This is a genomic window from Paenibacillus sp. MT124 (genome assembly GCF_058792755.1).
Map to the genome: position 1 here is coordinate 6,215,997 of NZ_CM179500.1, position 57,671 is coordinate 6,273,667.

Annotated in this window: 55 protein-coding genes (2 of these 55 cut by a window edge); 21 read left to right on the forward strand and 34 right to left on the reverse strand. The window is 49.1% G+C overall.

The window, feature by feature from the left end:
- Positions 1-906, forward strand: partial view of a glycoside hydrolase family 130 protein gene (locus tag AC3RCI_RS28090; protein WP_154894564.1) — the 3' portion only. 279 nt of this gene lie to the left of the window's left edge; 906 of the gene's 1,185 nt are visible here — the last part of the coding sequence; its start codon lies beyond the left edge, outside the window; its stop codon occupies positions 904-906.
- 238 nt (positions 907-1,144) lie between these two features.
- A complete protein-coding gene (locus AC3RCI_RS28095; protein WP_492527132.1) occupies positions 1,145-2,122 on the forward strand; it encodes a substrate-binding domain-containing protein in 978 nt (325 codons plus the stop codon).
- 137 nt (positions 2,123-2,259) lie between these two features.
- Here AC3RCI_RS28095 and AC3RCI_RS28100 read toward each other — a convergent pair whose 3' ends face one another.
- Both AC3RCI_RS28100 and AC3RCI_RS28105 read right to left on the reverse strand, forming a co-directional pair.
- Positions 2,260-3,687, reverse strand: a complete 1,428-nt coding sequence (locus AC3RCI_RS28100) for a pectate lyase family protein (RefSeq protein WP_492527133.1) — start codon at positions 3,685-3,687, stop codon at positions 2,260-2,262.
- Between the two features lie 294 nt (positions 3,688-3,981).
- Positions 3,982-4,497, reverse strand: coding sequence for a DUF2179 domain-containing protein (locus AC3RCI_RS28105; RefSeq protein WP_492527134.1), 516 nt, complete (start codon positions 4,495-4,497; stop codon positions 3,982-3,984).
- Between the two features lie 333 nt (positions 4,498-4,830).
- On the opposite strand from AC3RCI_RS28105, the gene AC3RCI_RS28110 reads away from it, so the two are divergent.
- Positions 4,831-5,913: a Leu/Phe/Val dehydrogenase gene (locus tag AC3RCI_RS28110; protein ID WP_492530039.1), complete on the forward strand. Its 1,083-nt coding sequence runs from the start codon at positions 4,831-4,833 to the stop codon at positions 5,911-5,913.
- Positions 5,914-6,004: 91 nt separating this feature from the next.
- Here AC3RCI_RS28110 and AC3RCI_RS28115 read toward each other — a convergent pair whose 3' ends face one another.
- From AC3RCI_RS28115 to AC3RCI_RS28155, 9 genes are all read right to left on the reverse strand, one after another.
- On the reverse strand, positions 6,005-7,702 hold the full coding sequence (locus AC3RCI_RS28115) for a hypothetical protein (RefSeq protein WP_492527135.1): 1,698 nt from the start codon (positions 7,700-7,702) through the stop codon (positions 6,005-6,007).
- Position 7,703: 1 nt separating this feature from the next.
- Complete coding sequence (locus AC3RCI_RS28120; RefSeq protein WP_492527136.1) at positions 7,704-8,489, reverse strand: ABC transporter ATP-binding protein; 786 nt, start codon at positions 8,487-8,489, stop codon at positions 7,704-7,706.
- A gap of 251 nt (positions 8,490-8,740) precedes the next feature.
- Positions 8,741-9,379 (reverse strand): PepSY domain-containing protein, encoded by a 639-nt coding sequence (locus AC3RCI_RS28125; protein ID WP_492527137.1) that lies wholly within the window; start codon positions 9,377-9,379, stop codon positions 8,741-8,743.
- A 150-nt stretch (positions 9,380-9,529) separates the two neighbouring features.
- Complete coding sequence (locus tag AC3RCI_RS28130; RefSeq protein WP_492527138.1) at positions 9,530-10,321, reverse strand: PepSY domain-containing protein; 792 nt, start codon at positions 10,319-10,321, stop codon at positions 9,530-9,532.
- Positions 10,322-10,397: 76 nt separating this feature from the next.
- Complete coding sequence (locus AC3RCI_RS28135) at positions 10,398-11,786, reverse strand: sensor histidine kinase (RefSeq protein WP_492527139.1); 1,389 nt, start codon at positions 11,784-11,786, stop codon at positions 10,398-10,400.
- Positions 11,783-12,526 (reverse strand): response regulator transcription factor, encoded by a 744-nt coding sequence (locus tag AC3RCI_RS28140; protein WP_492527140.1) that lies wholly within the window; start codon positions 12,524-12,526, stop codon positions 11,783-11,785. The genes AC3RCI_RS28135 and AC3RCI_RS28140 overlap by 4 nt, the downstream gene beginning before the upstream one ends.
- Before the next feature lie 46 nt (positions 12,527-12,572).
- Entirely contained in the window at positions 12,573-13,217 is a 645-nt protein-coding gene (locus AC3RCI_RS28145) for an SDR family oxidoreductase (protein ID WP_492527141.1), read from the reverse strand.
- 314 nt (positions 13,218-13,531) lie between these two features.
- A complete protein-coding gene (locus AC3RCI_RS28150; RefSeq protein ID WP_127537452.1) occupies positions 13,532-14,713 on the reverse strand; it encodes an NAD(P)/FAD-dependent oxidoreductase in 1,182 nt (393 codons plus the stop codon).
- Positions 14,714-14,736: 23 nt separating this feature from the next.
- Positions 14,737-15,183: a DUF1641 domain-containing protein gene (locus AC3RCI_RS28155; protein ID WP_095290826.1), complete on the reverse strand. Its 447-nt coding sequence runs from the start codon at positions 15,181-15,183 to the stop codon at positions 14,737-14,739.
- A gap of 681 nt (positions 15,184-15,864) precedes the next feature.
- Between AC3RCI_RS28155 and AC3RCI_RS28160 the strand changes: the two genes are divergently transcribed.
- Positions 15,865-16,038, forward strand: a complete 174-nt coding sequence (locus AC3RCI_RS28160) for a CsbD family protein (protein ID WP_082704104.1) — start codon at positions 15,865-15,867, stop codon at positions 16,036-16,038.
- Between the two features lie 169 nt (positions 16,039-16,207).
- On the opposite strand, the gene AC3RCI_RS28165 is transcribed toward AC3RCI_RS28160, so the two are convergent.
- On the reverse strand, positions 16,208-17,209 hold the full coding sequence (locus AC3RCI_RS28165) for an NAD-dependent epimerase/dehydratase family protein (RefSeq protein WP_492527142.1): 1,002 nt from the start codon (positions 17,207-17,209) through the stop codon (positions 16,208-16,210).
- A 164-nt stretch (positions 17,210-17,373) separates the two neighbouring features.
- Between AC3RCI_RS28165 and AC3RCI_RS28170 the strand changes: the two genes are divergently transcribed.
- A complete protein-coding gene (locus AC3RCI_RS28170) occupies positions 17,374-17,889 on the forward strand; it encodes a cupin domain-containing protein (RefSeq protein WP_336782414.1) in 516 nt (171 codons plus the stop codon).
- 130 nt (positions 17,890-18,019) lie between these two features.
- On the opposite strand, the gene AC3RCI_RS28175 is transcribed toward AC3RCI_RS28170, so the two are convergent.
- The 5 genes from AC3RCI_RS28175 to AC3RCI_RS28195 form a co-directional block, all read right to left on the reverse strand.
- On the reverse strand, positions 18,020-18,676 hold the full coding sequence (locus AC3RCI_RS28175; protein WP_492527143.1) for a TVP38/TMEM64 family protein: 657 nt from the start codon (positions 18,674-18,676) through the stop codon (positions 18,020-18,022).
- Positions 18,677-18,926: 250 nt separating this feature from the next.
- Positions 18,927-20,417 (reverse strand): HNH endonuclease, encoded by a 1,491-nt coding sequence (locus AC3RCI_RS28180; RefSeq protein ID WP_492527144.1) that lies wholly within the window; start codon positions 20,415-20,417, stop codon positions 18,927-18,929.
- A gap of 44 nt (positions 20,418-20,461) precedes the next feature.
- Positions 20,462-20,617, reverse strand: coding sequence for a hypothetical protein (locus AC3RCI_RS28185; protein WP_336782418.1), 156 nt, complete (start codon positions 20,615-20,617; stop codon positions 20,462-20,464).
- 194 nt (positions 20,618-20,811) lie between these two features.
- A complete protein-coding gene (locus AC3RCI_RS28190) occupies positions 20,812-21,987 on the reverse strand; it encodes an acyltransferase (RefSeq protein ID WP_492527145.1) in 1,176 nt (391 codons plus the stop codon).
- A gap of 213 nt (positions 21,988-22,200) precedes the next feature.
- Positions 22,201-22,686: a GyrI-like domain-containing protein gene (locus AC3RCI_RS28195; RefSeq protein ID WP_492527146.1), complete on the reverse strand. Its 486-nt coding sequence runs from the start codon at positions 22,684-22,686 to the stop codon at positions 22,201-22,203.
- 135 nt (positions 22,687-22,821) lie between these two features.
- Between AC3RCI_RS28195 and AC3RCI_RS28200 the strand changes: the two genes are divergently transcribed.
- Positions 22,822-23,097, forward strand: coding sequence for a helix-turn-helix transcriptional regulator (locus AC3RCI_RS28200; RefSeq protein WP_492527147.1), 276 nt, complete (start codon positions 22,822-22,824; stop codon positions 23,095-23,097).
- A 43-nt stretch (positions 23,098-23,140) separates the two neighbouring features.
- Positions 23,141-23,467 carry a GyrI-like domain-containing protein gene (locus tag AC3RCI_RS28205; protein ID WP_492527148.1) on the forward strand — a complete coding sequence of 109 codons (327 nt, stop codon included), beginning with the start codon at positions 23,141-23,143 and terminating at the stop codon, positions 23,465-23,467.
- Here AC3RCI_RS28205 and AC3RCI_RS28210 read toward each other — a convergent pair.
- From AC3RCI_RS28210 to AC3RCI_RS28230, 5 genes are all read right to left on the reverse strand, one after another.
- The gene (locus AC3RCI_RS28210; RefSeq protein WP_492527149.1) at positions 23,421-24,764 is read right to left on the reverse strand and encodes a cryptochrome/photolyase family protein; all 1,344 of its coding nucleotides are present in this window, start codon (positions 24,762-24,764) and stop codon (positions 23,421-23,423) included. The genes AC3RCI_RS28205 and AC3RCI_RS28210 overlap by 47 nt on opposite strands.
- Before the next feature lie 25 nt (positions 24,765-24,789).
- Positions 24,790-25,953: a response regulator gene (locus tag AC3RCI_RS28215; RefSeq protein ID WP_492527150.1), complete on the reverse strand. Its 1,164-nt coding sequence runs from the start codon at positions 25,951-25,953 to the stop codon at positions 24,790-24,792.
- Positions 25,954-26,079: 126 nt separating this feature from the next.
- A complete protein-coding gene (locus AC3RCI_RS28220) occupies positions 26,080-29,163 on the reverse strand; it encodes a hybrid sensor histidine kinase/response regulator (protein ID WP_492527151.1) in 3,084 nt (1,027 codons plus the stop codon).
- A gap of 232 nt (positions 29,164-29,395) precedes the next feature.
- Positions 29,396-29,821, reverse strand: a complete 426-nt coding sequence (locus tag AC3RCI_RS28225; protein WP_492527152.1) for an SRPBCC family protein — start codon at positions 29,819-29,821, stop codon at positions 29,396-29,398.
- 272 nt (positions 29,822-30,093) lie between these two features.
- On the reverse strand, positions 30,094-31,128 hold the full coding sequence (locus AC3RCI_RS28230; protein ID WP_492527153.1) for an NADH:flavin oxidoreductase/NADH oxidase: 1,035 nt from the start codon (positions 31,126-31,128) through the stop codon (positions 30,094-30,096).
- A 309-nt stretch (positions 31,129-31,437) separates the two neighbouring features.
- On the opposite strand from AC3RCI_RS28230, the gene pepT reads away from it, so the two are divergent.
- A complete protein-coding gene (pepT, locus tag AC3RCI_RS28235) occupies positions 31,438-32,676 on the forward strand; it encodes a peptidase T (RefSeq protein ID WP_492530041.1) in 1,239 nt (412 codons plus the stop codon).
- 113 nt (positions 32,677-32,789) lie between these two features.
- On the opposite strand, the gene AC3RCI_RS28240 is transcribed toward pepT, so the two are convergent.
- A complete protein-coding gene (locus AC3RCI_RS28240; RefSeq protein ID WP_492527154.1) occupies positions 32,790-33,482 on the reverse strand; it encodes a Crp/Fnr family transcriptional regulator in 693 nt (230 codons plus the stop codon).
- Positions 33,483-33,769: 287 nt separating this feature from the next.
- Here AC3RCI_RS28240 and AC3RCI_RS28245 point away from each other — a divergent pair, with 287 nt between their 5' ends.
- Positions 33,770-34,612 (forward strand): methyl-accepting chemotaxis protein, encoded by an 843-nt coding sequence (locus AC3RCI_RS28245; protein WP_336782431.1) that lies wholly within the window; start codon positions 33,770-33,772, stop codon positions 34,610-34,612.
- A 141-nt stretch (positions 34,613-34,753) separates the two neighbouring features.
- On the opposite strand, the gene AC3RCI_RS28250 is transcribed toward AC3RCI_RS28245, so the two are convergent.
- Positions 34,754-36,190: an alanine/glycine:cation symporter family protein gene (locus AC3RCI_RS28250; protein ID WP_492527155.1), complete on the reverse strand. Its 1,437-nt coding sequence runs from the start codon at positions 36,188-36,190 to the stop codon at positions 34,754-34,756.
- Positions 36,191-36,625: 435 nt separating this feature from the next.
- Here AC3RCI_RS28250 and AC3RCI_RS28255 point away from each other — a divergent pair, with 435 nt between their 5' ends.
- Positions 36,626-37,555, forward strand: a complete 930-nt coding sequence (locus tag AC3RCI_RS28255; RefSeq protein WP_492527156.1) for a response regulator — start codon at positions 36,626-36,628, stop codon at positions 37,553-37,555.
- A gap of 137 nt (positions 37,556-37,692) precedes the next feature.
- On the opposite strand, the gene AC3RCI_RS28260 is transcribed toward AC3RCI_RS28255, so the two are convergent.
- Positions 37,693-37,869 (reverse strand): aspartyl-phosphate phosphatase Spo0E family protein, encoded by a 177-nt coding sequence (locus AC3RCI_RS28260; protein WP_127537468.1) that lies wholly within the window; start codon positions 37,867-37,869, stop codon positions 37,693-37,695.
- A gap of 503 nt (positions 37,870-38,372) precedes the next feature.
- Here AC3RCI_RS28260 and AC3RCI_RS28265 point away from each other — a divergent pair.
- Positions 38,373-38,996: an acetate uptake transporter gene (locus tag AC3RCI_RS28265; RefSeq protein WP_127537469.1), complete on the forward strand. Its 624-nt coding sequence runs from the start codon at positions 38,373-38,375 to the stop codon at positions 38,994-38,996.
- A gap of 176 nt (positions 38,997-39,172) precedes the next feature.
- On the forward strand, positions 39,173-39,721 hold the full coding sequence (locus AC3RCI_RS28270) for an acyl-CoA thioesterase (protein ID WP_127537470.1): 549 nt from the start codon (positions 39,173-39,175) through the stop codon (positions 39,719-39,721).
- A gap of 8 nt (positions 39,722-39,729) precedes the next feature.
- Here the strand turns inward: AC3RCI_RS28270 and AC3RCI_RS28275 are convergent, their stop codons facing one another.
- Together AC3RCI_RS28275 and AC3RCI_RS28280 are read right to left on the reverse strand one after the other, a co-directional pair.
- Complete coding sequence (locus tag AC3RCI_RS28275) at positions 39,730-40,806, reverse strand: anthranilate phosphoribosyltransferase (protein ID WP_154894539.1); 1,077 nt, start codon at positions 40,804-40,806, stop codon at positions 39,730-39,732.
- Positions 40,807-40,824: 18 nt separating this feature from the next.
- A complete protein-coding gene (locus AC3RCI_RS28280) occupies positions 40,825-41,418 on the reverse strand; it encodes an ANTAR domain-containing response regulator (RefSeq protein WP_336782438.1) in 594 nt (197 codons plus the stop codon).
- 595 nt (positions 41,419-42,013) lie between these two features.
- Here AC3RCI_RS28280 and nirB point away from each other — a divergent pair.
- The 4 genes from nirB to cobA are packed head-to-tail and all read left to right on the forward strand — an operon-like array spanning position 42,014 to position 46,488.
- The gene (gene nirB, locus AC3RCI_RS28285) at positions 42,014-44,455 is read left to right on the forward strand and encodes a nitrite reductase large subunit NirB (protein ID WP_492527157.1); all 2,442 of its coding nucleotides are present in this window, start codon (positions 42,014-42,016) and stop codon (positions 44,453-44,455) included.
- A gap of 16 nt (positions 44,456-44,471) precedes the next feature.
- Complete coding sequence (gene nirD, locus AC3RCI_RS28290) at positions 44,472-44,789, forward strand: nitrite reductase small subunit NirD (RefSeq protein ID WP_095360200.1); 318 nt, start codon at positions 44,472-44,474, stop codon at positions 44,787-44,789.
- A gap of 50 nt (positions 44,790-44,839) precedes the next feature.
- Positions 44,840-45,721 carry a formate/nitrite transporter family protein gene (locus AC3RCI_RS28295; protein ID WP_336782441.1) on the forward strand — a complete coding sequence of 294 codons (882 nt, stop codon included), beginning with the start codon at positions 44,840-44,842 and terminating at the stop codon, positions 45,719-45,721.
- Entirely contained in the window at positions 45,718-46,488 is a 771-nt protein-coding gene (gene cobA, locus AC3RCI_RS28300) for a uroporphyrinogen-III C-methyltransferase (RefSeq protein ID WP_492527158.1), read from the forward strand. Before AC3RCI_RS28295 ends, cobA begins: the two co-directional genes overlap by 4 nt.
- A gap of 17 nt (positions 46,489-46,505) precedes the next feature.
- Here cobA and AC3RCI_RS28305 read toward each other — a convergent pair whose 3' ends face one another.
- Positions 46,506-47,144, reverse strand: a complete 639-nt coding sequence (locus AC3RCI_RS28305) for a TetR/AcrR family transcriptional regulator (RefSeq protein WP_154894535.1) — start codon at positions 47,142-47,144, stop codon at positions 46,506-46,508.
- A gap of 196 nt (positions 47,145-47,340) precedes the next feature.
- Between AC3RCI_RS28305 and AC3RCI_RS28310 the strand changes: the two genes are divergently transcribed.
- Positions 47,341-48,105: an SDR family NAD(P)-dependent oxidoreductase gene (locus tag AC3RCI_RS28310; protein ID WP_095360204.1), complete on the forward strand. Its 765-nt coding sequence runs from the start codon at positions 47,341-47,343 to the stop codon at positions 48,103-48,105.
- A gap of 160 nt (positions 48,106-48,265) precedes the next feature.
- On the opposite strand, the gene AC3RCI_RS28315 is transcribed toward AC3RCI_RS28310, so the two are convergent.
- The 3 genes from AC3RCI_RS28315 to AC3RCI_RS28325 all read right to left on the reverse strand — a co-directional run bounded on the left by AC3RCI_RS28315 (position 48,266) and on the right by AC3RCI_RS28325 (position 50,601).
- Positions 48,266-48,550, reverse strand: coding sequence for a hypothetical protein (locus AC3RCI_RS28315; protein WP_371859949.1), 285 nt, complete (start codon positions 48,548-48,550; stop codon positions 48,266-48,268).
- An 81-nt stretch (positions 48,551-48,631) separates the two neighbouring features.
- The gene (locus tag AC3RCI_RS28320) at positions 48,632-49,924 is read right to left on the reverse strand and encodes a sensor histidine kinase (protein WP_492527159.1); all 1,293 of its coding nucleotides are present in this window, start codon (positions 49,922-49,924) and stop codon (positions 48,632-48,634) included.
- Positions 49,924-50,601 carry a response regulator transcription factor gene (locus tag AC3RCI_RS28325; protein ID WP_492527160.1) on the reverse strand — a complete coding sequence of 226 codons (678 nt, stop codon included), beginning with the start codon at positions 50,599-50,601 and terminating at the stop codon, positions 49,924-49,926. The genes AC3RCI_RS28320 and AC3RCI_RS28325 overlap by 1 nt, the downstream gene beginning before the upstream one ends.
- 253 nt (positions 50,602-50,854) lie before the next feature.
- Here AC3RCI_RS28325 and AC3RCI_RS28330 point away from each other — a divergent pair, with 253 nt between their 5' ends.
- Genes AC3RCI_RS28330 through AC3RCI_RS28340 form a run of 3 tightly spaced genes read left to right on the forward strand, consistent with a single transcriptional unit; the run spans position 50,855 to position 54,738 of the window.
- On the forward strand, positions 50,855-51,673 hold the full coding sequence (locus AC3RCI_RS28330; protein WP_095290755.1) for a polyphosphate polymerase domain-containing protein: 819 nt from the start codon (positions 50,855-50,857) through the stop codon (positions 51,671-51,673).
- On the forward strand, positions 51,666-52,358 hold the full coding sequence (locus AC3RCI_RS28335) for a DUF4956 domain-containing protein (RefSeq protein WP_492527161.1): 693 nt from the start codon (positions 51,666-51,668) through the stop codon (positions 52,356-52,358). The genes AC3RCI_RS28330 and AC3RCI_RS28335 overlap by 8 nt, the downstream gene beginning before the upstream one ends.
- 34 nt (positions 52,359-52,392) lie before the next feature.
- A complete protein-coding gene (locus tag AC3RCI_RS28340; RefSeq protein ID WP_492527162.1) occupies positions 52,393-54,738 on the forward strand; it encodes a carbohydrate-binding domain-containing protein in 2,346 nt (781 codons plus the stop codon).
- Between the two features lie 161 nt (positions 54,739-54,899).
- On the opposite strand, the gene AC3RCI_RS28345 is transcribed toward AC3RCI_RS28340, so the two are convergent.
- Together AC3RCI_RS28345 and AC3RCI_RS28350 are read right to left on the reverse strand one after the other, a co-directional pair.
- Complete coding sequence (locus tag AC3RCI_RS28345) at positions 54,900-55,478, reverse strand: class I SAM-dependent methyltransferase (RefSeq protein WP_492527163.1); 579 nt, start codon at positions 55,476-55,478, stop codon at positions 54,900-54,902.
- A gap of 29 nt (positions 55,479-55,507) precedes the next feature.
- Positions 55,508-56,197, reverse strand: coding sequence for an FHA domain-containing protein (locus AC3RCI_RS28350; protein WP_336782451.1), 690 nt, complete (start codon positions 56,195-56,197; stop codon positions 55,508-55,510).
- Positions 56,198-56,408: 211 nt separating this feature from the next.
- Here AC3RCI_RS28350 and AC3RCI_RS28355 point away from each other — a divergent pair, with 211 nt between their 5' ends.
- On the forward strand, positions 56,409-56,564 hold the full coding sequence (locus tag AC3RCI_RS28355) for a hypothetical protein (protein WP_336782453.1): 156 nt from the start codon (positions 56,409-56,411) through the stop codon (positions 56,562-56,564).
- Between the two features lie 375 nt (positions 56,565-56,939).
- Here AC3RCI_RS28355 and AC3RCI_RS28360 read toward each other — a convergent pair whose 3' ends face one another.
- Positions 56,940-57,671 carry the 3' portion of an LCP family glycopolymer transferase gene (locus AC3RCI_RS28360; RefSeq protein WP_318284052.1) on the reverse strand. Its footprint extends 315 nt past the window's final position, so only the last 732 of its 1,047 coding nucleotides appear in the window; its start codon lies off the right edge, out of view — the gene reads right to left on this strand; the stop codon is at positions 56,940-56,942.

Below are 57,671 nucleotides of genomic sequence, written 5' to 3' on the forward strand. Positions count from 1 at the left end.
AAATCGATCTTTGCTTTGGCTGAGAGCGACAACGGCATCGACGGGTTCCGCTTCACGGGCAAGCCATTAGTGTGGGAAGACATCGATGCTGATGAGACCAACCAGTATGATATGAGACTTGTTAAGCATGAAGATGGCTGGATTTACGGTATCTACTGCTCCGAACGCAAAGACCCGGAAGCTCCGGCATTTGATACGTCCAGCGCAGTGGCGCAGGCAGGTCTTGTGCGCACACGCGATCTGGTTAGCTGGGAGCGCCTGCCCAACATTACGACAAGCTCACCACAACAGCGGAATGTGGTTCTGCACCCGGAGTTTGTAGATGGCAAATATGCGTTTTACACCCGCCCACAGGACGGATTCATCTCCACCGGCAGCGGTGGCGGGATCGCCTTCGGTCTATGCGATGATATTCTGAATCCGGTCATTGCCAAAGAAACCATTATCGATGAGCGCAAATATCATACGGTATACGAAGTGAAAAACGGCCAGGGACCTGCCCCGCTTAAGACAGATCGCGGTTGGATTCACATTGCGCACGGGGTACGCAACACGGCGGCAGGTCTGCGTTATGTACTGTACACATTCGCCACGGATCTGAATGATCCGGCACGAATCATCGCCAAGCCGAGCGGGCATTTCATTGCACCTTATGACGACGAGCGCGTAGGCGATGTATCCAATGTTATTTTCTGCAACGGTGCAGTGGTCAATGAACAAGGCAAGGTCTTCATCTATTACGCATCCAGCGATACCCGCTGTCATGTGGCCACTACAACGCTTGATCAACTGGTCGATTACACCTTCAATACACCGGCCGATCCGTATCGTTCCCTGGATTGTGCCAGTCAGCGTGGTGACCTGATCCAGCGGAATGAAGAGCTCCTACAAAAACAACTGGTTTAATGTGAAGAGCAGCCTTCGACCGCAAAGTGCAGCATGCTGAAAAATTAGCGCTAGCCTGGCCAGAATGCCTTTATTCCATGTGGGTAACGATGTATACTAATATGGATGGTTATTATGGTTAAGTAAGCGCTAATCATAATGGCTGCACATTGTACTTAAACCGGCTTGAAGGAGGCGACCAAAGCTGAAGAACAATATCACCATGCGGGATATCGCCGACAAGCTCGGAGTTAGCAGTGTGACGGTCTCGAAAGCATTAAATGACAAAGATGGCGTCAGTGGCGAATTGAAGGAAAAAATCAAAGTACTTGCCGTCCAGATGGGCTACCGGTATAATGCCGCAGCCCGCTCGATGAAGGAAGGCTTGACTCATAATATAGGCGTTATTATCCCGGAGCGTTTTACCGGTCCTACCCAATCGTTCTACGTACGTGTATTCCAGCGCATCACCAAGCATTTGGAGGACCAAGGATATTATGGTATTCTGCACATTCTGAATGGTCAGGACGAAGAAGATTTAACACTGCCCAAACTATACAGCGATAGCAAAGTGGATGGTTTCATTGTGCTTGGGCAGATCAGCAAAGAGTATATTGAACTGGTGCAATCGATGGACGTTCCCAAAATGTTTCTCGATTTCTACGATGAGCACTCGGATATCGATTCGGTCGTTACCGATAACTTTTACGCTGCGTACGAGCTGACCAACGTTCTGATCCAGCAGGGACACCGCCGGATTGCATATGTCGGGAATCTGTACTCTACAAGCAGCATTCAGGATCGATTCCTTGGATATTATAAATCCTTGCTTGAGCATCGGTTGCCGATGAATCAGGAGCTTGTGCTTAACGACCGTGATGAGCGAGGTACGTTCATTGAGATCGATCTGCCAGAGCAGCTGCCAACGGCTTTTGTATGCAACTGCGATCAGGTCGCTCATTTACTCGTTCAGAAACTGACCTCCCTGGGGATACAGGTGCCCGCACAATGCTCCGTGGTTGGGTTCGATAATGATATCTATGCGACCCTCTCCGATCCCCAATTAACTACGGTTGAAGTTGACGTGGAACAGATGGCACGCACGGCAGTTCAATCCATGCTCAAAAAGATTGATAACCCAAGTCGCAGCTTCGGCCGCGTACACGTGAAGGGCAACATCATTTATCGTGATTCCGTGAGTGCTGCACCTGCCTCTCAGGATGATGGATTGGTTTAACTAAGGAATCCTGTGACTTAAAAAGAGTGCTCCCGGCCATGGTGGCTGCAGGAGCACTCTTTGTTTATAAGCGGTGGAGCGGTTGACATCCCCCCACCGCTCAGTCCCACATCTCATTACCTGCTGCATTGGGTTATCTAGTAGCTCGTCTTCAGCCAGTTGTCTTTGGACCAGATTAATTTGCCTGCACCCGCTCCACTTGATCCCGTTAGTCGGGCATTCAGCGTCGCCGGATCATCCGTAGTGTAGCTGTAAGGAAGGGACGAAAATCCGTTCCAGGAGGAGCTCTTCACTGCAGCCGGTACCGGGCTGAGCGGACTGCCTGAAGTATCACTACTGCCGCGGAATGAGCTTCCATCCAGCGAATACATCGTATCCGTCACCCGAATCTTTCCTGTATACGCGGCATCGGCCGGATCCGTCTGGTTATTGCGGACAGGGAACTGTACGTCCTGGATCACCGATTTCTCCACCAGCACCGCTCCGCTCTCTGTGGAGATGGCCCCGTTGCTGATGATATCAAAATGATAGCCTTTGGACGAGATCGCTGAAGCCATCGCCGACGTGATTTTGGATTTGGCCGCACGCGCTCCTGTCGCATCCATCACGATATTGTAGGCATGTGCGTTCCCTCCACGCAGGCGTGGCATGCGATCCTGAATGTCCTTGTACAGGTTATGGTGCAGGGTTATGGACAGGTTGGCATTCGCTGATTCGAAGCTCGTTGAGCCGACCAAATGCCCTTTTTTCTGAGGGGACGAAATGGCAATGATATCGGCTTTGCTGAGTCCAACCGCACTGCTCCGCAGGTAGTTGTACATTGGATAGGAAGCCTTGTTCGCCTCCAATTCGTTGATTTGCTGGGTAACCCAGCTGTTCGCGCTGCCGTCATCCCCTTTGAAGAGAGACCAGGAAATAGTCACACCACTGGTTCCCTTTTTCGAATCAACAAGCCCGTCGTAGGCTTTATTGAATGTGCAGTGGTCAATCCACACGTTACTGTTCTCTTCAAGGGTGATATAATCCCAGTCGTTTTTGTCATAATCGCCCTTGGTTGCTTCATCCCATTCCCATAACTCGTCAAATTCAAGGTTACGAATGATAACATTGGAGCTGCGTTTGACGCTGATGGCTGCATGTTTGATCTTAGCCCCGTTAGCGGAGAAAATGGTCAGGCCATTGAAGCTGTCGATCGTCAGTTTGCTGATGCCCGTCTGTTTCAGTACCGGGTGAATCAGTGCATCATTATGCTTCGCAAAAGGGGAAGTCTGGGCGGCGCTCGGAATTTCGTTCCACCCCAGATTCAGGTCGTTCATGATCTCGACGACTTTGACACCGGAGTTCTTTTTTAGCGCCGCAGCCAGATCCGCCGCATTATAGACCTTTTTATACTTGGACGTATCCGATTCGCTGATGAATCCCCCGCCCGTGTTCCCTTGGGAGAAACCTGTAAGATTGTAATCTGTGTTTCCTGCTGCCTGTACACTTGCTGGGCCAGACAGTAGGGTCAGCCCTAACGTAAGAGCCAGTGCGGCACTGCACCATGTTCGAATCTTGCTTTTCATCAAACCATTCCTCCCTGAATTATAATGATATGTTCCTCCACTGCTGCCAGCACATGTCATGAAGAACATGTCCACAATGTACATCCTGGAAGCGATTACAACAATAATCCCTATTTTAGTTTCGTGATAACCGTTGTCGGAGCTGCATGGATGCTGCATGAAGTGCACTCTAGGCAACCACCAATCGTACGCAATTAACTTCTAAGGAATTTTTTTCAGGGGTAAGGAAAAAGCTAAGAAACCAAAACTGCTCACAAAAAAAACAGGCCTGCAGCACGGCATGCCTGTCTTATCCTATTTTTTGATCGAGCGTGTCCAAAATCCGCCATGGAACTGCTTCGGTTCTACGGTAATAACAAATGCCTTCGGATCCAGTTCCAGAATGGTCTGGTAGAGCAATTTCTGATTTTTCCTTTTTGCCAGAATTTCCATGACCAAACGATCTCCGTCACGTCCACTGCCCACCCATGCGGTAACACCATAACCTTTATCCCTCAGAGCATTGGCTACGTTCCCGCCCATCTGATTACAGATCACTTTAACCGTAACGTAACCGAGCGCAATTTTCTCCTCGATCCAGGCACCCAGCAATACACCCAGGCCGTAGCCCACGGCATAAACGATCAGTGCGGATGGTTGCTTCAAGTACTGGAGAACCAGATTCAGCCCCAGCACATAAATGACGATCTCGCCCATGCTGATGAGCGCAGCGATATATTTCTGTCCTTTGAGCGTCAGAATCATCCGCAGTGTATAGGCCGACACATAGACGATTTGGATCAAGAAGATAAACAACAATATTTTAAGCAATGGCAATCCCTCTTTCCTGGCACGCACACCGGTTGGACCCGCGCTACGAGCTTCGGTCTGTTTCCTGTACGTTTCTCCATATCTCCATCATTGGACGTTATGCGAGCTTTTTAAACCGTTAAATGCAAATCTCGGTTCTTTCCTGTCGAATGATACACTGGAATTGCCATTATAGAACCGTTTGTCCCGATTATCAACCCGGCCGAAGACCCAGGGGCGAAACCAGGTTTTTGTGAATAGAATGAAGGGTCAATAAATGGAGAGCAAATGCTCAGACGACAAGATGGGTACAAGGTGACATAAGGGGGAAGGGCCATGCAGCTATGGCAGGAGATGGAGCGTGAAGGCCTGGAAGAACTCATATTTTGTCATGATCCGCAAAGTGGGCTAAAGGCTGTCATTGCCATCCACAGCACCGTGCTCGGGCCGGCGCTGGGAGGATGCCGCTACTGGGCGTATGCTTCGGAGGAAGAGGCCATACGCGATGCGATCAAGCTGTCCAAAGGCATGACCTACAAGAATGCCGTTTCCAATCTGCCGTATGGCGGCGGAAAAGCCGTGGTCTGGGAGCTGCCGGCGGCAGAGCAAGTATCGGGATTGGAGCCATCAGGCAATAACAGCTTGAACCTGAGTGTCACACAACGTGCGCATATCTTCCGCTCGCTGGGACGTTTCCTGGAACGGCTGAATGGACGCTATGTTACAGGCCTTGATCTGGGGACTACGGCAGCGGACATGGACCAGATCCGATTGGAGACCACCTATGTGACCGATACGACCGGGTCACTGGGGGCACAAAATGACTTCACCGCCGAGATGACTGCCTACGGGGTGTATACAGGCATTGTGACCTCGCTGCAGCATCAGGGGGTCACTTCTCTTCAGGGCATTCCCGTTGCCGTCCAGGGACTGGGCAAGGTTGGGCATGCCCTGTGCCGCCACCTGCATGCAGCCGGGGCACGGCTCATTGTGGCAGACGTTGTACCGGAACGTGTACAACGTGCCCTTGTACAGTTCAGCGGCACTACCCCGGCCGATCCGGCCCATATTCACGCCGCTGACTGCAAGGTGTTCGCCCCCTGTGCACTGGGGGGCGTGTTGACCCCGGCAACGGCGGAGGAGCTGCGCTGCTCCATCGTTGCCGGGGCGGCGAACAACCAGCTCAGCGAGCGGGAGCCGGTTGTTCGCCGCATGCAGGCGCGGGGCATTCTGTACGCGCCTGACTATGTGCTTAACGCAGGCGGCATCATCAGCACCGCCTACGAGCTGGAGGGTGAAGGGCCGGACCAGATCCGCCAGCGGGTGGCGGAAATCGCGGATACACTCACCCAGGTCTACCAACTAGCTGCAGCATCAAGCATCTCCACTGCTGATGCCGCAGACCGGATGGCTGAGGCCCGACTTGCTCAGCCATGAATTCCCCTTGTTCTTTCTTTACCGAATGATCTTCAAAGGCAAAAGGCCAACTGGTTCAGATGAACGGGTTGGCCTTCATTCTTATGGTGTACTATCGTGGATTGTTCTGTTCCTTGCCTGCTCCCCACTCACTTGAAACCTGAACATTCACCCGCTTGACCCGGTATAACATGCTCCAGAGCAGCACATTAGCCACGATCAGAACTCCACCGAAGATCCAGATGCCTCCTGGCAGCGTACGAAAGAAAACATGGGTCCCCCATAGCAAGGCAATCACCGGAAAAGCCGCGAATACAAACCAGCCATCACTCTGCTGGGCAATACTAAAGGATAGAGAGAACGGCGGCTTGCGCAATAACAGCTTGCTTGTTAACGGAATCAGCGCCGTACCCACCAGCAGGATCACAGCCAGATCAGGCAGAATCCGCAGCCCGAATGTCCAGGCAAATACAATGGCATTCAGCAGAAAAACAGGCAAGAACATATTGCACATAAATGCCTTCAGTGCACCCTTATAGAGCACATTTTCATTCGCAATCGGTGCAGCCCGGAAGGTCCAGAATGCCTTGTATTGGCCCGAATACTTCAGCATGATGATTACCGAAACCACGAGAATCAGCATGATGTACAGGGTATAAAAGAACGAGCTCTCTCTAAGTTCCGCCCACGTGGATGACTGCAGCTGGGTGAACCAGAAGACGTAAGGCAAAACAAAGGATAATCCAATGGATGGATATACCTTCAGCTTGAATTCCCGTTCACTTCGCATCATGCTTGCTGACAACCGGAAGCAGGCCTGCTCCTCCCCGGAACGGCAGAATACCCTGGCAAGTGTACGATCCCACAACCCTTTTCTTCGCCCCGAGGTCGATCCGGAATGGGCCATTTTCTCCAAATACAGTTCAAAGGATGGCATCAGCTTCACATAGATAACCAAACTGATCAATGGAACAACAACAGCCAGGGCGCTGAAGGTATACAGCCATACATCCCCGCCACCACCGAACAGCCATTCATATACAGCTGCATACCACACGGGAGGAAGTAAGAGCTGCCACCAGGCTGGCGTGAAGACCATGTCAAAATCAATGATACTGAATGACCGTGCAACCAGCTGATATCCAACAGCGATTCCAACGGATAACAAAATCTGTACCATGTTGATCATGTCTTTCAGCTTCTCTCCATCCAGAAACTTCATCATGAACAAGTAAACTAGAGATGTAGTGACCAGAATGAACATATTGATCAGAATGAGTTCCGCGATGAATAACAAGAAGAACCCGATGCCATGTGTGATTAAGCCCGCAACCAGCGGTACGGCCGTCAGGGAACCTGTTAGCAGCAGCAAGTAAACTCCGGCATGGATGGCCCGGGCTATTCCAACCGTACGGCCATTCACCGGCTTGGTCATAATAATATTCCGATCCCGGATATCCAGCAGCACAGATGAAAAGTCCGAGATCATGGACGTCATGATGATAAACATCAGCACCGCGTTGACCAGACCCATCTGGAGCATATAATGACCCGTATCCCAGACGACAAATGGCACCAGAAGCAAACCCATCAATCCGTACAACCACAGGGATCGAAGGTACAAGTTCCCTTCCTTCTGCTCCTTATTACCGCTGCGCGCCGACAATACAGTCAGTACCCTGCGCTGATCCATTTGAAATTTCACCCGCAAAATGAGCCGCAGCACATCATAATCCGCCCCTGTCTTGGTAATGATATGGCGAAAATGATCCAGGATCTTCAGCGTACGGAATTCGGAGGATTCCGCCATATCAATACACCTCCTGCACAATCGATACAAAGCGTTCAGCAATCGCCTTATGCTCATTAAAGCCCGTCAATTGGTTAAACACCTCTTCAAGCGTGCCTTCCATGGACTGCTGCTGCAGCTGCCTGAATGTCCCGTCTGCCATCACTCTTCCTTCCGCAATCAGGATGATCCGGCTGCTGATCTTCTCGACCACGTCCATGATGTGCGAGGAATAGAAGATGGTTGTCCCTTTGGCCGACAGCTGCGACAAAATCTCCTTGACCACCATTACGCTGTTGGCGTCGAGTCCACTGAGCGGTTCATCCAAAAACAACAGATCCGGATCATGCAGCATTGCTGAGATGAGCAGCACCTTCTGGCGCATCCCCTTCGAGAACGAAGCAATGCGGGAATGATAGGATTTCTCGAGTCCGAAGCACTCCATCAGCTGCTTAGCCTTGTAATCAGCATCCGCATAAGACAAGCCATACAGTTCCCCAATGAACGTCAGGTATTCCGCTGGCGTCAGTTGTTCATACAGCTCTGCAATTTCAGGTACATAACCGATTCTGCGTTTATATTCCGTATCACCATCTGCGATATCCTTGCCAAAGATGCAGACCTTGCCCACATATCCTTCAACCAGTCCCAGCAGGATTTTGACCGTGGTGCTTTTTCCGGCTCCATTCGGACCAATGTACCCAATCATCTCTCCCCGCTTCACCTCAAGATCAATTCCGTTCAGGACATAACGTCCGTTATAACGCATCCGTAAGCCTTCAATGGAAAGTACTTGTTCTTCGTTCACTTCGTTATCCAGCTCCTGTCTCTATCAATTTCTATAATTCTACTAGTTTACCACAGTTTAGGATGTTGTGATCCGGAATGAACATTATAATCAACAACAGACCTCTAAGATTATGATGAAAAGGCAGCAAAAAGGACGCTTCATATGAAGCGTCCTTTACCATGAGCATGCAGCTTTCTAGAGGTGTTCTCATAAGGTGTAAGAGCATGCTAACTTGTATTTATTTTAATCGGTGTCTTAACGATCCTTCATTAATCCTCGTCGTCAAAATCCTGGTCAAAGGACAGCACTTTACCTGTATTGGCATCCACATCAACATCTGCTTCACCATCTGCGGTTCTGATCTCGATCTCATAGACATAACGTCCGTCATCATGGTCGAGTTCAATTTCGGTTACTTTTCCACCTGTCACCTGTTTCAGGGCAATCGCAGAGGCTTGGGCTTCGGTCAGTTTAACCTGTTTTGCAGCAGACTGGTTGGAAGAAGTACTTGTGGCAGAGCCATTGTAATTATAATCATCATCGTCGTCATAGTCTTCATCATCCACAACCGCCAGAATTTTGCCTGTGTAGGCATCCAAACGTACCACAACGTCATTGCTTCCTTTGCGGTCGATTTCGACCTCGTAGAACGTTTGGCCGTTTCTGCGCTCCAGATCGATGTCGTCCACTTTACCCTCAGCCGCTTTTAATGCCGCTGCTTTGGCTTGCGCTCCAGTCAGCAATTTGCCCGTGCTGCTCTGATCCTGTGTGACCGACTGGGAAGTCGCTGATGGCGTAGTCTGCACGGACTGTCCGTTTACACTGCTGCTTGCTGCTACCGCCGATCCTCCAAGAAGTACCGCTGCCGAAATGCTGCCAATCCATAGTTTGTGTTTGTTCATCATCATGAATCATCTCCTCGTTGTTATTCTCGTTCTCGTCTACAGTTATAGAATAACCTGTGCGTATGAGAGATCAGCGAGAGTCAGATTAGAATTTGATGAGAAAATGAGAAGAACATTCACAGCATCATTGCATCTCTATTGTTGAGGCTTTACTTAATCTTCTTCGTCTTCATCCCAGGTCACGGACCGGATCGCTCCGGATATAGCGTTCACCTGCACGATAGCTTCCCTGCCGTCCTCCAGATCAATCTCAACCAGGTAATAGGGATTCCCACTATTCGTTCCACGGAGCTCCGTGTCATCCACTTCCCCGGGAACTCTGGCAAGTGCTTTTTGCTCAGCTTCCTTCTCACTAAGAAACTGCGGAGTATCATTCTCTTTTCCCGGTTCCGAAGCTGGAGCATCCAGCGTCTGGGAAGATTGCTTCTCCCCGTTATATGGATCAACCCTCCACTGCTCCCGGCGATTATCCTTCATTTTCAATACGGCCTGATAAACCGGACTTCCCTGCTGTTCCACCAGTTCCAATGATACCAGCTGCTCATCGGTTTGCTTCCGCAACTCCGTCTTGATCTGCTCCCGGCTGAGCAGTGTTTTTTCTTCAGCCTGAGGATTGGATTCCAGCCGCTTAATGGCATTGACAGTAGCGGTTGCCGCATCCAGCTGTACATCATATAGCCCCGTTTCGGATCGAAGCTGCATGATATACGTACCGTCCTTCAACGTGGAATTCACAATTTCTCCAGGGTATTGTTCCAATACGGCCTGAGCGGCTGCATCCGCACTCAGCATCACACGGCTGGATTGCCATGGCTGCCACCAGCCTACGATTGCGACAAGCAGCACAGCCACAATACCTGCCCCCCACCATATCGGTCGCTTTGACCTTCCGCTCGTCTGCTGCTGTTCCCGTTTCATTTCCGGTGGTATCTGTGACTTTTCCAATCTGCCTCCCCCTTTCACACGTGCATCTGCTCCCGTGGCACTCTTGGCATCAGTATACAAGAGAAGAATGAGAATTTCATGAGAACAGGGTCGTTTGAACGGATACTGGCAAAATAATCGAAGCCTCGGTGCCTACACCTTCGGAACTCTTCAGTTCAACACGTGCCCCCATAGCCCCTGCGATGTCCTTCGCGAGAGACAATCCCAAGCCCGATCCACTTGCTCCGCCGCTGCGAGTTCTTGCCGGATCCACACGGTAGAAACGGTCAAATACTTTGGTTAGCTCTTCCTCCCGCATTCCAATCCCCGTATCAACGATGCATATCTGGCATTCCTGTCCTCTGGATTCCAGTCTGACTTCAATGGCATCCTCGCTATACTTGCGTGCATTGTCCAGCAGAATAAACAACATCTGCTTCAGCTTACTTTCATCACTGATCACCCAGATACTGCCCGGATTATCACAATAAACTTCCCGGTGATAGGCTTCCCGGAAGGCTCGAGTAGATTCCTGAGCCAAACGTGTGATATCAAGCCTTTCCAGCTGTATGTTCCATTGCTCTGGCTGCTTGGCCAGCAAGAGCAGCTGTTCGGTCATCTCCCGCATGCGAACGGATTCGGACAGTATGGCTTCAACAGCCTCATCGAACACCTCAGGTCGGTCCTTGCCCCGTCGCTGCAGCAGACTCGCATAACTCTCAATAATGGTCAGCGGTGTTTTAAGCTCATGCGAGGCATCCGATACGAAACGCTCCTGCCGCTCGAAGTTGGATTCCAGCAAATCCATCATGCGGTTGAACGTCTGCCCCATGGTACTCAGTTCATCCTTCGATTGTGCAGCCAGCGGAAGCCGCTTAAACTGGCCGCTTGACTGGATATCACTCATGGTACGAGTCATCTGCTGAATCGGCCTTGTCATCCGGTTCGCCAAAATTCGACTGGAGATAATCGCAGGGATCAATGCGATAATCGTTACAACGACCAGAACCGTACGCAGCACGGACAGGCCATTCTCGGTATCTGCAACACTTTCAGTGACTTGTACATTCACCACTTCACCATCAGGCCAGATTACCGGCACAGACACCCAGACATACTCCAGCTGTCCAACCCGGGTATACTCTGATTTCTTTTGACTCTCGTACTTATACGGCAGCTTGCTCAGCATCTCGTTCAATTGGGGCTCTGTCGCTGTCGTTACCGGATCGGAACTGGTACCATCCTCATTGACAATGCGGAGCATTCCTTCCACCGGCGCATAGGCACGCAGCAGATCGTCCGGTGGAATGGATTCGGCAGAATCGCGCACTCCTGTTACGATCGAGCCGGCCTCAGCTTCGACACGCTTGATCTCATTAGACATTGAAATTCGTTCAAAAACGATATACACGGACAGGTTTACAGCGATGAGCAGTACCGCAAACAAAACCGAGGAGTATCCATAAATTTTGCTCCGCAGACTCATGATTGCTCCTTCAGAACGTATCCAACGCCACGAACGGTATGTATTAAGGGTGGAGTGAACCCGTTATCTACCTTTTTGCGCACATAACGGATATACACATCCACCACATTGGTATCTCCATAATAATCGTAACCCCAGACTGCCTGCACAATCTGATCACGACTCAATACCTGACGCTGATTCTGCAGCAGATACACAAGAAGATCGAACTCACGTGGAGTAAGCTCGATAGGTATTCCATCCCGGGATACCTCCCTTGTACCCTCATTCAACTTCAACCCAGCGGCAGTAAGCCAGCCTGTTTCTTCTTCAGTCATATGGCTTGTTGTGTCTTGTTTGGCATGTCGTATTACCCCCGATGAAGAAGCGGCTGCGGCACTCAGCCGGAGCGCTGCCCGTACTCTGGCAAGCAGTTCTTCGATTCGGAAGGGTTTAGTAATGTAATCATTGGCACCGAGATCAAGTCCCGACACCTTGTCCTCGACTGAATCCTTCGCAGTTAGCATCAGGATGGGCACCAAGGCATCTTTGGCACGGATTCGCCGCAGCACCTCAATTCCGCTCAGGCCTGGAAGCATAATATCCAACAGAATCAGATCCCACTGACCGCCATGATACATTTCCAGCCCTTCCGTACCGCTCCCTGCCTTCCCCACCTGATATCCCTCATACTGTAATTCAATTTCAAGCAGGCGTGCAATTTTGGGCTCATCTTCAATCACCAGCACGGCTTCATTCATACCGAGTCCCCCTCGTTCCATTCTCCCGATATCTTACAATAGAACTCTACAGTTTGCCCAATGCATCCTCCACGAGGTCGTCCCCGGCAATTAGGTCAAATGCCATTCGATATGTCTTCTCTTCCTGCAGGGATGCCGCGATAACCCGGGCCACATCCTCACGTGATATACTTCCTGGTTTCAAGTCTGTTCCTACGGCGATTTTGCCTGTTCCTGGTTCGCTTTTCAAGCCACCAGGGCGAATAATCGTATAATTCAGCTCGCTTGCAAACAGCGCGCGATCGGCATAATGCTTCGCCACATAGTATGGTTTAATGGCATCTGACCATTTCTCCCGCTGATCTGCGCCAAAAGCACTGACCAGAATGTATCTGGAAATTCCCTGCTGCAGCGCGGCCTCCATGGTTTTTACAGCCCCGTCGAGATCAATTAGGAGTGTCTTGTCTGCACCTGTAGAACCACCGGACCCTGCCGTGAATACGACGGCATCATGATCCTTCATTGCTTCAGCCAGATCATTCACGCTGCCCTCCAGATCACCCATGACTACATTTGCACCCAGCTGTTTCAATGCATCTGCCTGTTCCGGTTTGCGAATCATTGCCGTCACCTGATGCTTGCCTTCCTGGACGAGCTGTTCCACAAGCATCTTGCCGATTTGTCCGTTTGCACCAATAACCAATACATTCATATGTCATGCTCCTCTCGGTTAAACGGGTAACCCCGTGTAGCTTTATCCTTCTCTGGACTTGTCTTTAATTTAAACGAAAGCCGGCGCTTCTAAGCGCCGGCTGCTGTGATCCCATCCGTTTAGCGCATTGTCAGCGCATAAATCATGCTTCCATATACATCTTAATATACCATACACCCTGTACTGTCTATACCTAACGTAACCATCCAGTTCTACAGCCCTTTTAACCTCACCTGCTCCTTAGCGTTTAACCATGGCTGAAGGAACGCAAAAAGGGTGCCCCTAGGGGCACCCTTATATGGATGGCTACTAAATTAGTAAGCCAGTGCGAACAATCCGTGGATGTGAGACAGGTAACGGATGTTACTTGCTTCTTTCATCATGGTTGCTGGCAGACCTTTCAGACGAGTCTGGTTGCCACCGATCATGCCGACAGCATCCTTACGACCCAGACTTCCCAGTGTACCGGAGAATACTGGTGTGAAGGATTCCATTGCACCACCTTTGAACATTACGCCCAGGTTGTGACCAATGGTTTCACCCATTTGCCAAGCCAGTTGTGCAGTTGGAGGATATGGACGAGCGCCTTCGCTAGGGAAGACCACTGCGCTGTCACCAGCAACGAACACATCTTTGTGGGATGTGGATTGCAGAACTTCCGTAACTTTAGCACGGCCGCGATCCACTTCAATTCCACTGTTAGCAACTACCGCATTACCTTGTACGCCACCTGTCCATACGAGTGTGTTCGTAGGGATCGAGCTGCCGTCTTTCAGCAATACTTCGTTTTCTTTCATCTCTGTGATCGCTACGCCAACGATGAAGTTAACGCCACGTTTCTCGAGACTCGATTTTGCACGGTCAACCAGTTCTGGCGGGAATCCTGCAAGAATGGATGGACCTGCTTCAACGGTATACAGGGAGATATCATTGAAATCGATACCTTTTTCTTGGCATACGCCTGGCAGCAGGTCAGCGAATTCGCCGACAAGCTCGATACCAGTCAAACCGCCGCCACCAATAACAAACGTTGCGTCTGCTTTGTTGCCGGATTGTTTGTAAGCATCCAGACGTGCTTCAACGTGCGCACGAATGCGGTTAGCATCGCTAACGGATTTCAGCGTGAAGCTGTACTCCTGCAATCCCGGAATTCCGAAGAATGCCGTTTCGCTACCCAGGGCAACGACGAGTGCATCATAAGAGTAAGTAGAGCCGCTGGTCATCAGAACTTTTTTCTCGTCCGGCTTGATTGTGTCCACCGTATCGATTTTCAAGTTCACGTTTTTACCACGCAGCAATTTTTCAAGCGGAAGAGCAACTGCCTTTTCAGCAATGCTTCCTGCTGCAAGACGGTGCAGTTCCGTAATAATTTGGTGCGTAGGGTAACGGTTAACGACTGTAATTGTCGCTTCTTCCGGTGTCAGGTATTGACGCGCAGTCAGCGCAGTCAAAAGACCACCGTAACCTCCGCCCAAGATCAAAATTTGCTTCGACATATCCATCCTCCGTTCTTCTAATCTTAACGTTGCTGTTGTTGACGCTCGTTCAGAATGCTCAGGAATGATTGAGCAAAACGCAGCGTTTGTTGTACGTTTGGATCTTTAAGCATTTTGAGCATAGCGAACAGACCAACCGAAGTTTGCTCTGCTTGCGCACGATCACTTGCTTCGATTGCAGCGGAAGCTACACCTTTGGCTTTGTCTACAACTGGTTTAGCGAATTCACCCATTGCGCTCATTGTGTCGCTGATCAGAACTTTGTCTGTAGCTACGCTTTGTGCAAAGTCATAAGCTTTGGTCATGGCAGTAACCATTTCAGCCAGTTTAGGCAGGTTTTCAACCAGAACGGTCAGAGACTCCTGTACCTCAGGCTTCATCAGTTGATCGAGCACGTCCAAGGACTGGCGCTCGGAAACGTTGGCACCTTCTGTAACTGGCACCTCTTGTTGAGTAGGCGATTGTGACATAAGAGAAAGTCCTCCTTTACTTTGGGATAGAAGTCCGCGACTTTCATGATGCCTGTCAAGCAGAGCCGAACCACGAATACAAGGGATACATTGAAATGTACCAAATTTCACACAATAGAAAGAGCGAAGCCCAAGGGCCGCTCTCGGATCATGTGTTGTATTGGGTCTATTGCGGACAACATGTGTTGACGCAAAACGACAAGCAGGCCGAAACCGAACTCTATACCCTTATATTACACCTCTTACACATGAACATGAAAAAGAAATTTTTTACACTTGTGAAGATATTGTGAACATTGTAACAAATCCGATTTTTTTGTCAAGCTTCGCGGTCGGGATGTAACCGCTTATCGTTCTGTTCCAGATCTGCATTCCTACCACATGTGGTATTAAGACAAGATCTCATACGTCCATATGTGCGAAAAAGTACATATGGAGGATTTTTTCATTCTTATTTTTAGGAAGTGTTTTCCAAAATCATGAATTCCATGCAACGAATTTGGTCACTATCGTTATTATGCAGCTTGTCATGCTGGCTTATTCCCTATTCGCTCAATTCTTCCCGATGAGAATCTTGACCTTAATCCAGGCCCTTACGAAAGCTTCTTCTGACAAACAAAGTTTAAAATTACAGGAACCCGGTTAATAAGGACTACACCAGAAATGAAGGAGATGTTCGATATGAGTAATTCAACTAGCGATAAAATCAAAGCAGGCGTGAATAAAGCCAAAGGCGAAGTGAAGGATCAGATCGGTAACGCAACAAACAACAGATCCCTTCAGGCTGAGGGTAAAAAGGACAAGGCGAAAGGCGCGGTTCAAGATAAAATTGCCGATGTAAAAGATCGCCACTAGGATTTGGTCTCATATGCTTCGCACGATCAAGTCGTGCACTATATACGTCATGATCTCGGCCCGTAGACATGCAGCATAAACATGTCTGTACCTACGGGGCAGAAAAAAGCCAAGGAAGGTGCTATTCCAATCACCCTTCCCTGGCTTTTTTTGATTGTAATACGTTGTATCAAATCGCTGGGGCCACATATCTTGCCATATCCACGATAAACTCATGACTTCCTCTCGATGTTTGATACTGTCTGCTGAATTGTCGTACCCAATCCAGATGCTCCTGATACCAGCGGTATGTCTTTTCCAGCCCCTGTTCCAATGTAATCTGCGGTTTCCAGCCCAGTTCTTCTCTTAACTTGCCCGAATAAACGACCAAACTGGAGCCTCTGGACTGGGTCGGTTCCTGATCCCGAATCTCGACATCTCCTGTGGAGCGCTGCAGTGATTGCAGCAGCTCGCCAATCTGCTGCATCGTTGTGCCTTGTCCTGTCGAGATGTTATACGTATGCCGATCTTGTCCATGCAGCATAATCTGTTCAATGGCTTTCATTGCATCATCGATATACAGAAAATCACGTACAGCTGATCCTTGAATATCCAGCCGCAAGCCATCCATCATCCGGCCAAAATTGCGGGGAATGATTCGATCAGGCAGCTGCCATGGCCCATATAGGTTGGTTAGGCGGAAGATTTTGACGGGGAGGTTATAACATTGGGCATAGGAATGAGCCAGCGTCTCGCAGGCTACTTTGGATGCCGAATAGGGTGATACTGGAGCATATACGTCTGATTCGGAGTACACTCTGCCAAACTCGCCTCCATAGACCTCTACCGAGGAGGCCAGTACAACCGGAATACGATGATCGGCTGCATATTGCAAAATGGCCTGTGTGCTTAATGTGTTGTTACGAAACACTTCTCCTGGGTGGTGGTAGGAATAATCCACATGCGGCATGGCTGCTAGGTGAATAATATAATCGGTTCCCTGTGGCAAGCTGAAGCGGTCTGAAGCGAGGTCACAACAAGTGAAGGTCATCTCATGCAGCGGGGAGCTGTGAACAAGTCTCTGACAATAGTCATCCCGGTCGATCAGGGTAATGCGGTGGCCCTTTTGCGCCAAATAATGAGAAAGATTGAATCCCACAAATCCGGAAGCCCCTGTTATGACAATGTTCACCAAACCATTCCTCCTTGGATTTTACTCAGGCAGGCTCTTGAGGCGAGCGTATGTATTGAGTATAACCTTAAATTGATACGTTTTGTATCATTTTCCATTCATTTTTATTTTTCTTTCCGCAGAGCAGACAGCTAATGAGGGTAATAAACAGTGAGGTGATGATAATGAATGAATCCAGAGAGAATATAGAGACCTTTTACTTCCAAGACGATGGCGTGATTCCCAACAATCCAAACTTGCCAGTACTGTTGTATAAGGGGGTATGGGCAAAAGACCCGTCCCGAGCAGAGGCGCTGCTCAACAGAAATCATTGGGGAAACAGCTGGATTAATGGTGTGTTTGACTATCATCATTTTCATAGCAATGCCCATGAAGCACTAGCCGTGGTTAGCGGTTTCGTTCAGCTGATTCTGGGCGGGGAAAAGGGCCAACGAGTTTATCTGCAAACGGGAGATATTGTTGTGCTTCCTGCAGGAACAGGACATAAACGTCTGGAAGCCAGCTCTGATTTTCGTATAGCAGGTGCTTACCCTGGTGGCACAAGCTACAATACCCGTACAGGTGATCCGGGAGAACGTCCTGAAGTGCTCCGGGAGATTCAGGGTGTGCCCATCCCTGATACAGATCCAGTCTACGGGAACGAGGGACCCTTGTTGGAATTATGGAATAAAGGCAAATAAGAGGGTGCCTGGATATGAGTGAACCAAACAGAAAAACAGACTGTTAACGAGAAAAATCAGTTCCTCGATAACAGTCTGTTTAGCTTATGCGCGTAACCGGATGCCGTAGAACCGTGTTGCAAGCGGCTGATCAGGAAGAAATGGTATTCCCTGAAGAGGAATTGGATTCGTTCCGTTTCTCCTCGGACGATGAACGGGTGAAGTGTCTCTCCAGCTTCCGACTGGCCCACAATGATACAGCGATAAACAGCAATACACCAATCCATCTTACAGGATGTTCCAGGAATTGGGCCACATTGGAGCCAATGTAGGTCACGCAGAATATCATGATGCCTTTACCAAACCCTACGGCGAGCAGGAAAGACATGAGTCTCATTCGGGCAATACCTGCCGCCACATTAATGATGACAAACGGTCCGACCGGAAAGATGCTCAGCAAAAATACATAACTGAAGGCATTCCGCCGAATCCATACCATGCTCCGCTGAACACGCGGTTTGCTGGACCATCGTTCCACGAAGGCAGATTTCCCAATCTCCCGGACCAGCAAGAAGGTCAGGGTACAACCCAGCACCATCCCGATCCACGAGTACAAAAATCCCGCCCATAGTCCATACACCGCCCCATTAACCCCCACGATCAGCAGGGTTGGCAGCGGTGGCATAAAGGACTTCATAAAGGTAAGCAGTATACCCGGAAGCGGCCCCAGGGAACGAAACTGCTCCAGCCAATAACGAATATTCTCTTCCGTAATGTAGGACATGATGTCCAGAGGTACCGGGGTCATGTGCATCCTTCCAATCTATTCAGTCTCCATCCGTTCACACCGTAATTCCTGTGCTCGAATGATCTGGGTACAGTTCATCTTCTTCTCACAGTATAACGTACGAATCCACACCAAACCGTTGTTAATTTGAAGAAATATTCACAGAAGAGACCAACATAACAAAAAGCACACCCTGACCTGTACAACAAGTCTTGGTGTGCTTTGCTATATTGGTATCCCTCCCCCTAACAGGAGAAGAAATAAACATATTCTATTCCAGCTGGGCCTCCTGCATCTGCAGTTCGTTCAGTTCCTCCTGATGAGCGGCATTCCATTCAGGTATGCCGGACCGCATGAACTCGTCTGCATCCATTGCAGCTTTGGACTGGTTGCACAGATTGCAGGCACATACACAGTTTAGCGGAGTTGTATGACCACCTTTGGCCCGAGGCAGAAGATGGTCGATCGTATCACCATATGATCCACAGAAGTAGCAGGTATATTGATCCCGGGTCATAATGTACCGTTTGAAATCCTTGTTGCTGAATAATCGGCGAATCGTGTACCGATTGACAACAACTGCGGCTTTTTCCTTGACCAGCGTGACCGCAAGCTCCATGTCAATCTCCTGATGCCAGCGGCGGCCTTTATCCGTCTTGCCACGCATGCGGACCATGCCCTGCCTGTTCGTACGGAGCGATGACGGATCTTCCGGATCAATGGCTGCCGGAACCGCCGGAGTCTGACGGCGCGGCCGGCCATCTGCGCCCGCGCTTCGGCTGCGGGCATGATGGGAATGGGGACGGTGTCCGGAAATCGTTGCCCGGGCACCGTCTTCACTGGCGGCCTTATGCGCACGTTCTTTGCGCATTGGCCGCACCCTGCTCCCTTGCGGACCCTGTGGCCGCATGGGAGCAGATTCGGCTGTCCCGGCCGCAGCAGAAGCTGCCTGGCCCGGGTCCAGCCCTGGAGCGGCAGGCTGTGCAGCTGCCGCCAAAGGCCCGTCGACCGTGGCCGCAGCTCCACGGTCGCTCGCTGGCACCTCGGACTTGACCGCAATGCGGTCCGGTCCAGTGCCAGCACCAGGCGGCGCCGAGCGTTTGCGGCGCCGCTTGCGCTTGCGCCCCGCTGCGGTCTGCTGACCCGCAGCTGCTGTTCCCGCTGCCGGATCCTGCGGATCTTCCGGCAGCGAAGCCTCGCTGGCCGCCCCAGCTGCCTGCGCGGCGGCCTGTTCAGCACGCACATTGGATACGGTGCGTCCACCAACCTTCGGATCACGATCTTCCTGGCCTGCGGCGCCTGATTCCGTAATCCGTTCAGACGGCTCAAGGACTGGCTGTACCTGCTGCGGTTTGGACTTTCGTCTCCGTCTCCTTTTCTTCCGATCACCTGATGGCTCCGAGGAGGATGAAGACAAAGGCTCAGCTTTGCTGTGCTGTTTCACAGAACCCTCATCCGCTGTCTCTTGAATCACCCGTTGATTGGCCTCAGTACTTAACTCATTTGTAATCTTCTCTTGTCTTGGCATCCGCATGTGCAAACTCTGACCCTGCTGCACCGGGATGTCGCTAACGTCAGCCTGTCCACTGCGCTGACGACAACGACGACAGGCCCCTCGTCTGGCACCGGGCCCCGCCCTCTTTCCAGTTCTGCGCCGAAATTCAGACAACGGACGCTGTTGCCCGCAATGCATGCATACCTTGGTCTGTTGCGCTTCATGTTCCGTCATGTTCTGCCGGAAAGGGGCTGAGCCCGTCTCCATGTTGTCACCTCGGTTCCGTATGAATCCGGTTTCTTTCTATTGTATCACATCTGCTCGCGGACACACTCATACCCCTGTGTCTGTGCCGGATAGCCATCTGTGCCGTACTCTGTTGTCTGTCCATTGCATTCATGAAGAATGTGCTCTACATATTCCAATATATCTTGCATCGGTTTCCCGCATTGTTCACATGTTTTCATTCATCTCACCTTGATCCTGTTCTGTAAGTCTCTGCATTTTTGATTTGTGTTCCGCCTTCTCATTACCCCTGGCAGCTCCAAAAGAAACATTCGTTCCCACATGATGCTCATTGATCGCATGAAAAAACCGTTCCCCGCTCAACCCTAAGGTCGACCAAGAAACGGATTATTATTCCTATAATGGCAATTAAATATTAACGAACATCGAGCTGGCCCGAATTGGATTGCGGGATCACCCGTGGTTTTGGTTTCGGCAGATTGCCGAAGATGACCCAGGCAAACGGAACGAACCTCGCAGTCAGCCCCACTACAATCCATGAAGCGAACAGCGCTACGGCAAAGCCTCCGGCATACCATAGGTGAACCAGCAAGGAGACCCCAGTTTGCGGTGGGAATTCCCGATACAACAGCAGGAAAAATGGATGGATCAGATAAATTCCGAAGGACAGCGCACCAAGTCGATTAAGCGGCTTGGCAATCAATGCAGGCCCCTTGCGATACAACAGGTATGCAATCTGAATCAGTACGAGCGCGCAAGCAAAGGTATGCAAATTCCAGAAAAACTCATACCACAGTGTGTTATACGTGGCAATCTTCATACGGAGCAGGTAATAAATATATACATGTCCGAGTCCGGCAGCAATCCAGACTGCCCACAGCAGAATCCAGGATGCTACGCGGCCTTTGGTCGCATTTTCACGGCTGATGACAAACCATTGCTTGATCTTTGGAAAATAGACCCCGATGAACGCTCCCAGCATGAAATAGGAGAAGTATGAGAAGGCCCAGCTTCCCTTGTTCGGAACCTGGAAGCCGTATTTGTTACTTACGATAAATGCCCACTGGATCAGCAGGCCAATCGGTACAGACCACTTTACCACCGTAGGATACTTCTTCAGCAGCCACAGAACAAGCGGGAATAACAGATAGAATTGCATGTTGATGAATACAAAGTACAGATGCGTATACGCCTTACCCGTGAACAGTTTGGTAATGAAGCTGATGGCAGATTCACCAAACGGACGGCCTTGATAATGGGTGAAATGCAGAATAACAAAATAAAACAGGGAAAACAGGAAATACGGCAGCAGAATGTAAACGAATCTCTTTTTATAAAAATTGCTGACCAGTTTCTTGTCCATGGGACGGGAATAATAATTATAGAACAACACGAAGCTGCTCATGAAAATAAAAGTTGGCGTACCATATTTCATGAAGATATTAATAAAGTTGTACAGCCAGTAGTAGCCCGAACCCGTCATGTCCACTGTCGCATAAGACGTGGAATGCACACACAGCACGCCGATAATCGCCATGGCACGTACCAGGTTCAGCTCCGGTATTCGCTCTCTTTTCAATGTCTCACTCATGTTTAGCGTTTCTCCTTAATGTGTTCGTCAATATGTCAGATATGACTTAGTACGATAAGCTCACTATCTATTAAAAGGCATAATGCTTAAGATGGGTAGTCCATTTTCTTAACAATTCCTAAATTTTCAGTGGATTTCACACTATTTTCATGTCTATAAATGTAAAAAAGACCGCTATAATGCGGTCTTCGAGCAATGCTGCCTTGGCAGTATTTATTTCTGGTTCACTGGGATGAAAATGGTAAACTCGGGCTCCGGATCATATGGATCCTGATCCATCGGATACACTTCATAGTGTGTAAGCGGACCTTGCGACGCGGCATGGCCCTGTTCCTCAATCCAGGTATAGATTCGATTGTATGAAGCTTCCACACTCTGTCCTTTGACATGGCTGCACTTGGCGTAGTCATGTGCCGGGACATCAACCTTCACCATTCCCGATGGAATGGTTGATGCTCCATCTTCGCCAACCTCGACTGCGACATAATGGACAAATCCTGTATCTGTCGTATGATAGGACAATCCCAGAAGCTCCTGTGGATGGAGCACATCACTGATCTCCTGCAGACGACGCTTGAACTCCGTTTGCACCTCGCGAATGCCCCCTGCCCCTGCTTCAGCGAAGGTTCCCTCCCATTTCAGTCCGATAATGGTCGCCGCCTCCTTGCGTACCAACATTGAAGAATTGACTTGTTCCATACCCTCTCACCCTCTCATTCATGTTCTCCCTATCTTCAAGTTGATCCTGTTGCCGTAAGTCCTGACTCTATTTTATACTAATATAGTGACAAAATCTGTCAGTATATCTATATTTCTCTCAGGAGCGGATGGAACATGACCAAAACGCAGCGTTTGATTGAACTTATGATGCGAGTGTATGACAAACCTACGTTTACCGCTGAAGAATTGGCTGCCGAATTCGGGGTTTCTTACCGTACTATGCTTCGGTATTTACATGAGCTTAGTGGAATGGGTGTGCCCCTATATGCAGAACCTGGACGGCGGGGAGGATATACCTTGCTGCAATCGGGTCGAGTGACGAATATGACAGGTCAACGAATCACCAAGGCTCATTCTTTTGAGCGGATGGTACGTCCGCAGACAACATGAAATCCCCCGCCAAACCCGGCCGGGGGTGAAGACGGGCGTATCCTTGAGTCGTACACGCCTCTATCACTATATTGCCGGAGTAGAGGTATCCCACTTCCATGAAGTGCCGGAAGGCATGGTCGGCATAGTCCTCCCAGCCCGTGAATACGCCGTATATTCCCATTTCGGTGCTCCGGATCGCGCAGAGATTGATCAGACGTTTCTCCTGCTCATGGACAAGTTGAGACAGCAGGGCCTTGAGCTTGACATTTCTGGCTATGCCTTGGAGATCCGGCCATCCGATCCTCCCGCCAGCATCACTATACATATTCCGCTGCACGGTACTAATCTTTGTGACGGCTCGCCAGAATTTGTTTATAGACCTCTATAGCCGCCTGCCTGGAAGCCTTCAGATCCACAATCGCACCTTCGCGTGGTTGATGGATATCCTTGCTGTGCAGATCCTTCAGATCAGGCAGCCATTTCCGGATATAATCTCCCTGGGGATCATACTTCTCCGACTGTGTTACCGGATTGTTTACCCGAAAATACGGAGCAGCATTTTCACCAAGTGATGCACACCATAACCAGTTCCCGCGATTCTGAATGTTGTCATAATCCAGCAGCTTGCGTCTGAAGTAAGCCTCACCCAGGGGAAACGGACACTGCAGGTTTTTGGTCAGGAACATCGCCGTCAGAATACGCAATCGATTAGGCATGCGCCCCGTCTCATTCAGCTCGGTCATCGCAGCATCAATAATTGGTATTCCCGTCTCTGCCTTGCACCAGCATTCGAAGTGATAGTCACTTAACGGTGACAGATCGTATACCTTTTCGTATGTAAAATAGTGACTCTCATATACTGCACGGTACAGATAAAAGTCACGGAAGCACAGCTGTCTAATCCATTCGTCCGGTTGTTCTGCCCGGTAAGCGGCATCGTACATCCTGCGAATCGAGATGGCTCCTACCGCCACATAGGAACTAAGATGGCTTGGCTCGTATGCTTCATATTGATCCCGTTGCTCCCCGTACTCGGCGATACGCTCCTTCAGGAACGCATCGAGCAGCCCATAAGGCTCTTCTGCGGGGTCGACATCCATAAGCGCTGCTGGAACCCTGAATGAATCAGGAAACTCGATGGACAGCTTACTGATCTTAAGATCAGCTACCGTTAGTACCGAAGGAGGGTTCGGGAATTCATTCATAAACTCCACCCAGCGCCGGTGGAAAGCCGCGAATACTTTATAGGGCTCCGATTTGCCTGTAAAGTCAGCGAACCGCGGAAGATCGATCAGCAGATGATCCGTCAGCTGTGTGAACTTGGCCTGGTATTTGTCTACAACCTTGCGTATACTGCGATCCCTTTCGATCGCGTAAGGTGTCATATCCCGGTGAACGACCACTTCATCGATGATTTCTTCCGTGTGGCCCAATATGTAATCCACAACTTCTGCTGGCTTGCCATGTGCCACATGCAGCAGCTTGCCTGCCTCCCGGTACTGTCTGGCAAGCCCGGCTGCGTGCCTCAGAAAGTTGATGCCGCTGTGTTCCTTATCGCGTCCCTGACGAAGCAAAAAGGGGTCGTAGATAAAAAGGTGCAAACTCTCATCTTCCTGGTTCTGCAAATAATCAAAAGCGTGCAGATCCTCCGTACGCAAATCCTTGCGATGTATGAATAATTTCACTACAATCCTCCCGCCCGGCCTGTGCCTATTTTGCCGTTAGTTCCTGAAAGAGGCGGCTCGTTTCCGGTTCCGGCTGATGCCCCAAATCCTCCAAGAGTGTCTTGGCAAATGATGAATATAATTGGAGTATGGCTGATCCATCACCCATGGATGCATACACCCTCATCATTAATCGGCAAATCTCTTCAGCATAAGGCTCTCTTTCCTGTAAATCGAGTAACTGCTCGATGGCATCCTTGCCGCGTCCATGCTTCATGTTCCATTCAGCCAGGTCCATGACCAATCGTATATATTTTCGTCTTAGCTCACGGGCCTTCGATTGTGCCCAAGGGTAGTCATGCTCTTCAAGATAATCTCCGCGATATAACAACATGATCTCCCGCAGCTCTTCCACATTGGTAGAAGTGACTTCTGCATATCCCGCTCCTAGTTCAAACTGCTCCACGTCACTCACCAGATTGCCGGGCAGCAAACGGTACCGATTCATGTTGTATTCCAATTTGCCTGTCATACTCCATTCTTTCAGCAGTTTCCGAATCTGGTATACGGATGTATGCAGATGGGTTAACCCTTTTTCCAAGGTGACATCGGCCCATAATTTATCAAGCAGAATCTCTTTGCTTACCCATTCTCCACGATGGTGAAACAGAAATGCGAATAACTCCTGAGATTTGGTCGTCCTCCATCTATGCTTGGTTGCCTCCGGTTTCAGGCTTCTATAGATATCCAAATGTTTGAAGGTGAGCAGTCCCGGTAACTGGATGTCATCCTCGGCAGCATTGGAAACGGGTTCCTTTACTTCCGCAGCCGCTGCCATTTCCGGCATAGCAGACTTCCAAGCAGCAATCCGGTCAATGGTTTTGCCCAATCTTGCCGAGCTTACCGGCTTCAGAACATAATCCAGTGCATGCAGTTCAAATGCTTCGACTGCATGATCGGCGTACGCTGTTACAAATATAATTCGAAGTTTGTTATCCAGCTGCTGTATATACTCAGCCGCTTCCAGTCCGTTCATTTCTGGCATGCCAATATCCAGAAATACCACATCGACACGTTCTTTTGCCAGAAAATCCAGTCCATCACGAGCTGTTGAAAAACACTGCACGGGTGTAATCCGTCCGTCCGACAATAACAGGCGCTCCAGATGGAGCTGCGCCGGCTTCTCGTCATCGATTACAATGGCTCTCACTGTTCTTCCAGCCTCCTGCCCTTACTTAATCTTCTTCATTCTATATCAAAGGAATTACAGAATAGACTTTATCAACTTATTAGTCTGTTAACCATTATGATCGGTCTCGGCACAATTCTGGGATAATTACCCTCTGGGTAGAGGAATACGGAAACGAATTTTCGTCCCTTTGCCCACATGGCTTTGAATATTCAATCCCTCGCCATATAAGGACATTAAACGCCGGTTGATATTTTGCAAGCCCACCCCTCCCGGTCCTTCCGTCCTTCCCGAATGAACCTGGGCCAAACGCTCCGGGGGGATGCCCACCCCATTATCTTCAACCTGGACGATGATTCGATCATCCTCTCTGGCAATTTTCAGAGTCACGGTTCCACCCGCAGCCCGCTCCATCACACCATGACGAATGGCATTTTCAACGAGTGGCTGAATGCTGAGAGGCGGCACATAGATCCGAACGTCCGGTTCCACTTCATAGTTGACCACCAGTCGTTCTTCAAACCGGGCCTGTTCCAGATGTACATAGGACTCCACCAGCTCAAGTTCCTTGGTCAGCGGCACCAGCTGATCCCGGTTCTGAAAGTCGAAGCTCCCACGCAGATAGTGACTCAGTTCGATCAATAAATCTGTAGCTTTGTCCGGGTTAACGGCACAAGTAGCGATAATGACATTAAGTGCGTTATATAAAAAGTGGGGCTTGATCTGTGCCTGCAAAAAAGCCATCTCTGTGCGAATGGCGCCTTGAACGGAGGCCCGCATTTCAATCAGGGTGCGAACCCTCGCACGAAGCTCCCCCGCATCCACCGGCTTGCTTAGGAAATCATTGGCACCAGCCTGGAAACCCAGCCTGATATCCTCAGGCAATCCACGCGCCGTCAGCATCAGGATCGGCAGTTCGGACAGGGAATTACGCTCACGCAGTTTGCGGCATAATTCAATTCCGGACATCTGCGGCATCATCCAGTCGGTAATCACCAAGTCGATTCCCGGGTGTTGTTCTCGCATTTTCAAGGCTACAGCACCACTATCGGCAGAAATGACCCGGTATCGCTCTGTTGACAACAGATTGTACAATACCTGGAGATTTACCGGATCGTCATCCACAATCAGAATCGTATGTTCTGCTATAAGGCCCTCTTCTGATTCATCGAGTTCTGTAGGAAGCCCTCCAGATGGATTAGCACGCTCGGCTGGCACGTAGCTCGCTGCAGTCGGTCTGGAAACCGTATGAAGCAGCGGCGTTTTGGCAATTGGCAGGGTGAAGTGAAAAATAGATCCCTGACCCGGTTCTGACTGGGCCCAGATCATGCCTCCGCCCAGCTCTACAAGTTTACGCGTAATACTGAGACCAAGCCCTGTCCCGCCGTTAATTCTTCCACTTGTACCATTCTCCTGCTCATAGGACTGGAATATATCCTCCAGCTTCTCTGGAGCAATGCCAACCCCTGTATCCGCCACAGACATTCGGATTTGATCCCCCTGCACAATTGCATATAACCGTATCTCGCCTTGCTGCGTGTACTTGTATGCATTGCCAATCAGATTATAGAGAATCTGCCGTAACCGATCCTCATCTGCTTCGACCAATGGCAGGGATGGAGGCCAATCCTGTATTAACACAATAGGCTTATCCCCGAAGGTAAATCCCGAAACTTCAACCACGGTGCGGGCAACGGACTCCAGATCCACCGCCTCCCGCTTCAGCTCGATCTCACTATTCTTGAGCTTGGAGAAATCCAGAATGTCATTGACCAGCAGGGAAAGCCTCTTACCGGTAGACGTGATCATGGACAGGTTTCTGGCCTGCTTCGGCGTCACAGCCCCTGCCGCTCCTTCCAGCATGGACTGGGCAATATTAATGATGCCATGCAGCGGGGTCCTCAGTTCATGCGACGTATTGGCCATGAATTCATCCTTCAGGTTATCGATCACAAGCAGGCGCTCGGATAATGCCTCAACTTCACGAAAGGACTGCGCGAACCGGATCGCCGTAAGAATCATCTGAGCAAAAACAAATAACAATAGCTCATACAGGGCGAGAAAGGCCGTATCCTGCGTCGTGAATGCGCCGATGGTATACAAAATAACAACCATGAGGATGCTCATCATGCTGATCAGCACGTAATGGCTGTCATTGGGCCTCTTTTTCAACCAATAAAACATCGCTCGAAGAGTGTATACAATGACGCTAAGCGACACCATCAGCATTAGAGGCTCCAGTTGCGAGAATAGTACAGGAGACAAGGTCAGGCCGATAGCGCATTGCAAAATCACCAGCGTAATTCCCAGACGTACGTACCATTTGTGAATTGCACCCGGAACAAGCGCATCCATATAGCGAAGCAAATAGTAATAGGCCAGTGCTGAACTTATTAATTGAAGCCTTAGAATTTCAGTATTCGGTAGAAACGGCACAAAGGTGCCCAGCAGTTTCTCCCCATGCGTCAGTGCATACATGGCTCCGGAGAGACTGAATAAGCCCAGGTAACGAAGCTCCTTCTCACTTCGGCGCAGCCTGAATAGCAGCAGGAAAAACGCCGCAGGGAGGATAAATCCGAAAAGGGTCATCAGATCCTTGAGCCAGTCCCACTGCTGGCTGTATAGAATGCTATGTTCATCTCCAAATAACAGTGGAGCTACAATTCCTCCCGAAGAGTATGTATAGTTGGAAACTTGAATGATGATATCTGCACGGTCTCCCTCAATTGAGGTAAACCCGGTGAACGGCAAGTTGTACTGGAGATCCGTTTCCCTTGTTTCACCAGGCAGTCCCCTGCCTCCGATCTCTTTGCCATCTATAAAAATAAGGTGTGCCATACGAATATTCTTTGTACGAATGCCATAATCATTCTTCTCGGAGCTGGGCCTGAGCTTGACACGAAGGTGATATGTTCCGTAGCCATGAGCTTCACCCATCGTCTTATTCCACCTGGCCGGGACTTGAAGAGCTGCAGGTGGCCCAAGTGGTTTGCGTCCGGACACATCAGCCTCAAAATCAACCGGGGTCAGTAATTGGTTCGGGTAGAAGTCCCAGACTCCGTCCAATGTGGCTGCACCCTTTTTGGTGAAATCCCATGTGGTCAAATCGATTATGCCTTGTTTAACTACCGGATTCCCACGTTCAGTTATAATACTCTGCACAATCCACCCCACAGGGAAGACAACAATACAAATGAAACTAATCGTCAGCATAATCCAGTGCTTTTTCATCGATGAAGTCCTTCTGACACGTGACGATAGGCGTCACTTTTTGTCGTTTTATCTTCATGATCCATGTTACACGTTTCTGCTGCCCACGGAAATAGAAGGAAACTAAAAAGAATCACATTTTTTAAGGCGGTTCACCATCTCGTATGAACTCTCCATCAAAAGCTTACAAAATAAAAAAAGACTGCCAGCTGTTAATCAGGAAATGACCCTGATCGCAACTGACAATCCTCTCTTACTCGCTTACAACCTGCGCCAGCTTCTGCACGATGCCTGACCAGCCCTGCTCCATTCGCTCGCGCACGATGGCATGGGCCTGTCCGAATTCAGTCAGTTTATCCGCATCCCAGCCGCTGTGAATCAATGTAAATGCTGTGCCTCCCGGCTCTTCTTCCAGTTCGAAGGTCAGTGCCCAATCCTTGCCCCATTGAAAGGATAGCTTGTGAAGCGGCTGAACTTCCGTAACCCGGCATGGTGATTTGCCAAAAGGTCCAGCTTCCAGCACGAATTCATGCCCTTCCACCGGCTCCAGATTACTTGGCATAAACCAGGCTTCCATGCCTTCTGCTGTTGAGACGGTCTCCCATACCTTTTCCAGCGGTGCATGAAGTACCAATTGCTGCCGAATGTCCGGCAGTGCGCTCGATGATGTCATAACCATCGCCTCCTTGAATAGATATTACTCATTGTTCGGGATATGAAGATAGGTGTCAAATGAATTCATTTAACAACCGAATCTAGCATTGGATCTCCTCTTAAACGAACATCATCTTGAAACGCATATATATAAGATGTGCAACTCCCTTCTTAGTCTGCTCTGAACAATGGAATCCCAACCGTGACCGCTTGGCTATCAAAATGCAAAATCAGGCCGCAGCTAAGGTCTCCCTTACCGCGGCCTGTCGTACGAGCTGATATATGTTTTAGATAAAATTAATAACCGCGGGAATATTGCTCCGCAATCGCTGCCTTAGCCTTGCTGACACCAAGCTCCAGAGCCGCATGGTTAGCCCAGTACGGATCGCGCAGCATGCCTCTGCCCACTGCAACCAGATCGGCATCGCCGTTGCCAATAACGGCTTGAGCGAGAGCTGCATCATCCAGCAGCCCTACTGCAATCACCGGAACGTTCAGTTCTTCGCGGAAACGACGGGCAAATGGAACTTGATAACCTGGGTAGTTACCCGGCTTCCGTTGTCCAGCAGGTCCTTCTCCGCCAGAGCTGATGTGGAATATGTCCACACCTGCTGCCTGATAGGCACGAGCCAGATCCAAGGTGTGCTCAATATCGTAGCCGCCATCAGCGTATTCAACTGCAGATATGCGCATGATGAGCGGCATGTCTTCCGGCATTTCCTTTTTCACTGCACGAATAATCTCAACGCCGAATCGAGCCAGATCCTGTCCATATACATCCTCACGATGATTCATCAGCTTGGAATGGAACTGGTGAATAAGATATCCATGTGCTCCGTGCAGCTCAATGGCATCCACTCCAGCCTGCACTGCGCGGCGAACACCGTCTGCAAATTTCTGAACCATGGCTTCTACCTCTTCGGTAGTTAATGCACGAGGCTCCCTGTAGTCTTCACCCGGGAAAGTGACCACGGATGGGGCTACCGGCTGCTCTGCATCCTCCGCTTTTCGCCCAGCATGTGCAATTTGAATCGCCACTTTCGAGCCATGGGCATGCATGCCATCCACCAGCTTGGCAAAAGCCGGAATATGCTCGTCCGACCAGATGCCCAGGTCGTTATCGGTAATACGGCCATCCGGTTCAACGTCTGTCATTTCGATAACAATCAGACCTGTACCCCCAACCGCACGACTTACATAGTGAACCTGATGCCAATCATTCGGGATGCCATCCTTGGCCGTTACCGAGTACTGGCACATTGGCGCCATAACTACACGGTTATTCAGTTGAAGCCCCTTGAACTGATAGGGGGAAAATAATTTTTCTGACATATGGATACATCTCCTATTCAATAGATTAGTATATGTTGAGGCAATCACTTGTTTTTCAACATGAAAAACAGTTACCCAATCTTGTGCAGTCTTTCTCGCCAATCTGTCGACCATTCTTTATTATGAAGCAGCCTTCCCTGAATGCAAGTACGTACATTTTTGTGCCATAGTACCCTTTTTTATACCTATAACTACTTCGTGGCACTTCCAGCCCTACACGAAGTATGTCCAAAACATGATATGATACCTTCATACACAGGAGATAATATACCCCATATGAAACCAACCCAAGCCGAAGGAGCGATGATGGTGAAAGATATTTTAATCGAGCGACTGACAACTTATGCTCAAATGGATACTCAATCGGATGAAAACAGTGAAACCTGCCCCTCCACACCGGGCCAACTCGCTTTGGGAGAATACCTTGTAGGCGAATGCAAAGCCATTGGTTTACAGGACGTAACGATGGATGAGAACGGCTATGTCATGGCTACTCTGCCATCCAACACGGATAAGGAGGTTCCCGTAATCGGCTTCCTGGCTCACTTGGATACAGCGACAGACTTCACTGGCAAAAATGTTAAGCCACAGGTCATTGACCAGTATGATGGTCAGGATATCGTATTGAACCAGGAGCTGGATGTGGTACTGTCTACCACTGACTTCCCCGAACTGCGTGAATACAAGGGTCACACCCTCATGACAACAGATGGGACAACCTTGCTGGGTGCCGACAACAAGGCAGGTATTGCCGAAATCATGACGGCAATGGCCTATCTGATCGATCACCCGGAGATCAAACACGGAAAGATCAGGGTTGCCTTCACTCCCGACGAAGAGATTGGACGCGGACCGCATAAGTTTGACGTGCCTGCTTTTGGAGCCAAGTATGCCTACACGGTAGATGGCGGACCACTGGGAGAGCTTGAATATGAGAGCTTCAATGCGGCTGCAGCCAAAATTACAGTCAAAGGTACGAATGTTCACCCTGGAACCGCAAAAAACAAAATGGTCAATTCGGCCAAAATCGCCATGGAATTCAACCGCCGTCTGCCTGCGGAAGAAGCTCCCGAATTCACGGAGGGGTATGAAGGATTCTACCATCTTATATCCATTGAAGGCGATGTTGAGCAAACGCAGCTCAGCTATATCATTCGTGATTTTGACCGGGCGAAGTTCGAAGAGCGCAAAGCCTATGTATTGAAGGTTGCGGAAGAACTCCAAGGCAAGTATGGCGAGAAGAGCATCACCGTTCAGCTGAATGATCAATATTACAATATGCGTGAGAGGATCGAACCTGTGCGCCAAATTGTTGATATTGCGCATGAAGCCATGACTCGTCTGGACATTGAGCCCGTTATTCGCCCCATCCGCGGAGGAACTGACGGTTCCCAGCTCTCGTATATGGGCATGCCTACACCAAACATCTTCACAGGCGGCGAAAACTACCACGGCAAATTCGAATATGTTTCGGTTGATAACATGGTGAAAGCCACTCAGGTTATCGTGGGGATCGCTCAATTATTTGAAGAACGCGGCGACATTTAATCATCGGCACCGTCCATGGATTACACTGTTTAGATAGCAAAGAGCACCCATTGCTTGAAGCATAGGGTGCTCTTTGCGCTACATTTGAGACTTTCACGTCCATGGGACCGATCTCATTCATACATGTTCCCTCCGGCAATCTCGCGCAGTTCCTCCAGATGGCAGATGACAATCTTGCGCTGTTCCTTACGGATAATCTGCCGATTACAGAGGTCATGAATTACCCGGTTCAGATGTCGGTAGCTCGTCCCCAGCATATCTGCCAGCTCAGTCAGCTTGGACGTTTGGATCTCTTCCGTCACCTGCTCGCCCTGTTCCATCGTTGACAACAGATAGCTGGCAAACCTGCTTTCCACCGGGTACAGCAGATTCAGGCTTGATAAATTGGAGAACGTATACAGTTTATGGGTCACATGACTAAGCATGAAATGAAGGAATCTCGGATTATCTGCATACGTGTTTTGAAGGTAACGGTAGCTAACGCCCAGCAGCAGACTTTTGTTGACAGATTCAACCGTATTCTTCGCTTCCTTTCCATTGACCAGCTCCAGATCGCCTACGAGGGCTGGCGGCGTGCTGAAACGGAGCAGCAGTGACTTGCCGTTTGGCAGTGTCGTATAAATCTTCAGTTTGCCTTCAACAAGAAAATAGAACCGTTCCGGCCGTTCTCCCTTCGCACATATAATCTCACCTTTGGACGCTTCCAGAAGTCTTAATTCTCCAAGTGCAGGCTCATCCAGCACCTGATCCAAGCCGTGTTCCCGTGCCAGCTGACGCATTCGTCCAAAATCCATGATTTCTCTCATTCCCGGTAACCCCCACCCAAGTATTTAACGTATAGAAATGGACATATGTCCCAATTTCGTCATTAGACGGCTCCAATATCCTGATATAAAAATAGTTACAACTAGCACTTATATCCAATAAATCATTTTACATGGAAAAATCCTCAAATTTCGTCCGTAATTCGTCATCATTTTATTTCAAAATGGAGTTAATGATAGCGCAATCTTATCCGATGATAATTAAAGCATTAGGTACGTTTTTTGAATTTAATCGCAAATTAGGAATAATGAAAGGATGGTTCGACCCCATGAATGTTGTAGATGCACTTCTGAAAGTTATGCCTTATATTAGCCTGATTCTTCGAGAACCAGCCGGTTTGACTGTGTATGATCATGAGAAAGTATTGTACGCCGTTGCCAATGAGAGATTCAATCTCGGTTTTCAAAAAGGAGAGCCACTGCTGGATGATTATAAAAACTTTACAGCTCTGACCAACGGGCGCGAACCTTCGCTCACCAAACTGCCCGCAGAAGTCTACGGGATTGAGCTGGATATTTTGAACATTCCTATCTTTGATGACAATAATGAAGTTGTCGCCATTTTCTGCATATCTTACGATCAATCCAATCAGAATCAGCTAGAAGCCATTATACAAGAAAATCAATCCATTAATAGCAACCTGGTGGAGATGGTTCAGCATGTGGCAGCTCATGCCGAGGAATTGCAGGCGACCAGTGAACAAATTCTGGAGAACACACGCCTTGCAGTCCAAAACTCCGCTCAAATCAATAAGGTTGCCGGATTCATCCGGGAAGTCTCCGAACAAACCAACCTGCTCGGACTGAATGCTGCTATTGAAGCAGCACGTGTAGGTGAGGCTGGTGCAGGCTTTGGTGTGGTTGCTTCTGAAGTGCGCAAGCTCTCCGTGGACGCCAAACAGGCCACAACCGATATTGATGCAAGTCTGAAAGACGTCCAACAGGTCATTAAACAGATGGAAGTGGAAGTTTCACAGATTGCTGCCTCTTCCCAGGAACAAGCTACCCTTGTATCCTCCTTCACCGATGTCATTGAGAAACTGAATGAAACAGGCGACCGCATGAAGATGCTGGCGGATCAACTGATCAGTTACTCTGTTCATACAAAGTAAAATGGTATCCTGAGCGATCAATATGTACTGAAAATATATCGAATAATGAAACAGGACCCCGTGAGCCCTATTGGCATCGTCGGTGTCCTGTTTTTTGTTTTTTTATATTACCGGGCTCTTATCACCCGAGCTTCGCTAAACCTATTTTGCAATCTTCATCTCTTGGGTTCCTGTTACGCCCGCTTCAGACTCCCAGCACTCCACCTCACCCGGAATACGAATAAGGTCACGGGTAAAGACAGGGTCACGCCCCTCAGCCTTCTGTCTTTTGTAATCCTTCAGCGCTTCAAACGTGACCTTGGACAACATGAGGATGGCAATCAGATTGACGACGACCATCAGCCCCATAAAGAGATCCGCCAGATCCCAGACCAGCTGGACTTTGGCTATTGTACCAAACAGCACCATGGCGATAACGCCAATCCGATACACCCACAGCCACATTTTATTGGACTTGATAAACTCAATATTGGTCTCCCCGTAATAATAATTCCCGATGAGTGTACTGAAGGCAAACAGGAATACCATAACAGCCAAAAAGCCTGATGCCCAAGATCCGATATGCACACTTAATGCCGCCTGGGTCAATTCGATGCCCCCCAGATTGGAGCCTTCGTAAACTCCGGACAGCAATATAATCATGGCCGTACTTGTACAGATGACAAGTGTATCGGTCAGGACGCCAAAAGCCTGAATAAGTCCCTGCTTGACCGGATGTGTCGTATCCGCCGTAGCTGCGGCATTAGGTGCACTACCCATTCCCGCCTCGTTGGAGAACAATCCACGCTTGACGCCGTTCATCAGCGCAGCACCCAATGTACCGCCGGCGACCTGCTCAATCCCGAAGGCATTTTTTACGATTAGCATGATCATGGCTGGAAGCTGGGTGATATTCGCCAGCACAACAAATGCAGCAACCCCGATATACAGCACAGCAAGGACCACCACAATGTATTCGGAAGCCTTGGCAATCCGCTTCACACCGCCCATAATGATTCCGGCAAAGATCACCGCCATGACAATACCTACCGTCAACCGATCAAGGCCGAACGAATTCTGGAATGCCACAGTGATCGTGTTGGACTGCACAGCGTTAAAGACAAGGCCGAACGATAGCGTAATGAGAATGGCAAACAATACCCCCATCCACCGTTTGCCTAGCCCACGTTCCATATAATAAGCCGGTCCTCCGCGGAAGCCCCCGTTATCCTTCACTTTATAGATCTGTGCGAGTGTACTCTCTACGAAACTGGAGGCTGAACCGATAATTGCAATGATCCACATCCAGAACACAGCACCCGGTCCCCCAAGGGCAATAGCCAGTGCAATCCCCGTAATATTACCGGTACCTACACGGGCAGCCATGCTAATACAGAACGCCTGAAAAGGCGAGATTTTATCCGCTTCCTTACTCTTGGGCTCAGCCAGCACCTTGACCATGTCTCCGATCATGCGGAACTGCATGAAACGGGTCTTGGTCGTGAAGTAAATCCCGCATACTACCAGCAATAGGATCAACAGCTTGGACCATAAAAAATCGTTGAAAACAACGACAATATCTTGTATCGTTTGCTCCATTGGCAATACTCCTTTTATTCAACTATTGTTAAACACCATTCCATTTGCATGTCTGAGCGTAAAGTTCCCATACTATTGCATATAGAATCTCATGGCATACTTCTGAATGATGATCTTTCGTTCCGTTTGGCATTTGTACCATTCCACACAATTCATAGTCAGCTCATTCAGATGTTACTTATACTACAGTCCTATCTACGAAAAACGACACTTTCCTACAACAAACATTGGATTTTTTTTATAAAAAGGCCGTTTTTAGCGAAACTCTGTTACGTTATCTGACATATTGGCTTATTGCTGTATGGCTGGTTCTATGCAGAAAGGAAACGACGAAGTATGATAGGAATTAAATTGAACCACGACTCAGGGCAGTTCATCTGTCTGCAACATACATGGCCCAATTACATCCGCTGAGGAGAGGAGGATACCGAAAATATGCGTTATTTTATCGTGGATGATGATCCTGGCGTTCGTTCCATGCTGATGGATATTATTGAAGATGAGGGATTGGGTGAGATTGCCGGAGAGGCAGAGGACGGGGCTCACATTCATGCCGAGCTGCTGGAATTACAGAAGGTAGACGTACTGCTGATTGATCTGCTCATGCCCCATCGGGACGGAATTCAGACCGTACGCGCACTGGAAGGAAGATTCGAGGGCAAGATCGTGATGATCTCCCAGATTGAATCGAAAAACATGATTGGTGAAGCCTACTCGCTAGGCATCGAATACTACATTACGAAGCCGATTAATCGGCTGGAGATTCTATCCGTTCTCCGTCTGGTCGAAGAACGTCTGCGGATGCAGCAGTCCATTCAGGATATTCAGCGGACATTGCAGGGATTGACCGGCATTCAATCTGCCGGACGCCAAACCGCGCCTGCCCCTAACCAAACAATTGCCACCGCAGGACATTTCCTTCTCTCGGAAATGGGCATGATTGGTGAAGCAGGCAGCAAGGATCTGCTGGACATGCTCGAATATCTGGAACAGATTGAAGCTGAAGATCACACCATCTCGCCTTATACATTCCCGTCGCTCAAGGATATTTTTCAGAATATCGCGATACGCAAACTGGGAACGGAGGCCTCGGCCACCGAGATAACCAAAGAGGTCAAGGCCTCAGAGCAGCGTGTTCGCCGGGCGATATTTCAGACCTTAAGTCATGTGGTGTCTCTGGGATTAACCGACTATACACATCCCAAATTCGAGAACTATGCATCTAAATTCTTCGATTTTACGGAAATTCGCAAGAAAATGCTGGAGCTGCAGAACAATGTGGAGCCTTCCTTGTCCCAGACTCGAATAAATACCAAAAAATTTGTTCAGGTACTGTATATGGAAGCCAAGCGGCTTTTGCACTGATCAGCTGCCAAAATACATGCGGGCATGAATTAACAGGAATCAAAGCAGCTTCGAGAAAAAAGCTGTCTTTCCGGTTATGTTCATGCCCGCACGTCGTATGTACTCATCTATGGTTGTCCTACTATTATATGAATCCCTCAAGCTCTTGTCTGGTTTCGATTCATTCGATTATATTCATTAATCAATTCATCTAATGCCATGGATTGTCTGATGACATCTGGATGCCCAAGCCCACCCTCGTGATGTTCTACCAACATATGAAGGTTATGTCTGGCTTTTTCGATTTGATTTTTTAAATCCAAACTCATAACCATGCCTTTGACCTCCTTATTTCTGTGTTATATTTTAGTTTTTACTGTCAATCTATAGTTGGATTAACATATGGCATAGTCGGCATGGATGTTTTGTATCCTTCCCCAGTTTTTGAAAGTCATGAATGACTATGTTTGCCCGGATGCCGCAAAAGTGGCGCTGCCAAGCCATTTTTACAGTGAGATGAATGTTTTGCATCCATATTTTCTCCCCCTATCCTACTTCTTGTATGAATGTGTCTTTATTGTGTATTTTGGAAAATGAACAACAAAAACACCCCTTTGGCAGGCAAACTGAGCAAAAGAGGCCAGCCTGCATGCTATAGAGGCGTGTTTGAACGTTCAGGATATCGGATTCGTGCGGTGAACAAATTCCTTTCCATAACCGGGCCATTCAGGTACAATAGGGCGATGTGTGTGTCCGGACCCGGCGGATACGAAAGTTACTAGAGGATTGTATACTTGTTTACATCCTGATTTGATATCATTGGAGGCTCATCAACACCATGCAAACCGATTCACGGACTCAAGTTAAAATCATAAACGCCGATCCCAGCGCAATGGGATTATTTGGGCTGGCTATTGTGACCCTGGTCGCTTCCTCCCAGAAACTTGGCATTACAGACGGGCTCAGCTATGCGATCCCATGGGCGATCTTCCTGGGTGCATTTGCACAGTTGTTCGCCTGTATCCAAGATTCCAAACGCAATAATACATTTGGCACGACTGCTTTTGGCGCATACGCATTTTTCTGGTTTGCGATGGGTGCCAACTGGCTGATCAAAATGGGCGTGTTTGGCTCCACCCTGGCAGAACAGGCTGACGGTAAGCAGCTCGGATTTGCTTTTGCCGGATACCTCGTATTCACCCTGTTCATGACACTGGGCGCTGTGGAAGCCAATAAAGTACTGCTCATCATTTTCATTCTAATTGACTTCCTGTTCCTTGGCCTGACGTTCGATGCTTTCGGCGTAGCTCCTCACGTGTTCCATACCATTGCAGCATATGCTGAAATGGGTATCGGTATCGTGTCGCTCTACGGCACAGGAGCTTCTGTACTGAACGCTCACTTTGGCTATACGTTTTTGCCCATCGGCAAACCGTCCGGCATTTTCAAAGCCAAGGCTTAGTATACAGCAGCACCAAACCGCCCGCGCGCCGGTCCGCGCCTGGCGGTTTTTTTGACAATCATGCAATCATTGGAATATGAACTTGGTGGGCACCTATACTAGGAATAACATGAATAGACGATAGACCCGGCACATGCTTCAGAGACGCAGCAGCCAGAGGGTCAGGAGGAAGAAACATGAGAGAGATACCTAAAGCTACGGAGTTCGAACAGGCGGAGAAAAAATATGTGCGCGAGACGCGCTGTTTCAAGACTGCACGAGTATTTCCGACCGATGTGAACAACCATAACACTTTATTCGGCGGCAAGTTGATGTCCTATATTGATGATATTGCATCCATTGCCGCTTCCAAACTATGCCGGGTCAATACAGTAACGGCTTCAACCGACTCCGTCGACTTTCTGTATCCCATTAACCCAACTGATTCCGTTACACTGGAATCCTTTGCTACCTGGACGGGACGCAGCTCTATGGAGATATTTGTGAAGGTAATCCGTGAGGACTTGAAGACAGGAGAGAAAAAGATTGCGGCAACAGCATTTCTGACCTTTGTGGCGTTGGATGAAAATAATCGAAAACTCATTGTCCCCCGACTTATTCCGGAAACGGAAGAAGAGAAGAAACTATATGAGACCGCTCCGGATCGGGCGGCCATGCGGAAGCAGCGGCGGGAAGAGAGCAAGAAATTTGCCGACTTCCTTACCGTTACCTATCCTTGGGAGTAGTTAGAACATCAGCTGGAGGTAGCCGGATACGTGGACACTGCTCTGCTATCCGGTAGTTCCCCACCCATGGAGACAGTCCATTGCTGATACTTCCGGTAAGCTGCTCCGCTATCCAGTAGACTTTGGCAGGTATAAATACCCTCTTCAATCGAATTGACGCGGCCTGTCGCATACAGACGGAAGCCACCATTCAACAACACCTGATTCACAAAAGCGATATGCCCCTCTCCGCTGAGCACCGATTGTGCCACTTCAAGCTGTTTCGCAGCTGTCCATGCCATCTCGGGTACAGGAATATCCAGCTCATAAGCGGCAGGGTCCACCAGCTCCAGTCTTGTATCTCCGTTTTCCACAGCATACACACGTGTAGGCCGATCAATATAGAGGTCTTCCGAACCCTCCATTCCCTGCACCACGTAAGCACGGCGGTATCCAAAGCGGGTTAGCAGCTTCGCGATCCGATCCAGAAATGTATTATGAAATACGCCAAAAACAAGATACGGTGAATGGTTAAAATCAATTAGCTTCTCCGCTGTGTTAAACACGGTACGAAAGCCAAGTTCTTCTCGAAGCGGTCTTAGCTGCCGAAGCGGAGCGCACCAGTCTTCGGAAGATACGTACATAACATCCGTTCTTTGTGCCGCCACTCTGGCTTCTTCCCGATTCATTTTCCTTGTATCAATACCTGCTTCCCTGAGCAGCATGGACAGGGTTACCCCCCACTTGGGCGGCAGAGGTTCGCTTCCGTGCAATGTCACCGGAAGCCCGGCTGCTGCCAGTACAAAGGCAACCGGAAAGGTAGCCATGAACGATTTGGTACGTCCATCATACGGACCTGCACAGTCCAGTCCATCCTGGAATACGGACAGGCGATCTGCGCTGTTCCGGCATGCGTGGACAAAGGCCTCCAGCTCCTCGACATTCTCCATTTTCATCCGCTCCGCCATAAGAAAAGCGGCCGTCTGAGCAGGTGATACCTCCTGTCTCAGAATATGCTCGGCAACAGCCAGCGCTTCGGCATAATTCAGATCACGCGAACCACGTTTTCCACGTCCAACCTCCCTGAGAATCTCAGACATATCCATGATGCATCCTCCTTTCAATTACGACTGGAGCAGTTGATGCGCCTTTACGATTGCCGTGGCGACATCCACCATCCGTTTACGTTCATCCATGGCTCTCTTGCGTAACAGGTCATAAGCTTCCGACTCGGAAATTTGCTTCAGATCACATAAGATAGCCTTCGCCATATCTATCCACTTTCGATCCTCCAGCCGGGACTGCAGCTGTTTCCGTTCCTGCTCCCACTGCTTGCGTTCCATATAACGCTTGGCGGCAAAGTGCAGCGTCCAGTGTATCTCAGGCCCAATCATGGATGGGGTCAGTATTCCATCCATTGAAGTCTCTACCTCGCAGGATTCCACCGAGGAAGAGGCTGTATCCGGTGCGCACCACCATATCAATGGGGTGTTCACCTTCCCCTTTCCCAGGCAGCGTACCCAATATTCCACATCGGCCAGCGACAGATGCAGGATGGATGCCTCTGCTTCAGCTGCCAGCCTCAGAGCCTCCGTCTCATTGTCTGTCACCTGCACATGGTACCCGTTCGCCCCCAGCAATCTCTCAGGAGTTAGAGGGATTGCATCGGATGAGGCCGCTATCGTTGGTTCTACACGGATGACCAATAATGATCGCATGATGGATCAATCCCTCCCTAATGCATAGGCAGAATGGTTAGCTTAAACACCTAAAATGGTTCATCAAGATAATATGTTATATAACCTAACAATATCTTAAGTTGAAAATATACATGTTTGAAACTGATTAGGCAGGTCGGTAACCTTTTGGGCTAATTTCCGTAATTATAAAAAGGGTTCTATTCTAACTCCGTCTCTTGTTATTGCCGAGGGTTGTATGCCTCTTCTTCCCTGTAACCGCTGCGGCTGTTAGCTTGCACCTTGCGATACAGGCTGTTCGTTCCTCGTTCAGTTCTTGTTTCCATTACACACATGTAAACATAATTAACTTCAAATTTCAAATACTTTTTTGTGTTAACTATATTGACATGAAAGGAAGGATCTTTTATAGTTAGGCCATAACAACTCCATATTTAAACGATCACAGTTACAACGGCGTAGCTGGTTGAAACGGCAATGAAGCCTGTTTTGCAATCTCGGATCCATGGCATGCGTATGCTTATGCGCAGTCCTCCGAGGCATGACAGGCTTTTTCTATTTTTCCGGAACGAAAAGCGAGGCAGTTCGCAGAATGGAACCAAGGGGGCTAATCACAATGAGTACAACGAAAAAACTGGTGCTGGTCGGCAATGGTATGGCAGGTATTCGTACAATTGAACATATTCTTAAACTCGCTCCGCATGCTTATGAAATTACGGTTTTTGGTGCTGAGCCGCACCCCAACTACAATCGCATCATGCTCTCCTCTGTACTTGCAGGCGGCACGAGCATTGAAGATATCGTAATCAATGAATGGAGCTGGTACGAGGATAACGGCATTCGGGTGTACCCAGGAGATCCCGTAATTCGGATCGATGCCGAGCGCAAGGAAGTGGTGTCCCAGGCTGGTGTCCGCGCTTCATATGACGAGCTGATTCTGGCAACCGGATCACAGGCATTCATTCTGCCCTTACCCGGAGCAGACAAGGAAGGTGTCATCGGTTTCCGTGATATCAAGGACTGTGAGACGATGATGGCAGCCTCGCAAAAGTATCGCAAAGCGGCTGTAATTGGTGGTGGACTGCTTGGGCTGGAGGCTGCACGCGGGCTGCTCAATCTGGGAATGGATGTCACCGTTATTCATATTAATGGACATCTGATGGATCGAAATCTTGATCTGCCTGCAGGCTTAATGCTTCAACGGGAGCTTGAGGAGCAGGGCATGAAGTTTCTTTTGAAAAAACATACGGAAGAAATTACGGGCAAACATCGCGTGAAATCATTGCGCTTCACAGATCAGACGGTGCTCGAGACCGATCTGGTTGTTATGGCTGTCGGCATTCGCCCTCAGGTTGAACTGGCCCGTCAGGCAGGCCTAAACGTGAACCGCGGCGTCATCGTAGATGATTACATGAACACCAGTATTCCTGGCATTTCGGCAGTCGGTGAATGTGCAGAGCACCGCGGCATCGCATATGGATTGGTAGCCCCGCTGTATGAACAGGGCATGGTTCTGGCCAAACGCCTGGCCGGTGCAGCAACCGAAGGGTATGAAGGGTCTGTGACGTCCACCAAGCTGAAGGTATCCGGTGTGGATGTATTCTCTGCAGGCCAATTCAAGGATGCGGCTGATACTCGCAGCATTCGTATACAGGATGACGTAGACGGGGTTTACAAAAAAATGGTTATGAAGGACGGACAGCTTATCGGAGCTGTACTGTTCGGAGATACCTCAGACGGTGCCTCCCTCTTCTCCCTCATTAAAAGTGGTGAGAATATCAGTGGACGTGAAAAGGAAATTTTACTTGGGGTATCCGCCGGCAGTTCAGGGTCCGGACCGTCGGTAGCCGAGCGGATGGCAGCTATGCCAGACGATGAGATCGTCTGCGGTTGCAATGGTGTTACCAAATCTGCCATCGGGGACGCAGTACTCAATAAGGGATGCAATACGCTTGGTGCCATCAAGTCCTGTACCAAAGCTTCTGCTTCCTGTGGGGGATGTAAGCCCATTGTTGAATCGCTGCTCGTCCATTATGCAGGGGATGCTGCCTTGGAACAGGTGAAAGAGGGCATCTGCGGCTGTACCTCCTACGACCGCGATGAGATTGTTGCCCAGATCAAAGAGATGGGGCTGAAAACCGTCAAGGAAGTCATGAATGTGCTTGGCTGGAATGAACCGGAAGGCTGCTCCAAATGTCGTCCATCCCTTAACTATTACCTTGGCATGATCTGGCCGGCTGAGTATGAGGATGAGCGGGTATCCAAATTCACGAACGAACGCTACCACGCCAATATTCAAAAAGACGGAACCTATTCGGTCATCCCCCGGATTTATGGTGGCGTCACTTCCCCAGCAGAACTGATCAAGATCGCAACCGTAGCCGAGAAATATGATGTGCCGATGGTGAAGTTCACAGGTGGACAGCGCCTTGACCTGCTCGGTGTACAAAAGGAAAACTTGCCGAAGATCTGGGAAGAGCTCGATATGCCTTCCGGATTCGGTTATGGCAAGGCACTCCGCACGGTGAAAACATGTGTCGGCAACACCTTCTGTCGCTTCGGAACTCAGGATTCCATTGAGATGGGCATTCGTCTGGAGAAGAAACTCGACAAAATGGTTGCTCCAGCCAAAGTGAAGCTTGCAGTCTCTGGATGCCCGCGGAACTGTGCGGAAGCCACCATTAAGGATCTGGGGGTTGTCGCGATTGACGGTGCATGGGAACTGCACGTTGGCGGCAACGGCGGGGTCAAGGTCCGCGCAGCAGAATTACTGTGCACCGTGAAAACCGATGCTGAAGTCGAAGAGTGGACTTATGCTTACCTTCAATATTATAGAGAAAACGCACGCTGGAATGAGAGAACGGCAGCCTGGATTGAACGTGTCGGTCTGGACCATGTGAAGAAGGCACTCGAGGACCGTGAAGAGCGCCTGGCTCTGGTCGAACGGCTTGAACTGACACTGGGCCGCACTGTTGACCCTTGGAAGGAAATTATTGAAGACGAAAAATTGCGTAAAAACTTCACCCCACTCGCTGGCACCCAGCCGGCAGCACACTAAAAGAGGAGGATCAGCGATGAATCGATTGCGAATTGGACATCTGGCGGATATTGACGAAAAGGGAGCTCGGACGTTTACGGTCTTGGATACCGAGATTGCCGTCTTCAAATTGAGTGATGGAACGCTGCACGCCGTAGAGAATCGCTGCCCTCACAAGGGCGGCAGGCTGTCAGAAGGCATGGTATGCGGAACGGCTGTCCACTGCCCGCTGCATGACTGGAAAATCGACCTTCGCAGTGGCAAGGTACATGAGCCGGATGATGGATGTCTGAACACATATAAAACCGAGGTCGATGATCACAGCGGTGAGATCTACATTACCATTGCAGGTTAGTCTTTAACCATTTCATATGTCTGACATCATGAATCAGGGAGGTGTGAACGATGGATTTTGTTAAACCGGCAGAAGTACTGCAATCGATGGTGGACGCAGGTGAGACTAAAGCCAGAATGAACCGGGTGCAGATGTTAATCCGTGGTTTTCTGGCCGGGGCGATTCTCGCTTTTGCAACAACGCTGGCATATACCGCTGTATCTCAAACTTCCGTTGGTTTGGCAGGTGCACTGATTTTCCCTGCAGGGTTCGTGATCATTATTCTGCTCGGACTTGAGCTGGTGACAGGCAGCTTCGCCATGATACCACTCGCGGTGATGAAACGCAGAGTCACACTGATGGATATGCTGCGTAATTACTTCTGGGTAATTGCCGGCCATATACTGGGATGCCTGTTCTACGCTCTGTTATATGAACTCACGCTGACGAAGATGGGAACCGATATGAGCAGTCCCCTCGTTCAAACGCTGATTCAGACCAGCGAAGCCAAGACGCTCGGATATCAGCATCTGGGCGGCGCAGGTATGGTTTTGGTCATCATTAAAGCTATTTTATGTAACTGGATGGTAACACTAGGTGCAGTCATGGCGATGACGTCCACCTCCACACTCGGTAAAATCGTGGCCATGTGGCTGCCGATTACGATATTTTTTGCTCAAGGATTCGAACACGCTGTTGTAAATATGTTTGTCATCCCGGCAGGCATGATGCTGGGTGCTGATGTCAGTCTTGCCGACTGGTGGCTGTGGAATCAGATTCCGGTGCTGATTGGTAATTTCATTGGTGGTGCCCTATTTACCGGGTTAGGGCTGTACGCTGCACACCGCTGGGGAAGCCCCATCCCGATGGCATCCAAACTCGCAACCATCCATGGCGGTCGTTCAGGATTGGCCAATGCCGAGTCTGCGTCCAAACTGGGGACACGATCATGAGCCGGGGCCTGGTAAGTATCGTAGGCGCTGGACCTGGAGATCCAGAGCTCATTACGGTGAAAGCTCTGAGACGCATTCAAACGGCAGATGTACTGCTGTATGACCGACTGGTGAATGATGACTTGCTTGCCGAAGCTCCTGAAGCAGCACTCCGAATCTATTGTGGGAAGGCCCCTGGGCTGCATTCCATGAGTCAGGAGATGATTGGTCGGTTACTGGTTGCTCACGCTGCGGAAGGCAAACAGGTGGTTCGGCTCAAAGGCGGTGACCCGTTCATCTTCGGGCGCGGCGGCGAAGAAGCGCTCGTGCTGGCTGAAGCCGGAATTCCTTTTGAGGTCATTCCTGGCATCACTTCCGCTGTGGGCACATCCGCCTCAACCCTGATTCCGTTAACCCATCGGGGAGTGGCTTCAACCTTCGCTTGTGTCACGGGTACAGGCAGTGATGGCCGTGTATCTTCCGTTCGCTGGGATCTGCTCGCCCATAGTGTTGACACACTGGTAATCTACATGGGTATCAGCCAATTACCCCTCATTCAACGTGAATTGCTGCAATCCGGCAAAAGCAGCAGTACACCAGCAGCCTTGATTGAACGCGGAACCACCGCGAACGAACGAATCATTACCGGCACACTCGGCCAGCTTCACGCTATTTCCCTTTCGGAAAAGGTTAATAATCCCGCGCTAATCATCATTGGCGAAGCCGTTCTCGTACGCGAACAACTGATTCAGCTCCAGCAAGCAGCAGACACCTCTATGACGGGATAGCTGCCGTTTCCCTTTTCTCAATCCAACAGCATACGTTCGTGAATGGTCCGACCCTTCTGTCCTGGTTCTATCAGCAGACGGGTCGGTTTGATGTTTATTAATGCCGTCAACTGCTCCCCCATATAATGCGCAGAATATTTGAATCCTATCTCTGCCCAGTGCATGATGACACCCACCGTCGCAGATATCAGGTAGCTCAGCATAATATCGTAATTGATCGTGTACTCACTATCTTCAGTTACCAGCACGAAATCCTCGGTCAAGTATGTCCGGAACATATTGCAGAGCCTTAGGGCCATATCACCATGCATGGTGATCAAGGCACGGAAGACATCCTGATGAGCTTCGATATATTCAAATACCGGCATAGTCGAAGGAAGCAATCCGGTCATATCCACTTCCTTTAATTCAGCATACGGCTTGGCATAGGCTTGACCCACTCCCTGCATGAAATCCTCCAAAATGAAATCAAGCAGTTCCGGCTTGCCAGGAAAATGCAAATAAAAAGTGCCCCGATTGTAATCTGCACGCTCTGTAATGTCACGAATGGTGACGGCGTCGGCTCCCTTTTCCAATATTAATGAAACCGTCGCAGCGATAATCGCATCCTGTGTTCTTCGTGCTCTCCGGTCCTGGGGGTGTTCGATAATCAACATTTTCGCCTCCTTTGTCCATTATTGTAACCTAAATGAACACCGCTTACATCTGTGTCCGATACCAGACATATACGCTGTCAATGATTATTGTCACACCGTTATGTATATCTTAACATTGAGACAGGAAAGATAGACGACAGGTTGAAACTTTTTTTAAAGAAAAACCTGCCAATAATAAATAAGGAGCGAATATATCATGAGTACTTATACACATACAGCAGTTATTACAGGAGCTGCCGGAGGCATTGGTAAAGAATTGGCACGCAGACTGGCTGAACGTAAAATCAATCTGGTTCTGGTGGATCTGAACGAAGAAGCCATTCAAAAAACAATCACTGAACTGAACCTCGACAAAGAGCATGTGATTGCGGTAAAAGCAAATGTATCCCAAGAAGCAGACGTGAAAAACTATGTTCAAAAAGCACTCGATGCTTTTGGCAGAATCGACTACTTCGCCAATAACGCGGGTATCGAAGGTCCTACCGGTCTGATCGAAGACCTCAGCGTTGAAGCACTGGATACGGTATATAACGTTAACGTTCGTGGCGTATTCCTTGGTCTGCAAAATGTCATTCCAGTAATGAAAAAACAAAAATCCGGTGCGATTCTGAACACATCTTCCCTTGCAGGTCTGATGGGTGCTCCAGCCGTATCCCCATATATTATGTCCAAACATGCCGTAGTAGGTCTCACACGTACTGCAGCAAATGAACTTGCACCTTACAATATCCGAGTAAACGCGGTATTGCCAGGAACGATTAACACTCGCATGATGCGTCAAATCGAAGCAAACTCCGGTGACGTGGAAAACTATCAAGATGCTACTGTAGCCAGCATTCCAATGGGACGTTATGGCGAACCAGAAGAAGTGGCAGCCGTAATGAACTTCCTCTTGTCTGAAGAAGCATCTTATGTAACAGCATCCCTCTACACTGTAGATGGCGGCATGATGGGTCAATAATAAGCTGTACGAATGTTTTACCATAAAGATCGGGTTATCCATTAAAGACCCCTTCACAGTAATATAAAAGAAGACCTCAACCTCCACCGTTACGTGGAGGTTGGGGTCTTTTTTGGGTACCTTGTTTACGATGTGGATAGTACCTACAATAATTCAGATCTTAATCCACGTATCCAGCGTGGCCTTTTTCCATGAGATAGTCCATTTCGGCATCCAGAATGCCTTCTACCGTCAATTCATCGAGCTTCACATCTTTGCGGCTCAGGATATAGTCGGCCAGATCATCTCCGTCGATGTCCACTTCGCCTTTGGCATTTTCATGCGCTTTGTTGATGTAGGCTTGCTCATGCTTCAGCACAAGCGAAATATTCGCCTGGCTCGCTTTGGTTTTGTCTGCGATATATTGCATCATTTCCTGCTCATTAATCGAATTCGCTTCCGTCACGTTCAGTTCAGCTCCTTGGTTCATACATACTGTTGCCATTGTAGCATAGGTTAACCCATAACAGACATGCCTTATTCAGATCTAAGTTAGACGAACATAGAACGTCGCTCCCTCTCCTACTACACTACGAGCATAGATCTGACCTTTGTGCTGGTCCACGATGGATTTGGCAATCGCTAGACCGAGACCGTGTCCACCATGCTTGCGTGCTCTGGATGCATCCGTACGATAGAACCGATCGAAGATACGATCCAAATGCTCCGGCGCAATACCTTCCCCTGTATTAGAGACGGCTAGTACTACCTCATGATTTTGCTTCTTCAGTGAAACATTAACCGCGCCTTTGGCTTTGGAATACTTCACAGCATTATCCAGCAGAATCAGAATGACCTGCTTGATCTGTTCACTGTTGCCATGGACCATGAGCTCCGGCTCAATGCTGTAGTCGAGCGATATATTTTTCTCAAAAATAACAGCTTCCATCGTCAAAATAATGGTCTCTACCGCATCACTCATATCAAACTTGGAGTGAATCATCTTGGAACGTGAATCGTCGATCTCGGTCAGATATAACAGATCACTTGTTAACCGGGACATGCGCTCCGTCTCCGACTTGATATAATGCAGCCATTTGGACTGGTTATCAATAGTATCTTCCCGATTGGCAAGCAGCACGTCGGTGTTGGTATTAATGATGGCCAGAGGTGTCTTCAGCTCATGGGAGGCGTCCGCGATGAACTGTTTCTGTTTATCGAACGCTTCCTTGACCGGAGCAATGGAACGATTGGCAAAGTAACGGCTCAGGAAATAAATGACGATTAACATGAACAGGCCTACGAAGGTGAAGGTATAGATGAGATTCGTAAGAATGCCCTGCTGGGCTGTTACATCAATGAACACAATCATATGTCCATCGCTGCTCGGATCAATGACATACGCCCAGTTCGTTCCATTTAGCGCAAATTGCCCGGTCTTACGCTCTGAAAGATCAGCCTTGTCCACCTTCTCCAGTGCCTCTGCGTAAAATGGTTCCTCCATGCTGAATCTGGATTGTGAATCCGTAATATTCCACTCATTATCCGTCTTAACCATGAACGAGACCGAACGCCCTGGCGGCGAATTGGGATCTCCGCCTGGTCCGTTCTGCTGCATGTCCGTTGGCGGATTACCCGCGATTGCATCATCCCCACTCGGCATCTTGGACGAATTATATGGGTTGTGATAGAAATCGGATACCTTGAAGAGCTCCATGTTGGTTTCCCGCTGCACATTCTGGTACGTAATGATATAGATCGTCGCAAAGGCAACCAGCATCATGATGGAGATCGATACCAGATTGACGACCAAAAACCGGTTTCGAAGTCTCTTAAACATTAGGCCGTCACCTCAAGTACATAACCTACACCCCGGATGGTATTAATACGGACCTTGGAGTTCAGGAAGGTCAGCTTCTTGCGCAAAAATGAGATATATACCTCCACATTGTTATACTCCACTTCAGAATCGAACCCCCACAGCTTCTCGATGATCTGCTCCTTGGATGTGATGGCCTGTTTGCGTGTGATTAGCAGCTCCAGCAGCTCGTTCTCTTTCAGATTAAGCTTCATCTCCTTGCCCTGCACGGCCAGCTTCAGCTGCGTTGTGTTCAATTTAATATCGCCAAACTTCAACCCTTCCTCAGGTACAACCTCGCCTTTTCTTCTAAGGGCTGCCCGAATCCGGGCCAGCAGTTCCTCTGTCGCAAACGGCTTCGCAATATAGTCATCCGCCCCATAATCGAGTCCGGTTACTTTGTCCGATAGCTCTCCCTTGGCAGTCAGCAGGATCACAGGCGTGTGGTTTCCCTCACTGCGCAGCTTCCTCAGCACGCTGATCCCATCCATCTCCGGCATCATGATGTCGAGCAGCAGCAGATCGTATATACCGCTTAACGCATAATCGAGTCCTGATCTGCCATCGTGGACCATGTCCACGGAGTAATTGTTTTTCTTCAATATCTGGGATACGGCCTCTGCCAGATGAACCTCATCTTCCGCAATTAATATTCTCATGATCTATTCATTCCTCTGCCTTGAATTGTTCGTCGCGACTTTCTTTTATTATATCAATCATTCTACCTGCGGAACCTTGAATCAATCTTAATTCATTGAATTTACGAGAAGTATTATAGGAAGGTAAAAAAAGATCAACGGAAGGTAAAATCATTTAAGATTCATTCAAGGTTGACGCTCTAAGATACAGACATGGAAGCGATACACGATGAAACAAAACATACAATCCATGGATGAAAGGAATGAATCTTAAATGGCGATTGAAGTATTCAACCGATATGAGAGCAAGTATCTTCTGACCGATGAGCAATATGAACGTTTCTACCGTGATCTGCTGAAGTATATGGAACTGGATGCGTACAACAAGAAACATGAGTTCTACTCCATCAGCAACCTGTACTTCGATACCCCCCAGGATTCCCTGATCCGCGCAAGCCTCTCCAAGCCCAAATATAAGGAGAAGCTGAGATTGCGGGCTTACGGGGTACCTGAAGAAAATGCCAAGGTGTATCTGGAGATCAAAAAGAAAGTGTTTGGCCTGGTGAACAAAAGAAGAACGGCTCTGATGCTGGATGAGGCTTATGAATTCGTTCGTACGGGACAGGCGCCTGAGCTGGCAGACTACATGAACAAGCAGGTTGTCGATGAGATCGAATACTTCCTTCGCTTATACAACCTGGAACCGAAAGTGTATCTAGCCTATGAACGCAAAGCATTGTTCGATAAGAACAGCCGCGATCTACGCATCACCTTTGACACCAATATCCGCAGCCGCAGATACGATCTGAAGCTGGAGCAGGGAGACTACGGTGAACCACTGGTGGAGGACGGTCGCTGGCTGATGGAGGTCAAGGCGGAGAAAACTGTTCCGTTCTGGCTGTCCCAGCTATTGTCTGAACACGGCTTGTACCGTGTAGGCTTCTCCAAATACGGCAACGAATTCAAACGCCTTGTCAGAACGACGAACCTGAACTACCAGGGCGAACGAATCCTTGTTCCAGGGACCGACTTCGATCCTGCCATGAAACCAAACCAAACGATCATAGAAAGAGAGAGTGTAGTATATGCTTGATTCCATTTTCAGTTCTGCTCTAACCGACACAACGCTGACATTCAGCAGCGCTGTGATCACGATTGGCCTAGCCATCCTTATGGGTGCAATTATCAGTCTCACATACATGAAAACCAATGCAAACACATACTCACAAAGTTTCACATTAACCATGGTTGTCCTGCCTGTTATCGTTGCGATCATCATCCTGCTAATCGGCAGCAACGTAGCCCGCGCCTTCAGCTTGGCCGGTGCCTTCTCAATCATCCGTTTCCGAAGCGCGCCTGGTGATCCCAAAGATATCTCCTACGTCCTGTTCACCATGGCTTCCGGTCTTGCCTGCGGCGTCGGCGCATTTGGATACGCGGTGTTGTTCACCATCATCTTGTGTGTACTGATGTTTGTACTGATGTTTGTTCTGAGCCATTTCAAATTCGGAGCCAAGAAGAGTCAACAAAAATTGCTTAAAGTCACCATTCCTGAAAACCTGAGCTATGAAGAAGCCTTTGATGAAGTATTCAAAAAATTCAATGTTGAGTATCAGTTGAACAAAGTGAGAACAACCGAACTTGGCAGCTTGTACGAACTGGTCTACCTGGTTCACCTTGGCCAACACGTCAATCAGAAGGAATTCCTTGATGCCGTTCGCACACGTAACGGGAATCTGGATATCTCCCTCAACATGGCACCTACGCCAGAGTATTAATTCGAGACATTTTATAAATCGAAAGGAACGATACATGATGAATAAAAAATGGATTACAGGCAGCAAGTTATGGTCCGTAGCGATGATTACCACAATGCTTGCAGCATGCAGTGCTCCAGCAGCGACAAGCTCAACCGCCAACGCCGCAACGTCAACAACAGGCACCACCAAAACGGTTTCCGTTAGTGAGCAGACCTCCGTCAAATATGCGGATCTAGTCTCCCTGGATGCGGACGATACCAATGTAAGCTGGAGTGAAACCGACTCTACAACCATTAAACTGAGCGGGAAGACAGCAACCGTTACCGGCTCCGGAGCCAAAGCGGCGAACGGCTCGGTAACCATCTCCGAGGCAGGTACGTATGTGCTTAGCGGGGAACTGACAGACGGGCAGATTGTAGTTAATGTAACCGATAAAGGAACCGTTCACCTCGTGCTGAATGGGGCAACCATTCACGATAACGACAGTGCGGCCATCTATATTAAGGAAGCTGGCAAAGCTGTAATTACCCTGCAGGAAGGAACGGAAAATGCCGTTTCGGATGGTAAGACCTATGTATACGCTGATGATGCAACGGATGAGCCCGATGCAGCCATCTTCAGTAAAGCAGATCTGACGTTTAACGGCACAGGTAAACTCAACGTAACAGGTAACTACAACGAAGGGATCACAAGTAAAGATGATCTCATCATTGTAAGTGGCACCATTAACGTCAAAGCAGCAGATGACGGCATCAAAGGTAAGGATATGCTTGCTGTCCAAGAAGGGACCATTACGGTGGATGCTGAAGGTGACGGTATGAAATCGACCAACGATACCGATGCGGAAAAAGGATTCGTAGCCATTGCTGGCGGTACATTCGATATTCAAAGCGGAAACGACGGCATCCAGGCCGAGACTGCACTCGTTACCGACGGCGGCACATTTAACATCGTAACTGGCGGCGGCAGCGCCAATGCACCAGCCAAAGCAGAAGAGGAACCATTCGGCGGCGGTGGCGGTGGCTGGGGTGGTGGAACACCTCCAACCGACATGGGTACTCCACCAGATGGTGAACCGCCTGCTGATATGCCGGCAACGGATGGTACGAATGCAGCAGGGACAGCACCGGCAACTTCCGCTGATAAGGCATCGACTACTGCTTCGGATGCAGATGCTGCGGCAACAACGACAACCGAAACAGAATCGACAAGTGCCAAAGCACTTAAAGCCGGGGCAGATCTTACCGTTAACGGCGGTACGTACACCATTGATTCCATGGATGATTCCCTGCACAGCAACAGCAATGTAACGATCAACGATGGTAAGATTACCATTGAATCCGGCGATGACGCCATTCATGCTGACTTGGCGCTCACCATTAACGGTGGAACAATCAACATTGCGAAGAGCTACGAAGGGCTTGAAGGCGCAACAATCACCTTGAACGATGGAGACGTGGACGTAACATCTTCAGATGATGGTGTAAATGCTTCGGGTGACATTACTGCAGCAACTGCGGATGCTGCGGATGCTGCGGCTTCCACAGAAGAAGATAATACTCAAACAACTGATGCAACGACTGCTTCCAACATCTCTGTAACCGAGACGACTGGAACAACATCAACAACTACAGATACGGATCAAGCAGATCAAAGCACGGACGCAAATACCAATACTCGCCCACAAGGTGGCGCTCCAGGCGGTATGCCGGGCGAATCTGCTGGAAACAGTGAGCTTCACATTAACGGTGGATCCCTTACCGTCAATGCAGGTGGCGATGGACTTGACTCCAATGGTTCCATCTACATGACCGGTGGAACCGTGATTGTGAACGGTCCAACCAATGATGGCAATGGCCCGCTCGACTATGATGGCACATTTGAATTGAGTGGTGGTTACCTGATCGCAGCCGGCAGTTCCGGCATGGCACAAGGTACATCGGATTCCTCCACTCAGAACACAATCGTCATGACATTCCCTGAAACGCAAAAAGCAGGAACCCTGGTTCACGTACAAGACAGTGATGGCAACAACATCCTGACCTTTGCTCCAGCAAAAGATTATCAATCCGTTGTCATCAGCTCTCCAGACCTGAAAGAAGACGGCTCTTATGAGATCTACTCCGGCGGAACATCGACTGGTACAGCCACAGATGGCCTGTACACAGACGGTACGTACAGTGGCGGCACCAAAGTGGTTGCTTTCCAATCCACTAGCAACGTCACTTGGGTGAATGAATCCGGTGTGACGACTGCCAATACAGGTATGGGTGGTCCAGGTGGAGGACGCGGTCAAGGTGGATTCGGAGGCGGACGAAACAGAACAGGGTCCGGAACAACAACAGATGGCACGACTACAGACGGAACAAGTACAAGCACAACAGACTCCGCAAAATAAACAAGGATACACTGAGCGGTATTTAATAAAACGCCTGTTCAGCATAACAATAGAAGGCGCCAAATTCACTTTAGAAGTGGGTTCGGCGCCTTCTTTCGTTATCCTTATAGTGACTGGATCACACTGCTTTCCCTTGGGGAAAGGTATAACCATCGTTCTCTTCAAAATGTGTATACATAAACCTTCGTACGCAAGGCATCCTTGCACGTAATCGTTCGCAGTGGCACTTTGCCCGGAAGTGCGAAACATATACTGATAACCCGTGCCCCCGGTGGAAGCTCCCGGCTAAACTTGTCCACGAGCCGGGTCATGGCACCAGGAAACAGATAACAGACCACACCGTCTGCGTGTTCATAGGAGCTTTTGTAGATATCGCCGCGTATGAACCGCAGCCGACCCTTCAGTGAATTCCGCTCGCCCTTGGCTTTTCTGAATCCAATCATCATGCTAGACATGACTTGTGAAAACCAGAAAGGAATGACCGAATTCTCAATGCCCGTAACACGCTTGCCCGGACAATGGCGGGCGATATCCACGCCCAGCGTCCCCCAGCCTGAACCTGCCTCAATGATATCCCCATAACCCGGAATGCGATCAACCTCCTGAATGACTACCTGCCGGACCATTCTGGATGTGGGCATGGGCGAGATTCCATTTTTCCAGCTGACCAGCACAATGGATATGACGGCGATTAGCGTCACCACGGCAATCAGCCATGGAATGAATTGAATGATCAACATGGCCTCATCCCTTTGTTCATACAGACTGGTTACATCATGCCGCCCATAACGCCAGGCACATGTGACTTCATGTATACACCCTTTTTATAGACCGATTTGATCGTAAAATGGACACCCAACTTGCGGTTAGTCCGATAGATCAGCGAGTTGATCTCATCGATTCCTACCGAATCGCTCTCCAGCATGCTTCGTTCAGGCCATACCTGGCCAACGATCTGCTCTCTCGTCACAAAATGATCCAATTGACTGTACAGCAGCTTGAACAGCTGGAACTCCTTCTTCGACAGCGGAATTTCCACCTCGCCAATCTGTACGGTCTGCAGGTGATCATGCACCCGGACTCCCTCACCCAGCAGATCGGATATGCGATATTCGCGAGTTTCTTCGAGATCCCCCTCCGTCCGAAGCTGAATCAAGCCATTGACCATGGTCAAAATGTCTCCTTCGGCAAACGGGTATTTCTCATAGGGAACGAGCCGCTGCCCGTTCAATTCGGTACCATTTTTGCTATCCAGATCCTCCACCCACAGCTGACGCTGTGCATCATAATGAATGCGGCAGTGCCGCTTCGATATCAACTGATTATACACGGACAAGTCCGATTCACCGCCGCCCGTATAACGTCCCACCGTGATGGAGCGTCCCTGGCTTACGTAAGCAAATGAACCGTCGCTCTCCTGCCCAGGTGTACGAATGACGATTTTTGCCGCCTCCCGCATGTTCATCTCCCACCTTCGATTATCACTCTAGCTCTATACGTTTCATGAATAATGATAACTTCATCAGATTTGTTCCATTGTTTGCATCCCTGGCTATTTATATAGTGTATACAGGCAATGATGTATTCGTTTCTCTACTATACCAGACGTTGTGCTTTTTTTCTCATAACGGTCTTTCATCCAGCCTAATCAACAAGAGAGGGTTATCATCATGAACAAAAAGAAGATTTTCATATACGTACTGCTCGCTTTTGCCTTGTCCATTACACTAACTGTCCTGTCACGCATGACAGACGAACGCAGCGAATTATTGAACGGCACGCCAGCCTCTGAAACATCATGGATGCAACTGAACACACAGCCGTGAGCTTACTCTATTATAACGCGATCCATGTAATAAACGTTTCACCAATGTCATAATCACTGCAGAACATAACTTCCTGCCTGCATAATCGCATAAGTCCACATGAAGAAGCCCCTTACACGCTGACATCACAGCGGGAAGAGGCCTGTTTGCTTAGAATTGTACAATTGAAAATGCGTTCTGACGATTGTGCATATTTAAAAAAGTACTTACTCAGGCCGATCCGATTCTTCCACCTGTGGGGTCTTCTTGGCTTGAGCTTCCTCCATCCGACTGGATACCTTCTGATACAGATACGAAATGCACAGCAAAAACCCCGGGAAGCAAGCTCGCTTCTCGGGGTTACACCATTTAAAATAATTCTACCTGATACACGCTTTATGCGGCATCTTTCTCTTCCCCATCTGCGGATTCGGGTTCGATTATTTCGGTGGCATCCGGGTCCAGCCAGTTGCTGAGCATGGTTCGTACATGCTGCAGATCATCCTCCGATAGATCATAATACCAAGTTCCACTGCGGGTTGCGCCTTCACCTTTCAGCATATAGTTGCTGATTGTTGGCGCGCTGTCTTTCATATATAAGGACTCAGCAAAGTTCACGATGAAATCCGAGCTCATGTTGGTTGTAAAGTTCGATCCGGCAATCTTGATGACGTCCGGGATCTTCGTCAGATTTTTGACCTCCAATGCCCGATTCATGAACGCACTCAGGAAAATCCGGTGACGCATCGTCCGGTTAAAATCGGAGTCTTCCCGGTATCTGACATAGCCAAGCGCTTCTTCGCCGCTATAGATGGGTTTATTTGCTTCCACAAACAGCTTCTCATGACTCTTGAGTTTGTTCTCAATATTTTTCTTGATCGGCAGCTCAACGCCGCCAACCGCATCGACAATATCCTTGAGTCCGTTAAAATTAATCGCGGCATAGAAGTCCACCTTGTTCCCCAGCAGATTCTCCACCGTATCCATAGCCATCTTGGCTTCGCCATGGGCATAGGCTGAATTAATCTTCGATTTCACATCCCGCCCGACAATCTCGGTATAGGAGTCTCGCGGAATGGAAAGCAGCAGCACTTTATTGTCTTCCGGACGCACGACGGAATAGATGAT

Bases quoted from the DNA above. Each gene is read 5' to 3' on its own strand.
- AC3RCI_RS28100 (WP_492527133.1), bottom strand. From the start codon at position 3,687: ATGAAAAGCAAGATTCGAACATGGTGCAGTGCCGCACTGGCTCTTACG.
- AC3RCI_RS28110 (WP_492530039.1), top strand. From the start codon at position 4,831: ATGGAGCGTGAAGGCCTGGAAGAACTCATATTTTGTCATGATCCGCAA.
- AC3RCI_RS28115 (WP_492527135.1), bottom strand. From the start codon at position 7,702: ATGGCGGAATCCTCCGAATTCCGTACGCTGAAGATCCTGGATCATTTT.
- AC3RCI_RS28125 (WP_492527137.1), bottom strand. From the start codon at position 9,379: ATGATGATGAACAAACACAAACTATGGATTGGCAGCATTTCGGCAGCG.
- AC3RCI_RS28135 (WP_492527139.1), bottom strand. From the start codon at position 11,786: ATGAGTCTGCGGAGCAAAATTTATGGATACTCCTCGGTTTTGTTTGCG.
- AC3RCI_RS28140 (WP_492527140.1), bottom strand. From the start codon at position 12,526: ATGAATGAAGCCGTGCTGGTGATTGAAGATGAGCCCAAAATTGCACGC.
- AC3RCI_RS28145 (WP_492527141.1), bottom strand. From the start codon at position 13,217: ATGAATGTATTGGTTATTGGTGCAAACGGACAAATCGGCAAGATGCTT.
- AC3RCI_RS28150 (WP_127537452.1), bottom strand. From the start codon at position 14,713: ATGTCGAAGCAAATTTTGATCTTGGGCGGAGGTTACGGTGGTCTTTTG.
- AC3RCI_RS28155 (WP_095290826.1), bottom strand. From the start codon at position 15,183: ATGTCACAATCGCCTACTCAACAAGAGGTGCCAGTTACAGAAGGTGCC.
- AC3RCI_RS28160 (WP_082704104.1), top strand. From the start codon at position 15,865: ATGAGTAATTCAACTAGCGATAAAATCAAAGCAGGCGTGAATAAAGCC.
- AC3RCI_RS28170 (WP_336782414.1), top strand. From the start codon at position 17,374: ATGAATGAATCCAGAGAGAATATAGAGACCTTTTACTTCCAAGACGAT.
- AC3RCI_RS28175 (WP_492527143.1), bottom strand. From the start codon at position 18,676: ATGACCCCGGTACCTCTGGACATCATGTCCTACATTACGGAAGAGAAT.
- AC3RCI_RS28180 (WP_492527144.1), bottom strand. From the start codon at position 20,417: ATGGAGACGGGCTCAGCCCCTTTCCGGCAGAACATGACGGAACATGAA.
- AC3RCI_RS28185 (WP_336782418.1), bottom strand. From the start codon at position 20,617: ATGAAAACATGTGAACAATGCGGGAAACCGATGCAAGATATATTGGAA.
- AC3RCI_RS28190 (WP_492527145.1), bottom strand. From the start codon at position 21,987: ATGAGTGAGACATTGAAAAGAGAGCGAATACCGGAGCTGAACCTGGTA.
- AC3RCI_RS28195 (WP_492527146.1), bottom strand. From the start codon at position 22,686: ATGGAACAAGTCAATTCTTCAATGTTGGTACGCAAGGAGGCGGCGACC.
- AC3RCI_RS28200 (WP_492527147.1), top strand. From the start codon at position 22,822: ATGACCAAAACGCAGCGTTTGATTGAACTTATGATGCGAGTGTATGAC.
- AC3RCI_RS28220 (WP_492527151.1), bottom strand. From the start codon at position 29,163: ATGAAAAAGCACTGGATTATGCTGACGATTAGTTTCATTTGTATTGTT.
- AC3RCI_RS28225 (WP_492527152.1), bottom strand. From the start codon at position 29,821: ATGGTTATGACATCATCGAGCGCACTGCCGGACATTCGGCAGCAATTG.
- AC3RCI_RS28230 (WP_492527153.1), bottom strand. From the start codon at position 31,128: ATGTCAGAAAAATTATTTTCCCCCTATCAGTTCAAGGGGCTTCAACTG.
- AC3RCI_RS28240 (WP_492527154.1), bottom strand. From the start codon at position 33,482: ATGAGAGAAATCATGGATTTTGGACGAATGCGTCAGCTGGCACGGGAA.
- AC3RCI_RS28245 (WP_336782431.1), top strand. From the start codon at position 33,770: ATGAATGTTGTAGATGCACTTCTGAAAGTTATGCCTTATATTAGCCTG.
- AC3RCI_RS28250 (WP_492527155.1), bottom strand. From the start codon at position 36,190: ATGGAGCAAACGATACAAGATATTGTCGTTGTTTTCAACGATTTTTTA.
- AC3RCI_RS28255 (WP_492527156.1), top strand. From the start codon at position 36,626: ATGCGTTATTTTATCGTGGATGATGATCCTGGCGTTCGTTCCATGCTG.
- AC3RCI_RS28260 (WP_127537468.1), bottom strand. From the start codon at position 37,869: ATGGTTATGAGTTTGGATTTAAAAAATCAAATCGAAAAAGCCAGACAT.
- AC3RCI_RS28265 (WP_127537469.1), top strand. From the start codon at position 38,373: ATGCAAACCGATTCACGGACTCAAGTTAAAATCATAAACGCCGATCCC.
- AC3RCI_RS28270 (WP_127537470.1), top strand. From the start codon at position 39,173: ATGAGAGAGATACCTAAAGCTACGGAGTTCGAACAGGCGGAGAAAAAA.
- AC3RCI_RS28275 (WP_154894539.1), bottom strand. From the start codon at position 40,806: ATGGATATGTCTGAGATTCTCAGGGAGGTTGGACGTGGAAAACGTGGT.
- AC3RCI_RS28280 (WP_336782438.1), bottom strand. From the start codon at position 41,418: ATGCGATCATTATTGGTCATCCGTGTAGAACCAACGATAGCGGCCTCA.
- nirB (WP_492527157.1), top strand. From the start codon at position 42,014: ATGAGTACAACGAAAAAACTGGTGCTGGTCGGCAATGGTATGGCAGGT.
- nirD (WP_095360200.1), top strand. From the start codon at position 44,472: ATGAATCGATTGCGAATTGGACATCTGGCGGATATTGACGAAAAGGGA.
- AC3RCI_RS28295 (WP_336782441.1), top strand. From the start codon at position 44,840: ATGGATTTTGTTAAACCGGCAGAAGTACTGCAATCGATGGTGGACGCA.
- cobA (WP_492527158.1), top strand. From the start codon at position 45,718: ATGAGCCGGGGCCTGGTAAGTATCGTAGGCGCTGGACCTGGAGATCCA.
- AC3RCI_RS28305 (WP_154894535.1), bottom strand. From the start codon at position 47,144: ATGTTGATTATCGAACACCCCCAGGACCGGAGAGCACGAAGAACACAG.
- AC3RCI_RS28310 (WP_095360204.1), top strand. From the start codon at position 47,341: ATGAGTACTTATACACATACAGCAGTTATTACAGGAGCTGCCGGAGGC.
- AC3RCI_RS28320 (WP_492527159.1), bottom strand. From the start codon at position 49,924: ATGTTTAAGAGACTTCGAAACCGGTTTTTGGTCGTCAATCTGGTATCG.
- AC3RCI_RS28325 (WP_492527160.1), bottom strand. From the start codon at position 50,601: ATGAGAATATTAATTGCGGAAGATGAGGTTCATCTGGCAGAGGCCGTA.
- AC3RCI_RS28330 (WP_095290755.1), top strand. From the start codon at position 50,855: ATGGCGATTGAAGTATTCAACCGATATGAGAGCAAGTATCTTCTGACC.
- AC3RCI_RS28335 (WP_492527161.1), top strand. From the start codon at position 51,666: ATGCTTGATTCCATTTTCAGTTCTGCTCTAACCGACACAACGCTGACA.
- AC3RCI_RS28340 (WP_492527162.1), top strand. From the start codon at position 52,393: ATGATGAATAAAAAATGGATTACAGGCAGCAAGTTATGGTCCGTAGCG.
- AC3RCI_RS28345 (WP_492527163.1), bottom strand. From the start codon at position 55,478: ATGTTGATCATTCAATTCATTCCATGGCTGATTGCCGTGGTGACGCTA.
- AC3RCI_RS28350 (WP_336782451.1), bottom strand. From the start codon at position 56,197: ATGCGGGAGGCGGCAAAAATCGTCATTCGTACACCTGGGCAGGAGAGC.
- AC3RCI_RS28355 (WP_336782453.1), top strand. From the start codon at position 56,409: ATGAACAAAAAGAAGATTTTCATATACGTACTGCTCGCTTTTGCCTTG.